Below are 57,496 nucleotides of genomic sequence, written 5' to 3'. Positions count from 1 at the left end.
CGCTCGAGGGGGCCGAGGAGCCCTCGTCCGAGGAGCTGTCCTCGTCGGCGTCGTCGTCCCCGCGGGAGGACGAGCGCGAGACCGAGGTGTCCTCGTCGCGGTCCGAGGCGTCCGAGGCCTCGTCCGAGCCCTCGTCGGAGGAGGACTCCTCCGACGACGAGCTCTCCTCGTCGGCGGAGGCGTCGTCGGCCTCGTCGGAGGAGGCGTCGTCGGCCTCGTCGGCCGGGGCCTCGACGACGACCGGCTCCGGCTCGGGCGGCGGCGGGGGCGCCGTCACGGCGGCGGACTCGCCGCGCGTGAAGGTGACCGGGACGTCGGCGGCGACCGTGAGGGCCTCCGTGACGGCCGGCTCCGGGAGCGGCGCCGGCGTCTCGAGCGCGGGGGCGGCCTGGGCGGCGGCCACCGGGCTGACGGCGGGCTCGGCGACCGAGCTGGTGACGCCGGCCGTCATGACGAGGCCGGTGGCGGCCACGACGACGACGGAGCGGCGGGCGGCGCGGCGGGCACCGGTGCTCTGCGCCGCGACGGCGGCGGCGAGCGACGGGCGCGCCGGGGCGGCGGCGAGGTGACGGGCGTTGCGGTGCGCACGAGGGCGCGCGAAGGCGTGCTGGAGCACTCGGTGTGGCCTCTCCCAGCGCCTACGAGGTGAGCTGTCGGGTTCGGGTGGGAGCCACCCGGCCGGCTCCGAGGAGACCGGCTTCACCCCGAGGACCCCGTGCGGCCGCCGCCGTCTCCCGCGGACGGGAGGGACGGGCGCCGCGACGGGGACCGGAAGTGGGTCCCCCGCCCCTGCCATGACGAGCTCGACGAGGACCTGCGTCCCGGTGGCAGGGCTCGGCGTGCCGGGGCAGGCGCTGCCCGGGTGCCCGGGTAGCGCGCAGACCGTACAGCAGGGGGCTCCGGTGCGTCACATCTCGGTAACGGGTCGGTGGACGACGCGCACCCCGGGCCGTCGGGCGGACCGCCGTCTTCTCGTCAGCCGGACACCGCCGTCCCGCCCCCCGGACGTCGTTAGGCTCGCACCCCGCGGTGCGACCGCCCGGCCGCCGCCTCACGAGCACACGCGCAGGGAGAGATCCATGAGCACCGCCAGCACCACGCAGGAGCAGGGGCACCGCCCGGGGGCGACCGCCGCCGGGTACCCGCGCCAGGGCCGCGACCGCGAGCTCAAGCGCGCCCTCGAGGCCCACTGGGCCGGGAACCTGGACGCGGTCGGCCTCCTCGACGTCGTCGCCCAGGTCCAGGACCAGCGCTTCGCGGCGCTCGGCGGCGCCGGCCTCGCCGAGGTCCCCGTCGGCGACTTCTCCCTCTACGACCACGTGCTCGACGCCGCGGTCCTGCTGGGCCTGCTGCCGGCCCGCGCGACGCGCGAGGGCCTCGACGCGAGCACGTCCGAGGGCCGCCTCGAGCGCCTCTTCACCGCCGCCCGCGGCGGCGGCGACACGGCCGCCCTCGAGATGACGAAGTGGTTCGACACGAACTACCACCACCTCGTGCCCGAGCTCGGCCCCGGCTCGCGGCCGGTGCTCGACCCCACCGACCTCCTCGAGCAGCTGGCGGCGGCCCGCTCCCGCGGCCTCGTCGCCCGCCCGGTGCTCGTCGGCCCGGTGACGTTCCTCCGCCTGTCGAAGCCGGCCGACGACGCCCCCGAGGGCTTCGCGACGACCGACCTCCTCGACACCGTGCTGCCGGTCTACGCCGAGCTCCTCGGCCGCCTGGCCGACGAGGGCGTCGCGTGGGTGCAGCTCGACGAGACGGCGCTCGTCACCGACCTCGACGACGACCTCGCCGACCTCGCCCGCCGCGCCTACGAGCACCTGTCCGGCGTCACCTCCCGCCCGCGCCTGCTCGTCGGCGGCTCCTACGACCGTCTCGGGGACGCCGCCCAGGTCCTCCTCGACGCGGGCGTCGACGGCCTGGCCGTCGACCTCGCCGGCGCCTCCCGCGCCGACGTCGAGGCCGTCGCCGGGCTGCGCGGCCTCGCCGGGAAGCGCCTGCTCGCCGGCGTCGTCGACGGCCGCGGCGTGTGGCGCCGCGACCTCGGCGCCGCGCTCGACGACCTCGAGGTGCTGGCCGCCTCCGGCGCCCAGGTCGACGTCGCGCCGTCGTGCTCGCTGCTCCACGTGCCGCACGACGTCGAGCGCGAGACCGACCTCGACCCCGAGGTCCGCTCCTGGCTGGCCTTCGCCGACCAGAAGCTCGCCGAGGTCGTCACGCTCGCCCGCGGCCTCGCCGAGGGCCGCGACGCCGTCGCCGACGAGCTCCGCGCGTCCGCGGACCTCGCCGCCTCCCGCGCCGCGTCGCCCCGGACCCGCGACGCGGCCGTCCGCGAGCGCACCGACGCGGTGACGTCGGGCGACCTGGCGCGCGACGTCCCCGCGGCGGAGCGCCGCGCGCTGCAGGCCGAGGAGCTGGGCCTGCCGCTCCTGCCGACGACGACCATCGGCTCCTTCCCGCAGACGTCGGAGATCCGCCGCGCCCGCGCCGCGCACCGCGCCGGCAACCTCGACCTGGCCGCCTACGAGGCGGCCATGGAGGAGGAGGTCCGCGTCGTCGTCGCCGCGCAGGAGAAGGCCGGCGTCGACGTCCTCGTGCACGGCGAGCCCGAGCGCGACGACATGGTCCGCTACTTCGCGGACCGGCTCGAGGGCTTCGTCACCCCCAAGCACGGCTGGGTGCAGTCCTACGGCAGCCGCTGCGTGCGCCCGCCGGTCGTCGTCGGCGACATCTCGCGCCCCGAGCCGATGACGGTCCGCTGGACGTCCTTCGCGCAGTCGCTGACCTCGGCGCCGGTCAAGGGCATGCTCACCGGCCCGGTGACGATCCTCGCCTGGTCCTTCCCCCGCGACGACGAGCCGCGCGGCGTCTCCGCCATGCAGATCGGCCTGGCGCTGCGCGACGAGGTCGCCGACCTCGAGGCCGCGGGCACGCGCGTCGTCCAGGTCGACGAGCCGGGCCTGCGCGAGCTGCTGCCGCTGCGCGCGGCGGGCCGCGAGGAGTACCTGCGCTGGGCGGTCGACTCCTTCCGCCTGTCCACGGCGGGGGCGGCGTCGACCACGCAGGTCCACACGCACATGTGCTACGCCGAGTTCGGCGCCGTCATGAGCGCCATCGACGCCCTCGACGCCGACGTCATCAGCCTCGAGGCGGCGCGCTCGCGCATGGAGGTCCTCGACGAGCTGGCGGCCGAGGGCTACGACAAGGGCGTGGGCCCGGGCGTGTGGGACATCCACTCCCCCCGCGTGCCCGGCGAGGACGAGGTCGTCGACCACCTCCACGAGGCGCTGCGCCGCCTCCCGGCCGACCGCCTCTGGGTGAACCCGGACTGCGGCCTCAAGACGCGCTCGGTCGACGAGGTGACGCAGGGCCTCGCCGTGCTCGTCGGCGCCGCGCGCCGCGTGCGCGACGAGGCTCCCGCCGCCGGGGCCTGACCTCCCGACGACGACGCCCCCGGTCCCTCCTCGCGGAGGGGCCGGGGGCGTCGTCGTGCGGGCGGCGCTGCTGGGCCGCAGCGGGTCAGCCGGCGGGCGGCGCCGTGGGGACGGCGCCCGCGGTGACGGCCTCGGGGGCGTCGACGGCGCCGTCGGCGGGCGCCACGAAGATGTGCGAGGCGACGCCGTCGACGAGCTCGAGCCCGACGTCGGCCCCGTCGGCGCGGACGACGACCGTCCCCTCGGTGCCGCGGCGGGTCGACGCGTGCCGCTCGAGGGCCACGGTCGAGCCGGGGCGGATGCGGGCGGCGGCCAGCTGCGCCATGACGACGTGGTCGTACTGGACGGGCTCGCCGAGGCGGCGGACGACGAACGGCCCGCTGCTGCCGTCGCTCGCCTCGACCATCGAGGTGACGCCGGCGAGGAAGGACGACGACGCGGCGCGGGCCGCGTCGGGCTCGCCGCCCTCGAGCTCGTCGAGCCCGGGGATCGGGTTGCCGTAGGGCGACTCGGTGGGGTGGTCGAGCAGCTCGACGAGGCGCTTCTCGACCCGCTCGCTCATGACGTGCTCCCAGCGGCACGCCTCCTCGTGGACGTACTCCCAGTCCAGCCCGATGACGTCGGTGAGCAGCCGCTCGGCGATCCGGTGCTTGCGCATGACGCGGGTGGCGAGGGTGCGGCCCTCGTCCGTGAGCTCGAGGTGGCGGTCGCCGCTGACGACGACGAGGCCGTCGCGCTCCATCCGCGCCACCGTCTGCGACACCGTGGGCCCGCTCTGGGAGAGCCGCTCCGCGATCCGGGCCCGCAGCGGGACGATGCCCTCCTCCTCGAGCTCGAAGATCGTGCGGAGGTACATCTCCGTGGTGTCGATGAGGTCGCTCACGACCGGTTCTCCCTCTGCTCTCGGGGGGCAGCGGGGCGGTGCCGCCCCGCGCGCCGGCAGCCGGGCGTCGTCGCGGGCGACGTCGCCGGCGGCACCGGGCTCGCTCCTGATCCTAGGACGCCCGTCCAGCCCGGACCGGTCGCGAGAAACCCCTGGCGCACCCGCGGGAGGCGGACGTACGGTCGTCGGACACGAGAGAGGAGGTGGTCCGAGAAGTGAGTGGTCTCAGGACGCGTGAGGTGGCTGCCCGCTAGCCGCCCGATCCCATCGGACGACGCTGCCCCGCAGCATCGTCCGGTCCGCCCGCCGAGGACGTCCTCGGCAGCAGGGCGAGCCGGCGATGACCAGGCAGCCACCGCAGCCCCCGGGTGCCGTGCCCGTCCAGCACGGCGCGAGGTCCTCGACCTCGGCCCCGGGGGCTGTTCCCTGCCCGGGCGCCGCCTCGGCGCCTCCCCCGACGTCGCCCCCTGGTCCCTCCGTTCCGACTTCGCTGCCGAAGTCGCACCCCAGGGCCCCGCCCCCTCGACTTCGCTGCCGAAGTCGCACCCCAGGGCACCGCCCCACCCACTTCGCTGCCGACGTCGGCCCCCAGCGCCCCGCCCCACCCACTTCGCTGCCGAAGTCGGCCCCAGCGCCCCGCCCCACCCACTTCGCTGCCGAAGTCGGCCCCCAGCGCCCCGCCTCATCGACTTCGCTGCCGAAGTCGGGGTCCAGCGCCCCGCCTCCCCGACGTCGCTGCCGACGTCGCCCCCAGGGCCCTGACGTCGCTGCGGCCCCGTCAGGGCTGCAGGCGCTCCAGCCGCCACGCCCCGGCGTCGTCGAGCCGCGCGGGCCCACCGCTCCGCGAGGTCCAGCGGGCCCGGTCGTGCAGGCGCGACGGACGCCCGGCCCACAGCTCGACCTCCGTGACGAGCACGCGGAGCCCGCCCCAGCCCGGCGGGAGCGGGACGTCGCCCCCGGCGAAGCGCTCCTCCAGCGCCGTCACCCGCGCCTCGAGCTCGGCGCGGTCGGCGACGGGCCGCGACTGCTCCGACGCCCACGCCGCCACCTGCGAGCCGCGGGGCCGGGAGGCGAAGTACGCGGCGGACTCCTCCCGCGTCGTCGGCTCGACCCGACCGCGCAGCCGCACCTGCCGCGACACCTCCTGCCACGGCAGGACGAGCGCCGCCCGCGGGTGGGCGGCCAGCTGCCGCGCCTTGGCGGAGCCGAGGTTCGTGTAGACGACGGCGCCGCGGGCGTCGAGGCCCTTGAGGAGGACGGTGCGCGCGTCGGGGTCGCCGGCGTCGTCGACGGTGGCCAGCACGACGGCGCCCGGCTCGGTCACGCGGCCGTCGGCGGCCACCTCGGCGTACCACCGCTCCAGCAGCCCCAGCGGCGCCGGCGGCGACCCGCGCCAGAGCGGCGCGTCGTCGTCCAGCCCTGCGCCCGTGTAGGTCACGCGGGCGGTGGGGTCGACGACGCCGTCCCCCGCCGCCCCGTTCCCGGCCCCGTCGGACCGCCCGCCGTCAGCTCCGTCGGCCATACCCGGCAGAGTAGGACCGGCGCGACGGCGCGCCACGGCGACGGACCGCCCGCGGGGCGGCCGGGCGGAGGGGGTGCTCGTGCACGACGAGGAGCAGGTGGCGCCGCGCGCCGCGGACGGCCCGGTGCCCCCGGACGTCCCCGCCACCGAGACCGAGCGTCGACCCGTCGCCCGTGAGGCCACCGCGACCGCCCGCGCCGTCGCGGGCACCGCCGTCAGCGAGACGGGTGCGGGCGTCCTGCGCTACCGCGGGCGCGACGCCGCCTCCCTCGCCGGCGAGCTGCCCTTCGAGCAGGTGTGGGCGCTGCTCGTCGACGGCCGGCCCTCCTCGGCGCTCCCGGCCGCGGAGCCCTTCCCCCTCCCCGTGCGGACGGGGGACGTGCGCGTCGACGTCCAGAGCGCGCTCGCCCAGGTCGCGCCCGTGTGGGGGCTGCGCCCGCTGCTCGACATCGACGCGGCCCAGGCCCGCGACGACCTCGCCCGCGCGAGCACGCTCGCGCTGTCCTTCATCGCCCAGTCGGCCCGCGGCAGCGACGTGCCCGCCGTCCCCCAGCGGCACGTCGCCCGCGGCCGCACGACGGCGGAACGCTTCCTCCTGCGCTGGCGCGGCGAGGCGGACCCGCGCCACGTGCACGCCCTCGACGCGACGTGGACCCTCCTCGCCGAGGACGGCCTCACCCCCGCCACGGTGACGGCCCGCGTCGTCGCCGGCAGCGGGGCGGACGCGGTCGCGTGCCTGTCCGCCGCCGTCGGCACGATGAGCGGTCCGCTGTGCGCCGGGGCGCTGCCGCGCGTCCTCCACGTGCTCGACGCCGTCGACCGCCGCGGCGACGCCGACGCCGTCGTCGCCAGCGTGCTCGACGGCGGCCACCGCCTCATGGGCTTCGGCCTCCACGGCCGCGGCGGCCCGGACCCGCGGGTGCCCTACCTCCGCGACGCGGCGACGGCGCTCGCCCCGCCGCGGCTGGAGAGCGCGCTGGCCCTCGAGGCCGCCGGCGAGCGCGCCCTCGCCGACCGCGCCCGCCCGGACGCCCACGGCCTCCCCCGCACGGTCAACGCGGCGCTCTGGGCGGCGGTGCTCCTCGACGGCGCGGGCGTCCCCGCCCAGATGCTCACGCCGCTGCTCGTGTGCGCCCGCACCGCCGGGTGGTCGGCGCACGTCCTCGAGCAGCACGCCGCCGACACCGCCTGACCTGGCTCGCCCGCGAGCAAGCGCCTGTTCTTCGTCGCGAAGCCCTCTCGACCGCGAACAGGCGCCCATTCGTCGCCGCACGCCCCCACGTCCCGCGAACAGGCGCCCGTTCGTCGCCGTGACGCCCTCTCGACCGCGATCAGGCGCCTGTTCTCGACGACGGCGCCGCACCCGGCGGTCAGGACACGTGGACGCCCGCCGCCGCCAGGCCCGCGGCGCCGTCGGGACCGGCCATGACGAGCGCCGGGGTGAGGCAGCCGGTGCGCGGCGGGTCGTCCGCCGTCGCGGCCAGGCGGAGGCCGACCTCGGCGAGCATCCGGGCCGTCGCCGCGTAGCCGGGGTGGTCGACGCCCTCGACGACGGCGGTGCCGCGGGCGCCGTCCGCCGCGAGCGCCTCGGCCCGCACCTGCCAGCGCCAGCCCGTCATGGCGTCGGCCGAGGGCCCCTCGCCCGAGCCCGGCAGCACCCGCGCGAGGAGACCGGCGAGCCCCCGCCGCAGCGGGCCCGGAAGGTGCGTCGCCGCGAGGACGCCGCGCTGCAGCAGCGCGCCCGCGCCGGCGGCCGCGAGCACCACGGCCCCCACCGTCCCGCCGGCCGGACCCATGTCGGCCCCCTCTGCCAGCGCCGCCGGCCGGTGCTCCTCGCCACGCTCCTCGGCGAGCAGCGCCGCCGTCCGGTGGAGCACGGGCGGGTCGATGAAGGCGGCCGGCACGACGGGCCCGACGACCCGGCCGCCGACGACGCGCGGACGCAGCGCCAGCGGCGAGGTGCGCCGGACGGCGGCCGCGGCGCGGTGGTCGACGACGAGCGCGGCCGGGTCGCCGGCGCGGCGGGCGTCGTCGTCCGCGAGCACCTCGACGAGGCTCTGGAGCGTGCCGCCGCTCACGGCGTCGGTGAGGCCGAGGCGCCGGGAGGGCGGCGTCGTCCGGAACGTGACGGCGACGGCGGTGACGTCGCCGCCCGCGCCCGGGCCGTCGTCGACCGCCGCCCCGCCGCGCGAGGCCTGCTCGGCCCGCTGCGCGGCGAGCAGGACGGCGAGGTCGGCGGGCAGCGCCTCGTAGCCGCTCACGGGGACGACGCGCACCCCCGCCCGCCGGGCCGGCTCGTGCCGGCGTCGGACCAGCCGGGCCACGGCGGGCACCTCGCCGGAGAGGTCGGCGTACGAGCTGCCCCCGGCCACGCACGCCGCGACGACGGCGGACGCCGTCCGCGAGTACGGGCCGGCGAGGTTGAGCACCACGTGCGTGCGGGACGCCATGAGCCGCAGCGCCTCCTCGTCGCCCAGGTCGACGACGAGGGACGGCGTCGTCGGCGCCCCCACCTCCGTCAGCACGTCGGCCAGCCGCTGCGGGCTGCGCCCGGCGACGGCCCAGCGGACCGCCGTCTCCGGCGCCCTGCCGGCGAGGTGGGCGGCGACGAGCCGACCGGTGAGCCCGGTGGCGCCGAGCACGACGACGTCGAGGTCCTTCATCCCGCGACGCTAACCGCGGGGCCGGCGGACGGCCCGGCGCAGGGGTCGCGCCCGAGCACACGACGAGTGCCGACGTGGCCACACGTCGCGAGGAGAGCGGGCCGCCCGGCCCCGACATGGCCACACGTCGCGGGGAGGGTGGCCGCGCTGGGCCCGAGGGGGTCGCACGACGGGGCAGGTACCCGCGGCGGCGCCCGACGAGGTCGCACGTCGGGAGGAGGGGCGGGCCGGCGGGCGGGGGCACCCCCTCCTCCGGGAGGGGGTGCGGGCCGGGAGGTCGGTCCCGCAGGCGCTGGGGCGGGCCGCGCGCCGTCCCTAGCGTCGACGACGAGGGCGGCAGCACCCCGCCGCCCACCCGAGAGACCACCCGCAGAGCCGCCCGGCAGGACCACCGCGGCCCCCGCCCGGCAGACCCGAGGAGCACCCCGTGATCGAGGTCGACCACCTGACCAAGCGCTACGGCGCGACGACCGCCGTCGACGACCTGTCCTTCCGCGTCGAGGCCGGGTCCGTCACCGGCTTCCTCGGCCCCAACGGCGCCGGCAAGTCGACGACGATGCGCACCGTCCTCGGCCTGGACCGGCCCACGAGCGGCTCGGCCACCGTGGGCGGCCGCGCGTACGCCGACCACCGTGCGCCCCTGCACGTCGTCGGGGCGCTCCTCGAGGCCCGCGCCGTCCACCGCGGCCGCAGCGCCCGCGACCACCTCCTCGCGCTCGCCCGCACCCACGCGATCCCCGCCCGACGGGTCGACGAGGTCCTCGCGCTCGTCGGGCTGGAGGGCGTCGCGCGCCGCCGGGTCGGCGGCTTCTCCCTCGGCATGGGGCAGCGCCTCGGCATCGCCGGCGCCCTGCTCGGCGACCCGGCCGCCGTCGTCCTCGACGAGCCGGTCAACGGGCTCGATCCCGACGGCGTCCTCTGGGTCCGCACGCTGCTGCGCTCCCTCGCCGACGAGGGCCGCGCCGTCCTCGTCTCCAGCCACCTCATGAGCGAGATGGCCATGACGGCGGACCACCTCGTCGTCGTCGGCCGCGGCCGGCTGCTCGCCGACACGAGCGTCGCCGAGCTCGTCGCCCGGGCGCAGGACCGCCCCGTCGCCGTCCGCACGCCCGACGCCGCCCGGCTCGTCCCCGTCCTCACCGCGGAGGGCGCGTCCGTGACGAGCACCGGCGGTGACCTTCTCGACGTCGCCGGGCTGCCCGCCCCCCGCGTCGGCGAGCTGGCCGCGGCCCACGGCGTCGTGCTCCACGAGCTCCGCGCCCGGCAGGCGACGCTCGAGGAGGCCTACATGGAGCTCACCGGCAGCAGCCGCGAGCACCGCGCCGGCGGGCCCGGCGCAGCGGCCGACCCCGCCGACGGCGTCCCCGCCCCCCGCACCACCTCCACCGACCGCCCCCTCGCCGCCGGAGCCCCCCGATGAGCACCACCACCACCGCCCCCACGACCACGGCTCGCGCGCACCGCCCGCCGACCGGCCGGGTCACCTTCCTCGGCGTCGTCCGCGGCGAGTGGACGAAGCTCCGCTCCCTCCGCTCGACGTGGGCCGTCCTCCTCCTCGCCGTGGCGCTCGGCGTCGGGCTGTCGGCGCTGACCGGCTGGGCCCTCGCCGACGGCTCCGGCGGCGGACCCGGCGGCGGTCCCGGCGGACCTCCCGGCGCCCCCGCCGACACCGTGGGCCGCGTCCTGTCCTCGACGTCGTTGGCCTCGCTGCTCCTCGGCGTGCTCGGGGCGCTCGTCATGACGGGCGAGCACGCCTCCGGCACCGTGACGACGTCGCTCGCGGCCGTCCCGCGCCGCTGGCCGCTCCTCGCGGCGAAGGCCGTCGTCGTCGTGGCCGTCGTCGCCCCGGTGGCCGTGCTGACCTCGTGCCTCGCGCTCGTCACCGCGAGCGCCCTCCTGCCGGCGGAGCAGGCGGTCGCGCTGACGGACGCCGGGGTGCCGACGGCCGTCCTCGGCAGCAGCGCCGCCATGGTCGCGACGGCGCTGCTGGGCCTGGGTCTCGGGACGCTGCTGCGCAGCACCGCGGGCGCCATCACCCTGCTCGTCGCGCTCGTCTTCGTGGCTCCGCCGCTGCTGCCGCTGATCCCGGTCGACTGGCTGCAGACCGCCGTCGGGCACAACTCCGTCGCGGCGGGGCAGTCCCTGTCCGTCGTCGACGGCGAGCACACGCTGAGCACCACGGCCGCCTGGTGGACGCTCGCCGGCTGGGCCCTCGTGCCGCTCGCCGCCGGGGCGCTGCTCCTGCGCCGCCGCGACGTCTGAGCCCGTGCCGCTCTCGCTGCCGCGGACCCGCCCGCCCCGGACGGGTCCGCGGCACGGCCCCGTCGTCGTCGGCCGCCCTCCCGCGGGAGGGCGCTCCTACGCTGCCGGGGTGACGGCCGCCCCCGCCCCGGACGCGGGGCCGACGTCGCCCGGGCCCGCCGCGCCCGCCGGCCCGGCCGTCCGCCGGTGGCGCGGCCCGCGGCGCGAGCTGGCGCCCGTCGTCCTCGCCGCCGTCGCGCTCGTCGTCCCCGTCGTCCTGCGGGACGCCGACGCGGCGGGCGCCGTCGTCGTGGCCCTCGCCGTCCTCGCGCTCGCCGGCCGGCACGTGGCGCCCGTCGTCGCGCCGGTGTCCGCCCTCGTCCTCGCGACGACGGCCACGGGTCTGCTCCCCGGGCGCCAGCCCGCCGTCGTCGTCCTCGTCCTCCTCGCGGTCGGCGCCGCGGCGCTGCACCGCGCCGACGGACGTCGGGGCCTCGCGGGCCTCGGCCTCGTCGCCGTGCTCGGCGCCGCCGTGCTCGCCGCCGTCGCCGTCGTGGGCGCGGGCGTCCCCGGCGACGGCCCCGGCCGCGGCGAGGGGCCGGTGCCCGTGTGGGCGGTCCTCCTCATGCTCGGGCCCATGGAGGCGGCGGCCCTGCTGGCGGGCAGCGTCCTGCGCGGACGGCGCGACCACCTCGCCGGCCTCGAGGAGCGCGCCCGCCGGCTCGAGGTCGAGCGCGACACCGACGTCCGCCTGGCCGTCGCCGCCGAGCGCGCCCGCGTGGTCCGCGAGGTGCACGACGTCGTCGCCCACTCCGTGACGCTCATGGTCCGGCTCACCGAGGGGCTCGCGGCCCGGGCCGCCGCGGACCCGGCGCGGCCCGCCGACCCGGCCGCGCTGCGGGCCGTCGCCGACACCGGCCGCGAGGCCCTCGGCGAGATGCGGGGGCTGCTCGGCGTCCTCGCCCGCGACGACGACGCGCCCGACGGCACGGCCGACGGCGCGCTCGTGCCCCAGCCCGGCCTCGCCGACGTCGACGCCCTCGTCGAGCAGGTCCGCGGCGCCGGCCTCGCGGTCGCGGTGACCCGCGAGGGCGAGCTCGGGGCGGTCGGCGCGGGCACCGGGCTCGCCGTCCACCGGGTCGTCCGCGAGGCCCTCACCAACACCCTGCGCCACGCCGGCCCCGGCGCCCGCGCGTCGGTGCTCCTGCGCGGGACCGGCCCGGGGGCGTCCGGGCCCGGTCGCCTCGTCGTCGAGGTCGTCGACGACGGCGGCCTGCGGGCCCCCGGTCGCGCCCCGGCCGCCGACGGGCGCGGCCGGGGGCTCGTCGGCATGGCCGAGCGGGCGGCGTCGCGCGGCGGGGTCCTGGAGGCCGGGCCGCGGGCGGACGGCGGCTGGGCGGTCCACCTCGACCTGCCGCTCGACGTCCCGGCGGGAGGGGACCCCCGATGACCGACGACGCGACGGGAGCTGCTGCGCCGCTGCGGGTCCTGCTCGTCGACGACCAGGCCCTCGTCCGGCTCGGCCTGCGGATGGTGCTCGAGGCGGAGCCCGACGTCGAGGTCGTCGGCGAGGCCGGCGACGGCGCCCGCGGCGTCGCGATGACCCGGGCGCTGGACCCCGACGTCGTCCTCATGGACGTCCGGATGCCCGTGCGCGACGGCGTCGCCGCCACCCGCGAGGTCGTCGACGCCGGGCTGCGGGCCAGGGTGCTCGTCCTCACGACCTTCGACCTCGACGAGCACGCCTTCGCCGCGCTGCGCGCCGGGGCGAGCGGCTTCCTCCTCAAGGACGTCCGCGGCGAGGAGCTCGTCGCGGCCGTCCGCGCCGTGGCGGCGGGCGACGCCGTCGTCTCCCCGCGCGTGACCCGCCGCCTGCTCGAGCTCGTGGACCTGCCCGCCCCCGGCGAGGTCGGGACGGGCGCCGAGCGCGCCCTGGCGCCCTTCACCGAGCGGGAGCGCGAGGTGCTCGTCGAGGTGGCCCGCGGGGCGGGCAACGGCGAGATCGCCCGGACGCTCGTGCTGTCGGAGGCGACGGTCAAGGGCCACGTCGGGCGGCTGCTCGCCAAGCTCGGCGTGCGCGACCGGGTGCAGGTGGCGGTGTGGGCGTTCCGGCACGGCGTCGTCCGCCCCGAGGACCTGCCGGGGTGACCCGGGCTGACCCGGGGCGTGCCGCGGCGCCCCGGGCGGTCCGACCGGTCGACGCCCCGCCGTGCTGCCGCGCTCGGCGCCGTCGGTGCGCGAGGATGCCCCCCGTGACGAGCCCTCCCGGCGCCGCGGCGCCCGCCCCCGCGGCGGTCCCCGGCGACCCCGCGCCGGACCTGCGCGTCCCGGCGTCCCTGCTGCCGGCGGACGGCCGCTTCGGGTCCGGCCCCAGCCGTGTCCGCGCCGCGCAGGTCGAGGCGCTGACGGGCATCGCGACGACGGTCGTCGGCACCTCGCACCGCCAGGCGCCGGTCATGGACCTCGTCCGCCGGGCGCGCACCGGGCTCGCCGCGCTGCTCGGCGCCCCGGACGGGTACGAGGTCGTCCTCGGCAACGGCGGCAGCACCCTCTTCTGGGACGTGGCCGCGCTCGGGCTCGTCCGCGAGCAGGCGCAGGCCTGCGTCGTCGGCGAGTTCTCGGCCAAGCTCGCGGCCGTCCTCACGGCGGCCCCGTTCCTCGCCGACCCCGAGGTGCTGTCGGCGCCGTACGGGTCCCGCGTGCTGCCGGCCTCCCGCTCCGGCGTCGACACGTACGCCTTCGCGCACAACGAGACCTCGACCGGCGTGCTGACGCCCGTCCACCGCCCCGCGGGGGCCGACGACGACGCGCTCGTCCTCGTCGACGCCACCTCGGCCGCCGGTGGGGTCGACGTCGACCTCGCCGAGGCGGACGTCTACTACTTCGCCCCGCAGAAGGCGCTGGCCTCCGACGGCGGGCTCTGGTTCGCCGTCTGCTCGCCGCGCGCGCTCGCACGGGTCGAGGAGGTCGCCGCGCTGGGCCGCTGGACGCCGGCGTCCCTCTCCCTGCCGCTCGCCCTCGCGTCGAGCCGCAAGGAGCAGACGCTCAACACCCCGGCCGTCGTCACGCTCGCGCTGCTCGTCGACCAGGTCGAGTGGCTGCTGGCGCAGGGCGGCCTGGCCTGGGCCGCCGCGCGGACGGCCGAGAGCAGCGGCCACCTCTACGCCTGGGCCGAGCAGCGGGTGTGGGCGCGTCCCTTCGTCGCCGACCCGGCGCACCGCTCCCCCGTCGTCGGGACGGTCGACCTGCTCGCCCCCGTGGACGCCACCGCGGTGCGGCGGGTGCTGCGCGCCAACGGCGTCGTCGACGTCGACCCGTACCGCGCCCTCGGGCCGGACCAGCTGCGGGTGGGCATGTTCCCCGCCGTCGACCCGGCCGACGTCCAGGCGCTCACCGCCTGCGTCGACTGGGTCGTGGAGCGGCTCGCATGAGGCCCCCGGAGCGACGCCGCCGCGGTCGTCGACGCAGCGCGACGACGCGCCTGGCCCGGGCGCGCGCGTCCCGGCGCGCGCAGGGAGACGAGCGGGAGGTCCGTACAGTTCCCGGCATGTCCCGCACCGCGACGGCGACGGTCGACGGCGCCCGCCTCGTCCTCCAGCGCCTGGTCCTCCGGCCGCTGATCCGGTCCGTCGTCTCGGTCGAGGTCGAGGGCGCGGACCGCATCCGGGGGCTCGAGGCGCCTTACGTCGTCGTCGCCAACCACTCCAGCCACCTCGACGCGCCGCTCGTGCTCGGCGCGCTGCCGGCGCGGGTGAGCCACCGCCTCGCCGTCGCCGCGGCGGCCGACTACTTCTTCGACGCCAAGTGGCGCGCCACGCTGACCGGTCTGGTGTTCAACGCCTTCCCCGTCGACCGCGACGGCACCCGCGGCAACCGAGGCCTGGCCGCGCAGCTGCTCGACGAGGGCACGCCGCTCCTCCTCTTCCCCGAGGGCACCCGCTCGCGCAGCGGCACGATGGGTCCCTTCAAGGTCGGGGCGGCCGCGCTCGCCGTGACCCGCGGCGTCCCGGTCGTGCCCGTCGGCCTCGTCGGCGCCTACGACGCGATGCCGCGCGGCCGGAGCTGGCCGCTGCCCGGCCGTCCGCCGGTCAAGGTCGTCGTCGGGGAGCCGCTGCGCGCCCGCGACGGCGAGAGCCCGCGCGACCTCACCCAGCGCGTCGCGCTGGCGGTGCAGCGCCTCGTCCTCGGCCAGGACGAGGCGGACGGCGACGGCGAGGGCGGCCCGGGCGTGCTGGCCGTGGTCGAGACCGACCCTCCCGCAGCACCTCCGACGGGCACGTCGACGGAGGACGCGACGCCGGCGCAGGACGAGCAGCAGGACGACGAGGGCCGCCGCCGTGGTGGCGAGGGAGCAGCCGCATCATGAGCCCCATGGACAGCGCAGCCGACGGCACCGCGACGCCCGACGACGCCCGGCAGCGGACGCCCTTCGACACCCCCGGCGAGCGCGGCAGCAGCTCGGTGGTCGACCAGGCCGCGCAGGACGCCCGCGAGGGCGACGCCGGGCCCGCCGACCACGGCGTGCAGCACATGAAGTGGTACGGCTGGGGCCGCGAGGGCGTCGGCTTCGACCACCGCGACAAGCCGCGCCTGCGCCCCTTCGTCATCGAGAACGTCGACGTCGACCTCGACACCCCGGGTGCGCCGGCGCTGGACTTCGACCAGCTGCCCGTGCCGGAGAGCCGTGCGCCGCAGGAGCTCCTGGACGCGCTGGGCCGGGCCGTCGGGCGCGGCCACGTCCACACCGGGGCGATGGAGCGGGTCGTCCACACGTACGGCAAGAGCCTCACCGACCTCGTGCGCCTGCGGGCGGGCGACCTGCCCCGCACGCCGGACGTCGTCGTCTACCCCGCCGACGAGGACGCCGTCCGCGCCGTCGTCGACGCGACGACCGCCGCCGACGCCGTGCTCGTGCCCTTCGGCGGCGGCAGCAGCATCTCCGGCAGCCTCCACCCGCCGCGGGACGAGGAGCGGCCCGTCGTCTCCCTCGACCTCGGCCGCATGAACAAGGTGCTCGAGGTCGACGAGCACTCCCGCCTGGCCCGGGTGCAGGCCGGCGTCCTCGGGCCCGACCTCGAGGACCAGCTCGGCGCCCGCGGCTGGACGATGGGCCACGTCCCCGACTCCTTCACGCACTCGACGCTGGGCGGCTGGGTCGCCACCCGCTCGTCCGGCGCGCAGTCCGACAAGTACGGCGACATCTCCGACATGACCCGGGCCCTGCGGGTCGTGCAGCCGGGCCGCGTCGTCGCCACACGCCCCGTGCCGAGCCAGGCCACCGGCCCGAGCGTGCGCGAGATGCTCATCGGCTCGGAGGGGCGCCTCGGCGTCATCACCGAGGTGTGGGTGCAGGTGCACCGGCTCCCCGAGAAGCGCGAGATCCTCGCCTACTTCTACCCGTCCTTCGAGGCGGGCGTCGCGGCCATGCGCGACATCGCCGCGAGCGACGCGGCGACGACGCTGACCCGCGTCTCGGACGCCCGCGAGACCGCCTTCTCCTTCGCCACCCGCAAGAAGAGCAAGGGCGTGTCGAAGTACGTCAGCCGTGGCCTCATGGCGGTGCTCAAGAGGCGCGGCTGGGACCTCGACGCGGTCTGCCTGTCCTTCGTCGGCTTCGAGGGCGGCCCGGACAAGGTCAAGGCCGACCAGGCGGTCGTCCGCGACGTCGTCAAGCGCCACGGCGGCATCGTCGTCGGCAAGGGCCCCGGCCAGCTCTACGACCAGAAGAAGTTCGACACGCCCTACATCCGCGACTACCTGCTGGACCGCGGGGCGCTGGCGGACGTGTCCGACACCGCGGCCCCCTGGTCGCAGCTCCTGCCCCTCTACACGCACGTCCGCCGTGAGGCGGACAAGGCCTTCGCCCGCGTGGGCGTCAAGGGCTGGATCATGTGCCACCTGTCGCACAGCTACCACGGCGGCGCCTGCCTGTACTTCACCTTCGCCTTCCGCCAGACGAGCGACACCCCGCTCGTGGAGTACGACGTCGTCAAGGGCGCTGTGCAGCAGGCCTTCGTGGACGCGGGCGGCACGCTGAGCCACCACCACTCCGTCGGCGTCGAGCACGCCCGGTGGCTCGCGGAGGACATCTCCCCCGCCGGCCGGGAGATGCTCGGCGAGCTCTTCGCCGCGGTGGACCCCGACGGCCGGCTCAACCCGGGCGCCGTCGTCCAGGAGCGGTCTTCGTAGCCTTCCGTCGCCGTAGAGGCCTGTCTCCCAAGTCTTCGTAGCCTTCCGTCGCCGTGGAGGCCTGTCTTCCGGATCTTCGTAGCCCTTCGTCGCCGTAGGGGCCTGTCTTCCGGGTCTTCGTGGCCCTTCACCGCCGCCTGGGCCGGCCAGGCCCGTCTTCGTGGCCTTCCGCCTGAGCTCAGGCGTGCGCCGCTGTGGGTGCGGCCGCGCCGAGCCGGTGGACGACGTCGACCCGGTCCAGCCCCTCGGGGCGGTGGGTGAGCAGCAGCACGCCCCGGCCGGAGGCCGCGTCGAGCAGGTCGGCCACGAGCGCCTCGGCCGTCGGCTCGTCGAGTCCCTCGGTCGGCTCGTCGAGGACGAGCACCGCCGGGTCGACGAGCAGGGCCCGCGCCGCGGCGAGACGACGCCGCTCGCCCCCCGAGACGGTGCCCTCGCCGAGCCAGGTGCCGAGCCCCGCGGGGAGCCGGGAGAGCCACTCCCCCAGACGGACCCGCTCGAGGACGGCCACGAGCTCGGCGTCGCTCGCGCCCGGGCGGGCGAGCCGCAGGTTCTCGCGGACCGTCGAGGCGAAGAGGTGGTCGCCGTGGTCGCCGACGACGGCCACGCGGCGGCGGACGTCGTCGCCGGCCAGCGCGCGGACGTCGACGCCGCCGAGGCGGACCTCGCCCGCCCGCGGGTCGAGCAGGCGGGTGAGGACGGCGACGAGCGTCGACTTGCCGGAGCCGGACGGCCCGAGCAGGGCGACGCGGCCGCCGTCGGGGACGTCGAGGTCGAGCCCGTCGAGGGCCGCCGGGCGCGCCGGGTCCCAGCCCGCGACGAGGCCGCGGACGGTGAGCGCCGACGAGACCGGCAGCGGCAGAGGCGCCGCCGGCTCGGCGACGACGACGGGCGCCGTCGCGAGGGCGGCGAGCCGGGCCCGCGCCTGCCGGTCGCGGCGGACGGCGAGCGCCGCGTCGACGAGCTGCTGCGCGGGCTCGGCGAGCGCGAGGACGACGAGGACGAGGACCGCGGCGGCCTCGACGCCGAGGGCGCCCTCGCGGAGGGCAGCGGCGACGGCCGCGGCGACCCCGACGACCGCGGCACCGACGCCGAGGTGCCCGAGCGCCGTCGCGAGCCCGGCCTCCCGGGCGCTGCGGGCCTCGGCCTCGGCGAGCGCGGCGCTGCGCCGGGACGGCAGCGCGAGCGCCGCCTCCTCGCCCCGGACGGCGAGTTCCTCGACGCCGTCGAGCGTCTCGGTGACGGCGTCGACGACCTGGGCCCGGGCACCGGCGACCGCGACCTCCCGGCGTCCGGCCACCCGGTCGGCGACGAGCGGCGCGACGACGGCGGCGAGCAGCAGCCCGGCGAGGACGGCGGCGCCGGCCGCGGGGGTGAGGAGGGTCGCCACCGCGGCCACGACGACGAGCGGGACCGCCGCGGCCAGCGCGGGCAGCCGCCCGCGGAGGAGGCCGTCGACCCGGGCGTCGACGTCGTCGACGACCCGCGACAGCAGCGCCCCGCGCCGCAGCGGGCCCGGGCCGGGCACGCGCGGGACGAGCGCCGCGTACACCTGCGAGCGCCACGCGCCGAGGCGGACGAAGGCGACCTCGTGGCTGACGAGACGCTCGAGGTAGCGCAGCAGCGGCCGCGCGACGGCCGACCCGCGGACGAGGACGACCGCCGTCGACAGCGTCAGCACGGGCGGCAGGTCCGACGCGCGGACGAGCAGCCACGTCGCCGCGCCCGTGAGGACGAGCCCGGACACCCACGACGACGCTCCCAGCGCCACCGCGGTCCCCGGCCGGCGCGACGCCCACCGCCACGCCCGCCCCGCGCGCCCGCCGGCACCTGGCAGATCGGCGTCCTCCTGCCCTCGGGGTGCTCCCGGCGCCGGCACTTCGGCGCCCTCCTGCCCTCGAGAACCCCCGCCCACCGGCACATGGGCGCCCTTCTGCCCTCGAGCACCCCCATCTACCGGCACATGGGCGCCCTTCTGCCCCAGGGCGGCGGCCTCGTGCGGCAGAAGGGCGCCGAAGTGCCGGGAGGGGTCGGGGGCGGCGACGGCGACGGCGCGGTCGACGGCGGCGAGCAGGGCCCGGCGGTGCGAGACGACGACGACCGCGCAGCCGCGCTCGGCGGCCTCGCGCAGGCGCGCGACGACGAGGCGCTCGGCGTCGGCGTCGAGGTGGGCGGTCGGCTCGTCGAGGAGGAGGACCACCGGGCGGCGCGCGGCCAGGGCCAGCGCGCGGGCCAGGGCGAGGCGCTGCCGCTGGCCCGAGGACAGCCCGGCGCCGCCCTCGCCGAGCGGCGTCGCCAGACCGTGCGGCAGGGAGGCGATCTCGGCGGCGAGGCCGACGTCGGCCAGCGCGGCCCAGCGTTCGTCGTCCGTGGCGAGCGGCTCGAGGGCGTCGGCGACGGTACGCGCGTGCGGCAGCGTCGGGCGCTGCGGCACGTGGACGACGTCCGACGAGCCGGAGACGGCCACCGTCCCGGCGCTGACCGGCTGCACGCCCGCGAGCACGCGCAGCGCCGTCGTCTTGCCGGCGCCGGACGGCCCGCGGAGCGCGACGAGCTCGCCCCCGCGCACGGCGAGGTGCGGCAGGTCGAGCGCGTCGACGAGGGCGCCCGGGTGACGCACCCGCACGCCCGCGGCGGCGACCGACGGCGCGCCGCCCGCCGTGGTCCGCGGCGGGGCGGCGTCCGCGCCGGTCAGCACCTCGTCCACCTCGTCGACGACGGCCGTCGCGTCCGCCGCGGCGTGGAAGCGGGCACCCACCTCGCGCAGCGGCCGGTACGCCTCGGGCGCCAGGAGGATGACGAGGAGGGCGGGCAGGAGGTCCATCGAGCCGGCCGCGACCCGCAGCCCCGCCTCGACGGCGACGAGGCCGACCGACAGCGTCCCGACGAGGTCGAGCGCCGTCGACGAGAGGAAGGCGAGGCGCAGGACCCGTGTCGTCTCGGCGGCCTGGCGGCGCGTCATGGCCTCGACGACCCCGACCTGGCGCTGCGCCCGTCCGAAGAGCCGCAGCGTCGGCAGCCCCTGGACGACGTCGAGGAAGTGCCCGGCGAGGCGCTGCGTCGCCTCCCACCGCTGCTGCGCACGCTCCTGCGTCGCCCACCCGACGAGCGCGGCGAAGACGGGGACGAGCGGCAGCGTCACGAGCACGACGAGCGCGGACGCCGGGTCGACGAGCAGCATCGCGAGGACGACGAGCGGCGGCACGACCGCGGCCACGACGAGCGAGGGCAGGTAGCCGTCGAACCACGGGCGCAACGCGTCGACGCCGCCGGTCAGGAGCGCGCCGAGCCGCGACGGCCCGTGCTGCGCGACCCACGCCGGGCCGCGCCGGAGCACGGCCGCGAGGACGGCCCGACGGACCTCGTCGACGGCCACGGCGCCCGTCCGCGTCGTCAGCACGCGCTCGGCCCACGCCAGCAGCGCCCGGAGCACGAGCCCGGCGGCGAGCAGGCCGAGCCAGCCGTCGACGCCGAGGCCCGGCCGCTCCCCCGCCCGTCCGGCGTCCACCAGCGCGACGAGCGCGGTCACCAGGCCGGCGAGGACGCCGGCGAGCACCACGGTGACGACCGCCTGCAGCGCGGACGCGACGACGACGGCCGCCACCCACGGCCGGACGCCCGGCGCCTGCCGGAGCAGCCGCGGGTCGACCGGCCCGCGCGGGCGACGCCGGACCGCCGGGCCGGACGCCCCGCCGGTCCCGTCGGTCACGTCGCCACCCGCTCGCTGGCGACCCGCTGCCGCAGCACCCAGTACGAGAAGGCCTGGTAGACGACGACGCCCGGCAGCACGACCACCCCGGCCCAGCTGATGAGCCGCAGCGCCGAGTCGGTGGCGGACGCCGACGCGAGCGTCAGCGAGTACGCCGGGTCGAGCGTGCTGGCGAGGACGACGCCGTCGGCGATGCCCGCGGTCAGCGCGGCGACGACGGCCGCGGCCACGACGACGGCCGTGCCGGCGAAGGCGGCGGCCTCGCGGCGCCGGGCGGCGAGCAGCGCGACGACGGCGAGCAGCGCGGCCCCGGCCGTCTCGAGGACGGCCGGCCCCGTGCCGACGAGCGCCGTGACGAGCGCGGCGACGGCGAGGGCCCCGGCGCCCACCGCCGCGACGACGACGGCCACCCGCTGCGCCCGCACCCGCAGCGGGCCGGTGGTCCGCAGGCCGATGAAGGTCGCGCCGAGCAGCAGCGCCGCGCCGACGGCGACGACGGCCCCGGCGAGCGCGTCCCACGACGCCAGCGGTGCGAGGGTCCGGGCGAGGCCCGCGCCGAGGCCGCCCGACGACGTCACCTCGCCGTCGGCGCCCAGCGCGAGGCCGCGGGCGAAGACGGTGAGCAGCGCCCCGAAGAGGGCGACGACCCCGAGCGACGTCGCGGCGAGCCAGGCGTCGCACCGCCGGCGCCACGCGGCGCCGGAGTGCTTGCCGCGGAACTCGAGCGCGACGCCGCGGCCCGCGAGGAGCAGCAGCACGAGCACGAACGGCAGGAACAGCCCCGACATGAGGGCCGCGTACCAGTCGGGGAAGGCGGCGAAGGTGACGCCGACCGCGGCGACGAGCCACACCTCGTTGCCGTCCCAGAACGGGCCGATGGTGCGGACGGCGGCCGACCGCTCGTGGTCGTCGCGGCCCAGCAGCGGGGCGAGCGCGCCGACGCCGAAGTCGAAGCCCTCGAGGACGAAGAACAGCACCCAGCACAGCACGACGAGGGCGAACCAGACGGTGACGAGGTCCACGGCGGTCTCCGGAGCTCGGGGTCGGACGAGGGGGTCGGACGAGGGGGTCGGACGGGTGGTGCGAGGGGTCAGTAGCTGGGCGCGAGGTCGTCGTCGCGGGTGCGGCGGCCGCCGGGCGTGCCCTCGCCGTCGGCGGCGGGCCCGTCCCCCGCGTCGCCGTCGTCGTCGTCCCGCTCCGCCCCCGAGATCGCGGCCGTGTCGAGGTCCTGCCGGACGACGTGCAGCACCAGCCGCGTCCACACGACGGCGATGACGCCGTAGGCGAGCGTGAAGGCGGCGAGCGCGGCCAACGCCTCGCCGGCCGTGAGCCCCGGCGAGATGCCGTCCTCGGTGCGCGTGAGCCCGAAGGCGAGCCACGGCTGCCGGGCCGTCTCGGTGAAGACCCAGCCGAAGGTGCCGGCCGCGGCGGGCAGCAGCGGCAGCACGGGCAGGAGGCGCAGCGCGCGGGCCACCCAGCGATTCCCCACCGGCAGCGCGCGCCCGCGGCGGGTCGCCCACAGGTAGGCGGCGGCGATCGCGGCGGCGGCCATCCCGATGCCGATCATCGCGCGGAAGGACCAGTACGCCATCCACACGACGGGCACGTAGCTGCCCGGTCCGAACTGCGCCGCGTACTGCGCCTGGAGGTCGTCGATGCCCTGGACGGTCGCCGTCGGGTCGCCGACGGCGAGGACCGACAGCAGGTAGGGGACGTCGAGGCTGAAGAACGGCTCGCCGCCGCCCGGCCGGCCGATCGCGAGGATCGAGAACGGCGCCCCGGCGGTCGTCGTGTAGAGCGCCTCGGCCGCGGCCATCTTCATGGGCTGGACCTCGGTCATGACCTTGCCGAGCACGTCGCCCGTCAGCGCGGTCATCACGCCGCCGGCGAGGGTGAGCCAGGCGCCGACGCGGGCGAGGGTGCCGAAGGCGAGCCGCTGCTCGTGGTCGTCGTCGCCCTCCGGCTCGCCCGGCTCGCCGAGGCCCGACGCCGTCGGCACGTGCACCCAGCGGCGCCACGCGCCGATCGCGAGGAGCAGCGCGCCGCCGAGCATCGCGGCCCCCGCGATGGTGTGCGGGAAGGCCGCGAGGTTGACGGGGTTGGTCATGAGCCCGAGGAACGACTCGAGGCGGGCCCGGCCGCGCTCGGCGTCCCACGAGTACGCGACGGGGTTCTGCATGAACGCGTTGGCCGCGAGGATGACGAACGCCGAGATGAGCGTCCCGACCGCGACGACCCAGATCGTCGCGAGGTGCAGCCGGCGCGGCAGGCGGTCCCAGCCGAAGTACCAGAGGCCGAGGAACGTCGCCTCGAGGAAGAAGGCGAGCATCCCCTCGATGGCGAGGGTCGGGCCGAAGACGTCGCCGTAGGCGCGGGCGAAGTCGCTCCAGCCCAGGCCGAACTGGAACTCCTGCACGAGCCCGGTGACGACGCCGACCGCGAAGGTGACGAGCAGCAGCTTGCCGACGAGCAGGGTCAGCCGGCGGTAGCGCTCCCTGCCGGTGCGGTGCCAGGCCGTGTGGAGCCCCGCCGTCACCGCCGCCAGCGTGATCGACAGCGGCACGAAGAGGTAGTGGTAGATCGTCACGACCGCGAACTGCAGCCGCGTGATGTCGAGGACGTCGAGGTCCACGGTGCCCAGCCTTCCGACGTGCGTCATGTCGCCGTGCCGTCGGGCGCCGGTCCCGCGCCCTCACGACGAATACTACGCCGCGTCGTACGTCCGTCGTCGTACGGGGCGGTGCGTACGTGATCGGTCGTAGGGACGCCGTCGCGGCGGTACCCTCACCGGCATGGCGAGCACCGGTCTGGGCGACCTCGAGCGCGAGGTGATGGCGCACCTGTGGGACGCCGACGGACCGCTGACGGTCCGGCAGGTGCACGAGACGCTGCTCTCCGGCTCCGCCGGCCGGTCCCTCGCCTACACGACCGTCATGACGGTGCTCGACCGCCTCGCGAAGAAGGGCGTCGTCCGCCAGGAGCGCGCCGACCGCGCCTACCGCTACGCGCCCGTCCAGACGCGCGAGGAGATGACGGCGGCGCTCATGCTCGACGCGCTGGGCGCCACCCCGGAGGGGCCGGCGCGCGACGCCGCGCTCGTCCACTTCGTCGGTCGCGTCGGGCCCGAGGGCGCGGCCGCCCTGCGCGCCGCGCTCGACCGCGCCACCTCGGCCTGACGCCTCCCGCCCCGCCCCGGCGCCCCGCGATGACGACGCTGGTGCTCGGCACGCTCGGGCTGGCGCTGTCGCTCGTCGTCCCCGAGGTCCTCGCGCGGGCCCGCTGGACCGCCCGCGCGCCGGGGGCCGCCGTCGTCCTGTGGCAGGCCGTGACGCTGGCGTCCGTGCTCTCGGCCGTCGGCGTCGTCCTCGTGGGGCCGGAGGAGCTCGTCCGCGCCGCGGGCACCGGCCCGGACGTCGAGGCCTGGGTCCTCGTGGGCGCCCTGCTCGTCGCCGCCGTCATCGTCGTCCGGCTGCTGTGGTCGGCGGCGGGCGTCGCCGTCCGCTCGCGCCGGCGCCGCGCGCGCCACGCCGACCTCGTCGACCTGCTGGGCCGGGCGGAGGCGCGCGCCGACCTGCAGCTGCCGGGCGCCGCACCCCTGCGGGTGCTCGACGGCCCGCTCCCCCTCGCCTACTGCCTGCCCGGGCGGGCGCCCCGCGTCGTCGTCAGCGGTGCGGCGCTGGCCGAGCTGCCGACCGACCAGATCCGCGCCGTCCTCGCGCACGAGCAGGCGCACCTGCGCGCCCGGCACGACCTCGTCCTCGAGTCGTTCACGGCGGTCTACCGCGCCGTCCCGGCGCCCCTGCGCAGCCGCACCCCGCTCGACGCGGTGTCGGTGCTGCTGGAGATGGCGGCCGACGACGCCGCCCGGGCCCGCTGCGGCGCCGGGCCGCTGCGCGGGGCGCTGACGGCGATGAGCACGGACGGCGACCTCGGCACGGACCTGCCGGCGGCACCGACGCGGCGGGGCGGCCGCGCGGCCCGCGACCCCCGCGACGACCGACGACGACGCCTCGAGCGACTCCACCGTCCCGCGCCGACGGGCGGGCTGCTGCGGGCCGGGGTCCTCGCGCTCGCCGTCGCCGTGCTCGTCCTGCCGACGGTCTTCGTCGTCGCGCCGTGGCTGACCCGGGCGCTGCCGACCGTGCCGCTGCTGCCGGGCCTGGGCTGAGCGCCCGCCCTCATCCGCCGGTCGCGGGCCCGCCGACGCGGGTCGTGCCCGCCGCCCGCGCCCCGGGCCAGCCGACGGGCGCGTCCCCCGTGGCCGGCCGGTCCCCGGCGGCGGCGGCGGGGGCCGGGGCGTCGGGGCCGTCGTCGCCCCGCAGGTGCTCGTCGAAGAAGCCGAGGATCCGACGGCGCGCGTCCGCAGAGGCCTCGGCGTCGTGCGAGACGCCCATGACCCGGCGCATGAGCGGGCCGAGCGGCGAGGTGTCCGTCGTCCGCGTGACGAAGCCGTGCTGCGCGCCCGGGTACTCGCGGACGTCGTGCGGCACCCCGGCGCGGTCGAGAGCGGCCGCGACCCGCACCGCTCCCCCGGCGAGCATCCGGTCGGCACCGCCGAAGCTCGCGACGACCGGGCACGCGCCCGCCACCGCCGCGCCGAGGGCCGCGTCGTCGTCGGGGAGGATCCCGTAGTTGACCGAGGCGGCCGACCAGCCGGGGCGCCCGGCGAGCAGGAGCGCGAAGCCGCCGCCCATGCAGAAGCCGATGACGCCGACGGCGCCCGTACAGTCCGCGCGGTCGGCGAGCGCCGTGCGGGCGGCCTCGAGCCGCGCGAAGGCCGGCCCCTCGCCGCGGCCGACCTGCTGCATCGTGCGGGCGACGCACGGCACCCGCCCCCAGCCCTGCGTCCGCCCGTCCCGCGAGTAGAGGTCGGGCAGGAGGGCGACGTAGCCGGCGGCCGCGAGCCAGTCGGCCTGGTCGCGCATGTCGTCGGACATGCCGAAGGCGTCGTGGACGACGACGACCCCGGGCCACGGGCCGGGGTCACGCCGCGTCGGGGCGGGCGTCGAGACGTAGGCGGGCATCGTCGCGCCGTCGGGCCCCGGGACCACGGTCGTCGTCATGCCCGCCACCCTCGCCCCCGCCCCGGGGTGCCCGCGACCGCGGACGTCCCGGGGCGGCGGGTCAGGCGGCGGTGCGGCCCGCCCGCGCCGACTCCGCGTCGAGCGAGGCGTGCGCCGCCGACCGCTCGGCGGCGTTGAGCACCTGCAGGTGCGGCGTCTGGTGCAGCCGGTAGCGGATCCGCAGGTCGTCGCGGCGCAGGACGTAGAGGACCGCCCCGACGGTGACGACGAGCGCCGAGATCCCGCCGAGGTAGATGGTCCAGCGGGCGCCGAAGACGTCGCCGACGAGCCCGATGAGCGGGGACCCGATGGGCGTCCCGCCCATGAAGATCATCATGTAGAGCGCCATGACGCGGCCGCGCATGGCGGGCTCCGTCGTCGTCTGGACCATCGCGTTCGCGGCCGTCATGAGGGTGAGCGCCGTCAGCCCGACGGGGATGAGGGCGATCGCGAAGGACCAGTAGGTCGGCATGCTCGCGGCGACGATCGCCGACACGCCGAACGCGCCGGCCGCGCCGAGGACGAGCCGGAGGCGCGGCCGCTCGCGGCGGGCGGCGAGCAGGGCCCCCGACAGGGACCCGATGGCGAGGATCGAGCCGAGCAGCCCGTACTCCTGCGCCCCCTTGTCGAAGACGCCGGTGGCGACGAGCGCCGTCGTCAGCTGGAAGTTCATGCCGAGGGTGCCCACGGTCCCCATGACGACGAGGACGAGGACGATCTCGGGCCGGCCCTTGACGTAGCGCAGCCCCTCGCGGACCTGCCCCTTGCCGCGCGCGGCGAGCGGCATGGGGCGCAGCTCGTCGGTCCGCATGAGCACGAGCGCGACGACCGTGGCCATGAAGGTGACGGCGTTGATGAGGAAGACGGGCCCGGTGCCGAAGGCGGCGATGAGGAGGCCGGCGATGCCGGGGCCGACCAGCCGGGCACCGTTGAAGGCGGCGCTGTTGAGCCCCACGGCGTTCGGCAGGTTCTCCGGCGGCACGAGCGCCGCGACGAAGGTCTGGCGGGCCGGGGCGTCGAAGGCGGTCGTGATGCCGAGGAGGGCGGCGAGGACGTAGACGTGCCAGAGCTGCGCGCTGCCGGTGACGACGAGGACGCCCAGCACGAGGCCCCACAGGCCGGACAGGCCCTGCGTGAGCATGAGCAGCCGGCGCTTGTCGACGCGGTCGGCGACGAGACCGGCGTACGGGCCGAGCAGGAGCATCGGGAGGAACTGCAGGCCCGTCGTGATGCCGACGGCCACGCCGGAGCCGGCGGTGAGGACGGACAGCACGAGCCAGTCCTGCGCCACGCGCTGCATCCACGTGCCGACGTTGCTGACGAGCGCCCCGCCGAACCAGATGCGGTAGTTGGGGATCGACAGGGAGCGGAAGGTCGCGCTCACGGCGCCACCACCCGGCGGAGGATCGTGGCCGCCTCGGCGAGGACCGCGCGCTCGTGCGCGTCGAGCCCCGCGAGACGGCGGGTGAGCCACTCGTCGCGACGACGTCGCGTCGCCTGCAGGAGCGCCTTGCCGTCGTCGGTCGTGCGGACGAGCACCTGGCGGCCGTCCTGCGGGTGCGGCTCCTTGGCGACGACGCCGCTCTCGACGAGCGCGGCGATGGTGCGCGTCATCGTCGGCGGCTGCACGTGCTCCGCGTCGGCGAGCGCGCCGGGCGTCGACGGGCCGAGGCGGTCGAGGAGGGCCAGGACGGAGTACTGGTGGTCCGGCAGCGCGTCGTCGGGGCGCTCGGCGCGGATCCGGCGCACGGAGAGCATGAGGGCGCCGCGGAGGTCGGCGGCGAGGGTGGGGGCGCCGGTGCCGCGGGCGCGGGGGGCCCGGGCGGTCGTGGCGGCAGGGGTGTCGGAGGAGGGCGTGGCGTCCTGCGGGGAGGGCGCCGGCCGGGTCGAGGCGGGGGCGGGCGGCACATCGTGAGCGTAGGTCATTACCTCGCCTAACGACATCCGGGACCGACCTCTTCCCGGGCCACCCGGGGGCGTCGGCGCACGGGGTCCTCCCCGGGCAGTCGGCGTCGACTTCACCTCCCCGAGCCTCCCGAGCGCGAAGTAGGCGTCGACTTCACCTTCCCGAGCCTCCTGGACGTGAAGTAGGCGTCGACTTCACCTCACGGAGCCCTCTGAGCGCGAAGTAGGCGTCGACGACACCTCGCGGCGCCCCTTCGGACCCCGCCGTCGTCCCGGCACGACGTCGCCCCCCGCGGCTACGGTGGCCCGCGTGAGGTTCGCCCGGCTGCCCCTGGAGAGCAGGCCCACGCCGCCCGCCGCCCGCACCGACGACCGGCTCGCCGCGCTCGCCGGCCTGGCCGCGTGGGCCGTCGCCCTCGTCGTCGTGCTGGCGCAACGTGGCTCGCTCGTGGCCGACGACCGCGGCTGGTGGGTGTGGGCGTGCGTCGCCGGCCTCGTCCTCGGCGTCGTCGGCCTCGTGCACCTGCAGCGGCGGGAGATCAAGCACCGCACGGCCGCCCGGCGGCAGCGCCGGGCCGCGGCGGTCCCCGTCCCGGCCCGCGCGGTGACGCCGATCCTCACCTCGGCCCAGGCGGCCGAGGCCGCGGCCCGCCCGTCCACGCCCCCGACGACGCAGATGCCCGTCGTGGCCCCGCCGCACGGCGCCGGCGCCCCCGAGCAGGACGGACCCCGATGAGCGACCCGGTCGGCCTCGGCGCCGTCTTCCTCCCCCAGCTCCCGCCCGAGCGGCTGCGCGAGGTGGCCGTCGCCGCCGACCGCTCCGGCCTCGACGAGCTGTGGCTCTGGGAGGACTGCTTCTTCGAGGGCGGCGTCGCCACCGCGGCCGCGGCCCTCGCGTGGACCGAGCGCGTGCGCGTCGGCGTCGGCCTCCTGCCCGTGCCCCTGCGCAACGTCGCTGCGGCCGCCATGGACATGGCCGTCCTGCACCGCACCTTCCCCGGCCGCGCCGAGGTGACGGTCGGCCACGGCGTCCAGGCGTGGATGGGGCAGGTCGGCGCGCGCCACGCGTCGCCGCTGACGCTCCTCGAGGAGCACCTCGGCGCGCTCCGACGGCTCCTCGCCGGCGAGGAGGTGACGACGGAGGGCCGCTACGTCCGCCTCGACGGCGTGCGCCTCGAGTGGCCGCCGCCCGCCCCCGTGCGCGTGCTCGCCGGCGCCGAGGGGCCCAAGACGCTCGAGCTGTCCGGCCGGGCCGCCGACGGCACGCTCCTCGTCGCCGGGACGACGCCGGACCGGCTCCGGCAGGCGCGCGAGCGCATCGACGCCGGCCGCGAGGCCGCCGGGCGCACCGACCACCACCGGGTCGTCGTCTACCTCCTGACCGCCACGGGCCCGGACGCCGCGGACCGCCTCGCCCGCAGCCGGACGTCGTGGGACCTGCCCGACGCCGAGGACGTCGCCGTGGCGGGCGGCGCCGAGCAGGTGGCCGACGCCGTCCGCCGCCTGGCCGACGCGGGCGCCGACGTCGTCGTGCTCCAGCCCACCGCGGACGACCCCGACCCGGCGGGCTTCGCCGCCTTCGCGGGCGAGCAGGTGCGGCCGCTCCTCGCCTGAGGCGTCGGCGTCCCGAGCAGCCCCGTGCGTCGGGGACCATGGGGGGACCGCCCCACGACAGGACTGTGATGAGCACCCACGCCCCCGCCGTCGAGACCGACCTCTCCGCCGTCCCCGCCGACGCCGACGACGCGCCCAGCCGCCACGCGGCCGTGCGGCGCACCTTCGCCGTCATCAGCCACCCCGACGCCGGCAAGTCGACGCTCACGGAGGCGCTCGCGCTGCTCACCGGCGCCGTGCACCGCGCCGGCCACGTCAAGGGCAAGGCCGGGCGCGCGGGCGTCGTCTCCGACTGGCAGGAGATGGAGCAGCAGCGCGGCATCTCGATCTCCTCGGCGGTCCTGCAGCTCGACCACCGCGCCCACGTGCTCAACCTCGTCGACACCCCGGGCCACGCGGACTTCTCCGAGGACACCTACCGCGTCCTCGCGGCCGTGGACTGCGCCGTCATGCTCGTCGACGCCGCGCGCGGCATGGAGCGGCAGACGCGCAAGCTCTTCGACGTCTGCAAGCACCGCGGGCTGCCCGTCATCACGGTCGTCAACAAGTGGGACCGCCCGGGCCGCGAGGCGCTCGACCTCATGGACGAGGTCGCGCAGGTGACGGGCATGACCCCCACGCCGCTCACGTGGCCGGTCGGCGTCGCCGGGGACTTCCGCGGCGTGCTGCGGGTCGGCGCCGAGGGCGACGGCGCGTACACCGCCTACACGCGCACGCCCGGCGGGGCGACGGCCGCCATCCAGGAGCACCTGTCCGCCGACGAGGCGCTCGAGCGCGAGGGCGAGACGTGGACCGCGGCCGTCGAGGAGGCCGGGCTGCTGACCCTGGAGAACGGCGAGCACGACGAGGAGGCCTTCCTCGCCGGCCGCACGACGCCGGTGCTCTTCTCCGCGGCGGTGCTCAACTTCGGCGTGGACCACCTGCTCGACACGCTGCTCGACGTCGCGCCCTCCCCCGGCCCGCGGCCGGACGCCGAGGGGACGCCGCGCCCGCTCGACACCGGCTTCTCGGGCCAGGTCTTCAAGATCCAGGCCGGCCTCGACAAGGCCCACCGGGACCGGGTCGCGCTGGTGCGGGTCTGCTCGGGCCGCTTCGAGCGGGGCACGCCGCTGACGATCGCCCGGTCCGGGCGGACGCTGACGACCAAGCACGCCCAGCACCTGCAGGGCGGCGCGCGCACGAGCATCGACGAGTCGTGGCCCGGCGACGTCGTCGGCCTCGTCGGCGCGAACGGCGTCGAGGTCGGCGACACCCTCCACGGCCGCGGGGCCGTCGAGTACCCGGCCATCCCGTCCTTCGCGCCGGAGCACTTCGTCGTGGCGCGGCCCGTCGACCTGTCCCGCAGCAAGCAGTTCCACAAGGGCATCGCCGAGCTCGACGCCGAGGGCGTCGTGCAGGTGCTCCGCTCGGACCTGCGCGGCGAGCAGGCCCCTGTGCTCGCCGCGGTCGGCCCGCTGCAGCTCGAGGTGGCCTCGCACCGGATGGCGAGCGACTTCTCGTGCCCCATCCGCACGGAGACGCTGTCCTACTCCGTCGCACGGCGGACGACGCCGGAGTGGGTCGCCCCCCTCAACAGCCAGCGCGGCACCGAGGTGCTGCAGCGCCGCGACGGCGACCTTCTGGCCGTCTTCGCCGACCAGTGGCGGATGAACGGCGTCGCGCGGGAGCTGGCCGGCGTCGTGCTCGAGCCGCTCGTGGCGGACGCCACGGCCTGAGGCCGGTCAGGCGCGGGGGCCCGCGCCCTCGGCGGGACGTCGGTCGAGCACGGCCAGCGCCGCGCTGCCGACCGCGCCCACGAGCGCGATGACGACCCGCGAGTGCCGGACGCCGCGGCGCCGCAGGACCGACTCCTCGGCCCGGTCGACGAGGACGCCCAGCGCCGAGCCGGTGGCGACGACGACGCCGGCGACGACGGGGACCACCGGCGCCGGGAGGTCCCGCCAGGCGCCGTCGCCCCACGGGCCCAGGCCGGAGCCGGGCCGCTCACGCTCGCGCCGCTGCTGCACGGCCACGAAGGCCGCCAGGGCCGCGGCCGGCGCGAGGACGAGCGTCGCGGCGGTGGCACCGCGCGCGCGACCGAGCGGCAGGAGGCTCGTCAGCCCGCCGGCGAGGAAGGCCGCGAGCGGCCCGGGGCTGCGGCCGAGCCGGCCGTCGGTGATGTCGACCACGCCCCGACCGTAGCGAGAGGTGCTGGACGGCAGGGTCGTCCGTCGGTGCCGCTCGGCGCGGCAGGGCCGGGCGCACGACGGCGCCCCCTGCAGGAGCAGGGGGCGCCGTCGCCGTCAGGTCAGTACTCGAGGCAGCTGAGGAACTCGAAGCTGTCGCGGGCGAACTCGGCGGTCGCGGGGGCCCCGTCGCGCTCGATGACGTAGTACTTGATCTTGCCGTGGGCGGCGCGGAGGATCGGCACCCAGTCGATGTCGCCCTCGCCGACGTCGGTCAGCTGGGTGAAGTCGCCCAGCGTGTCGGCGGGGAGGAACCCGTCCTTGATGTGGAGCAGCTCGATGCGGTCGCCGTGCTGCTCGAGCAGCTCGACGACGTCGACGCCGGCGTCCGAGGCCCAGAAGACGTCGAGCTGGAAGGCCACGAGCCGCGGGTTCGTGTTCTCCAGCAGGACCTCGTAGGCGGTCTTCTCCTCGCCCGTCGCGGGGTCGGTGACGACCGTCGTGAACTCCCACCAGTGGTTGTGGCCGAAGTGCTTGCCCGTGCCGTTGTTGACGGACTTCCGGCCGAGCTGGTTCATCGCCTTCGCGGTGGCGAGGACGTCCTCGTAGCTGCTGGAGCCGTCGCGGGCGATGCCGGGCGCCGCCCAGCCGCCGGAGCCGGTGTACTTCTGCCCCAGCGCCTTCGAGAAGGCGAGGGTGTCGCGGAAGGTGTCGGCGTTCGTGCTGCCGTGCGCCGTGGGCGCACGGAGGCCGTACTCCTGCAGCAGCTTCCCGAAGCGCCAGCCGCTGCGGCCCTCGTAGCTGCCGCCGAAGGGCTCGACGTTCTTGTACCCGATGTCGGACAGCTCGGAGAGGATCGACTCGACCCCGACGGTGCGCTGCCAGCCGGCGTAGCTGTACAGCTGGAACGAGATCTTGCTGGCGGGCACGGTGCGGCCGGAGCAGTCGGCGGCGGCCGCCGCGCTCGGGGCCGGCGCCGCGGAGGCGGGGACGGCGAGGAGGCCGGACGCGGTGAGCGTCAGGGCCGCGGCGGCGACGACGGCGGCGCGGGCACGACGGGCGAGGGTCATGGGAGTCCTTTTCGAGAGGGACGGACCCGGCGCGGCGGGGTCCGGGCAGGCGTCAGCGGCGGTGGTGCGGGCGGTGCACCGGGACCTCGGGGAGCCGGGGTCGCTGCGAGTCCGGTCGTGGGTCCGCGCGTCGGCGCGGGGACCCGCCGGGCTCGTGGCCCGACGACGGCCACTATGCACGACTCTTCCGTCGTTGACCAGCAAAAGTAGGTCAGTGACGGGCGGAAGCGGAGAGTCACCGCGGGTGGCCACCGGTCGCCCCGGCGTCAGGCGTCGAGGTCTGTCACGTCCGGCGGGGGGACCTCCGTGCGCCGCGCCGTCGACGCGTCCTCGAGCCCGCGCACCGAGGCGAAGGTGCCGACGGCCGTGACGAGCGGGCCGAGGTACGTGCCGGCGATCGCGACGGCGACGCCTACCTCCCCGAGCCCCGCCCCGGGGAAGTAGCCGTCCCCCAGGGTGAACGACAGCTCGAACGCCAGCTGCGACGCGGCCATGAGGACCAGGCCGGCGACCACGGCGGCGAGGGCGGACCGGTGGCGGCGGGAGCGGTACGGGTGCGCCGTCATCTCCTCGCCGCTGACCTGGTGCGCCAGCAGGCGACGCGCGAGCGCGAGGGCGCCCACGGAGGCCACGACCGCCCCGCCGTACGTCAGCACCGCGCTGCCCACCACCAGCCCGGCCCGGGCGGCGTCCGCCCCCGGGCCGGAGACCGTCGCCAGGACTCCGACCAGGCGCCCGCCCCCGAGGAAGAGCCCCAGGCCGACGGCGACCGGCAGCGCGAGCCGCCGCTCCTGCCGTGCTGCTCCTCGGTCGGTCGTCGTCGCGGTCACGGCCCCATCCTCACGACCGGGGCCACCGACGAGGGGCGTCGGTCGTCGACGACCGGAGCGGTTGCCACGCACCGTGTTGCGCGTCGCTCCCGTCACGGTCCGCCGACGGCCCGGTGGCGGGGAGGATGGGTCCATGAGCGACGGGTCGGTGGAGCGCGCCCTGGGCGCCCTGGTGGTCGGCGACGTCGACGGGGCCCGCCGGGAGGTGAGCCGTGGCGGCACGCCGCTGGCCCGGGCCCTGGCCGAGCACCTGCGCGACGACGGCCACGGGTCGGTCTACGACCAGCCGGCCGCCTTCGAGGCCTTCATCCGCGGCGGCGGCAACGTGGGGCTCTACGCCGCGGTGAGCGCCGCCCTGGCCGACCTCTACGACCGGCACCGGCCGACCTCGGTGCTCGACGTCGGCTGCGGGGACGGCACGGCGCTCCTGCCGGCGCTCGCGGCGGCCTCGCACCACCCGGGGCGGCTCGACCTCCTCGAGCCGTCCGCCCCGCTGCTCGACGCCGCCCTGCGAGAGGTGGGGCGCTGGCAGGACGCCGCCGGCTCGGGGACGCAGGTGACCAGCCGACCGACCACCGCGCAGGTGCTCGCGGCCGACCTGGCCGCCGGCACCGGCGAGGACGCCACGTGGGACGTGCTGCAGTCGACCTTCGCCCTCCACACCGTGGAGCACGGGCCGCGCACCGAGGTGCTGCGTCGCCTGCGCCCCCGCGTGGACCGCCTGGCGGTCGTGGAGTTCGACGTCCCCGACGTCGCGGTGGGCAGCCCCGAGCACGTGCGCTTCCTCGCCCGGACCTACGAGCAGGGGCTGGCCGAGTACACCGACGACCGGGACCTCGTCGCCCAGGGCTTCCTCCTGCCCGTGCTCACCGGGCAGCTGAGGCCGGGAGCGGTCCGGGCCACCTTCGAGCAGCCCGCGGGCGCCTGGACGCGACAGCTGGAGGACGCCGGCTGGGCCGACGTGGCCGTCCGCCCCCTGCACGACTACTGGTCCTCCCCCGCGTTCCTGCTCACCGCCCGGGGCGGGGCCGGCGCCGTCTGACCACCGCTCGGCCCCGACCCGCCGTCAGGGGGCGGGCAGGTCGCGGACCGCGAGCTCCTCGGCCAGCTCGAGGCACCGCAGACGGGCCGGGGACAGGTCGTACGGCAGCAGGCGCGAGGCGTCGAGCAGGGTCATGGAGCCCTCCCCCTGGGTGCAGGCGGACCCCTCCGTCGCGGGCACGGGGTGCTGCGCGTCCCAGGCGGCGAAGAGGGCCTCCTCGTCCGCCGCGAGGCCGGAGCGCTCGACGACCGCGTCCAGCTCCCGCTCGACGGCGTGCCGCGCGGCGGCCACCTCGGCCACCCGGGGGTCGTCGACGGCGACCGTGTCGTCGAGCTCCGCCTCGGCGGCCTCGACGCGGTCGGCCTCCTCCCGCAGGTCCGGGTGGGTGGCCAGGGCGATGAAGCGGCTCGCGCGGAAGGCCGCCCCGAGGGGCCCGAGCATCCGCTCGGTGACCAGCAGGTCGTCCAGGTCGGACTCCCGCAGGGCGCCCGCGGGCAGCGGCGCGAGGCGGTCGGCGACCAGGTCCGACAGGAGGCCCGTCCGGCTGCCCCGGGCCCGCATGCTCCGCACGGCGGCCCGCTGGCGCTGCAGCTCGGCCTCCTTCGCGGCGAGGGAGGCCTCCAACCGCTCGAGCACGTCCTCGACGTCGCGGTCGGCGTCGGCCCGGGCGACGTCCCCGGCGGGGGCCGCGCCGTCGAAGGCGTCGCGGATGTCGTCGAGCGCGAGACCGGCGTCGGCCATCGTCCGGATCCACAGCAGCCGGACCATGTCGTCGTACCCGTAGCGACGGCGGTCGTCGGCGCCCCGCGGCGGCTCCGGGAGCAGCCCGATGTCGTGGTAGTGGCGGATGGCCCGCGGCGTCGTGCCGACGAAGGCGGCGGCGTCGCCGATGAGCACGTGGCGCGGCGGGACGAAGGGCGAGGGCATGGGCGGGCCTTCCTCGGCGGGAGCAGGACGTGAGGACCACCGGACCACATGACGTCGCGTCAGGTGCAAGCCCCGCGGCTACGCCGGGGGCGTCGCCCGCAGGCGACCTCTGTCGGCCGGGGCGTAGCGCCCCAGCGCGTACGCCGCGACGAAGCCGACGAGCACCACCCCCGCGACCACCGCCGCGGCGTCCGCCGCACGGGCGACGCCGAGGGCGCCCACCAGCAGGCCGGCCGCCCCGAGGAGGGCGACGACGACCCCGAGGTGGAGGAACATCCGCTCGCGGAAGACCGCGGCGAAGGGCACGAAGTGGAGGCCCACCACGGCGGCGATGAGCGCGGGCCGCAGGTCGCCCCGGCCGGCCGCCTCCAGGGCGCGCGAGCCGACGGCGATGAGGGCGAGCTCGCCGGCCACGCACGCGAGGTAGGCCAGCAGCGCCGGCGGGCCGGGGCGCGTCAGCGGGCCCAGGGCCACCGGGCGGACGTAGTGCCCGACGAGCGCCGTGGCGACGCCGGCCAGCGCGAGCACCCAGGCGACCGGCTGCACGACCGGCCCCAGCGCCGACGAGTAGCTCGCGACGAAGACCACGCCGCCGGCGAGCCCGACGAGGCTGCCCCACCGCCGCGGGTCGACGAGGGGCGGGGGCTCGCCCACCGCGGGGCCGTACCGCCGGGGCCCTCTCCCGACGTGCCCCCGCGCGCGGCTCACCGTCGCCCTCGCGGAGCCGGTGGCGTCGTCACGCCCCGATCCTGACGCGGGCCGGTCCTCGGCGGTCGCCCCGGTCGTGGTGGATCCGCGGCTCCCGCGTCGGGGGCGGCCGCTCGGGCCGGGCCCACGTCGTCAGCAGCCGTCACAATCGGCGGGTGTCCGCCCTCCCGCCGCCCTCCCTGGAGCGGCTGCGGGCCGGCGTCGACGCCGTCCTCGTCCCGCGCGGATTCGCGCCCGGGCAGGTCGGCAGCGACGACCGCAGCGGCCAGATGATCTGGTGCGCGGCCGCCGACGAGCTCGCGGCCCGCTTCCCGGCCCTGCCGACCAGCCGGGAGCCGGAGGAGGGCTGGAGCACCAGGTGCACCGACGTCGTCCTCGACGTCGCCGTCGTCGACGGGCACTGGCTCCTCACCGGGGTCGACCTCGAGGAGCACCGCCTCGACCGGGCCCTCGCCCACGTAGGCCTCTCGGGACCCGCGCGGGAGGCCGCCGCCCTCGTCGGCTCGCCGGTGGGTGACAGCGCGAGCTCGCTGCCGGCGTTGCTCACCAGGTTGCTGGACGCCTCCACGCCGGGACGCTGAGGGGCACCACCGGCGACCACCTCAGGAGGTGTCGACCAGCCGTCGCAGGGTGCGTCGTGCCATCCGGAAGAAGCCCGGGTTCGTGCGCTCGTAGTGGTGGAGCCCTCCGACGGCCATCTCGAGGGCCCAGCCCCGGCCCCGCTGCCAGGCGGCGTCGTCCAGCGCCATGGCGTCGCGGAAGGCTGACCGCTCCGGCTCGTCGAAGACCACCCACGCTGGTTGCAGGTCCGAGGCGGGGTCGCCGACCACCGGCTCGGTGATGTCGACGACGCCGCTGAGGCGGCCGTCGGCGACGAGGAGGTTCCCCGGCAGGGCGTCGGCGTGAATGCTCGTCGGGGGCCCGAGGTACGCGGGCGCGGCCAGGGCGACCTCCCACACCCTCGTCGCCGCGACCGGGTCGACCAGGTGCGCACCGGCGCGGATGGAGGAGCGCACCCACTCCGTGTCCGCCAGCGGGCGGCCGCCGCGGCCCGTGCCGCTCCACCCGCCTGCCGCCGGCACCGCCCGCTGCGCCCTGAGGAGCCGGGCCAGGTCCTGCGCCAGGGCACCGAGGTCGCAGCCGCCTCCGTCGTCGTCCAGCACCTGGTCGAGGGAGCATCCGTCGAGCCAGGTCCACAGCGACCACACCCCGTCGTACCCGGCGAAGGGCTCCCCGACGCCGACGAGGCGTGGTACCGCGACGGGCAGCCGCTCGCCGAGGACGCGGGCGTGACGCCCCTCGGCCTCCACCCGCGCTCTCGCCGCACGACCGACGACGGGCACGAGCGGCACCCGGGCGAGGAGCGAGGTCCCGACGCGGTATGGCGCGATCTCCGTGCCCGCCGAGGCCACCTCGACGACCTCGGTCGCGCGGAGCTGCGGGAACTGCCTGGTCACCGCCTCGGCCAGCGCCGTCGTGGTCACCGTCACCTGCCCCGGGTGCATGGCACCGTGCGCCACCTGGCCTCCTCGTCGCGCCGACGTCCACCTGCGCCCACCCTGGTCGTGCCGAGGCCGTACGGCGAAGGCCTTTCGGCGGCGGCGACCCGTCCAGCCGGCTCGGCGTCGCCGCGGGCTCGATGATGATCGGCGTCGGCGCTCGAGACGAGCAGCTCTAAGAGGTGGTCGCCGGGTGACGCTCACGGACGAGAGACGGCGCGCGTGGAAGGTCGCCGGCGTCGTGGTCCTCGCCTGCGCGGCCCTCGTCGCGGGTCTGGGCGTGGTCGCCGGGCGCGGCGACGACGTCGTCGAGGTGCCGGAGCGGGAGGACGGCCTGGCGGTGTCGACGTACGAGCCCGAGGGGCTCGGGCTCACGTCGGACAACTCCACGCTGACCGGCACCGTCGACGGGCTCGACGGCTGCCTCGTCGTCCGGGGCACCGGGGCGAACGCCGGCGAGGTCTACGTGCCCGTCTTCGACATCGAGGCGGCGCACCTGAGCACGGCCCTCGTCGCCGTCGGGACGCCGGTGGAGCTGAGGGGCGCCTGGGTCCCGCGGGCGCCGGAGCTCGCGGTGCCCGCGGCCTGCTCGTCGCAGGACCGGTTCTGGCGCGTCGCGCGGACGTGAGCCGCCGCACATCGGAAGGCGGGAGGCGTCCGGCACCGACGGGCGAGGCCGCCTCAGGCCGTGGAGATGACGTCGACGTCGGGGCCGAGGGCCCGACGGAGGCGTCGGAGGTGACGCGGTGAGGCGTCGACCACGTGCGGGACGCGCGCGGCCCGCAGCAGCGGCAGGTCGGTGGGGCTGTCGGAGTAGGCGTGGTCGACGGGCAGCGTCACGCCGGCCGAGGCCAGCGCGCGCAGCTTGCCCTCCCCGCGCGCGGGCACCGCCCGCGGGAGTCCCCACCGGGTGCGGGTGAGCGTCGAGGCGACGACCTCGACGTCGTCCAGGCCGAGCGCGACGCACACGTGCTCGGCGAGCGGCGACGCGCACCCGGTCGCGACCACCACACGGTCCCCCCGGCCCTGGTGCTCCCGCAGACGGGCGATGACCGCCGGGGTGGCGCGGCCGGAGAGCGGACCGGCGTGGTCGGCGGCGACGCGGGCCGCCCTCGCCGTGAAGGTCTCGTCGTCCATCCCGACGGCTGCCCACCACACCAGGTACCTCTCGGCCGCCAGCCTCGTCGGGGTGAGCAGGAAGGCGGGCAGCCACACCGGCGCCGTGACGACGGCGACGGCAGCGCGGGCGGGCGGGCGTCGCAGCAGGTGGACGAGGAAGAGGGCGAAGGCGTCCCCGCTGAGCAACGTGCCGTCGAGGTCGAAGACGACGACGGCCCTCCCGGGCGTCGGCCCCGAGGCTCCCTCGCTCATCGGTCAACCCTCCCACCGGTCGGGTGCACCGCCGCGGGTCGTCGCCTCCCCGCCTCCCGGCGCCCTCAGGGCCGCCGGGGCGACGAGCGGCCGCGCGTCTCCTCCACGGCTGCGACGACGAGCAGCACCGCTGCAGCGCAGAGCACGAGGGCAGGCAGCAGCAGGTACAGGCCGAGCCCGGCCACCGTGACGACGGCCCACGCCAGCGACCCTGCGGCCGCGACGGACACGACGAGAGCAGCCGGGGCGGCCCGCGCCACCAGCGCACCGACGAGGGCGGTGACCGACACCAGCAACGGTGCGCCGAGCAGGTACCCCGTGACCACCCACCCCTCGTCGACGAGGTCGGCGGCGAAGAGCACACCCGTCGCGACGACGAGAGCGGTGGACGACGCGCACAGCACCACGGCCGACCTCCGCCGGCCGGCCGGGGACCTGCCTCCGCTCGAGCGCCGCTCCCCCGGGGTCGACGACGGCACGAGCCACGGTCCCACCACCCGTCGCCGTCCGGCACCCCCGGCCGGGCGCCGCCGTCCCGGGGCCGAGCCGCTGGGCCGAGCCGCTGGGCGATCGGCCGGCCGGCTGCCTCCGACGGCGGCGTCCCCGTCGTGGTCGGAGGCGGTCTACCGGACCGGCGCCTCCCGACGGCCCTTCTTGGCCTCGTACATGTCGGCGTCGGCCAGGGCGAGCAGCTGGTCGGCCCCGGTGCCGTGGTCGGGGTGGACCGAGACCCCCACGCTGCCGCCGAGGGTGATCGCCCGGGCTCCCACCACGAAGGGGCGTCGCAGAGCAGCGGTGATGTCCGCGGCGGCACGCTCGGCGACCCGGACGGCGTCGAGGGGGTCGAGGTCGGCGAGCACGGCGACGAACTCGTCACCGCCGTTGCGGCAGATCAGGTCCTGGCTCCGCAGGCCGGCGCGCAACCGCTGGGCGACCTGGACCAGGACGCTGTCGCCGGCGGCGTGGCCGTGGGTGTCGTTGACGGCCTTGAACGCGTCCAGGTCGACGAAGAGGACCGCCACCGCCCGGTCCGTGCGCACCGCGTCGTCGAGCGCGGCCTGCAGCCCGGCGAAGAGGTGGTTGCGGTTGGCCAGCCCCGTCAGGCTGTCGCACGTCGCCTGGCGGGCCAGCGCCTCCTCGGTCTCGATCCGGGTGGTGACGTCGTGCTGGTAGCCCAGGTAGTGCGTCAACGCACCCGCCCGGTCACGCACCGGCGAGAGGTGCAGCTCGTTCCACCAGGGCGTGCCGTCCTTGCGGTAGTTGCGGATCACGCAGCGGTGCTCCTCGCCGCGGCCGATCGCGAGCGAGAGCTCGCGCACCGTCGCGGGGTCGGTGCCCTCGCCCTGCAGCATCCGGCAGTTCCGGCCGACCACCTCGGCAGCGCTGTAGCCGGTCATCTGCTCGAAGGCGGGGTTGACGTAGAGCATGGGGTGGTCCGGCGCCTGGAGGTCGGCGACGACGACGGCGTTCACGCCGGTGTCGACAGCCCGCACCAGCAGCTCCGACATCCCCGTCGGCCCCGGGCTCACCTCGTCGAGGCCGGGCGGCACGGCCACCGCGACGGCCGGGTCCGGTCGGCTGGGGTCGGGGGCCGGGACGGCGCCGTCGTCCACGGCCCGCGGGGCGGGGACACGGGCCCGAGCAGCCTTCGTCCGAGCCGGTCGGACACCTCCGGCTGCCTCGGACGGCCGTCGGGGGCGCCCGAACAGCCAGCCCTGGCCGAGGTCGACCCCCAGGTCGGTGGCCACCTCGGCCTGCTCCTCCGTCTCGACGCACTCGGCGAGGACGCGGCCGCCGTAGGAGTGGGTGATGTCGACGATCGCGGTGACCACCGCGCGCGAGGTCGGGTGCGGCAGGGCCTGGACCAGGTCCTTGTCGAGCTTGACGATGTCCGGGAGCAGGCGCACCAGCATGTTGAGCGAGGAGTAGCCCGACCCGAGGTCGTCGAGGGCGACCTTGCAGCCGTGCGAGCGGTAGTACCCGAACACCTGCTCCAGGTGGTCGACGTCACGGACGTGGTGGCCCTCGGTGACCTCGAAGACCACCTGCCCGAGGTCGATCCCCGCCTCCTGGGCGGCGGTCTCGGTGGTGCGCAGGCACACCTCCGGCCGGTAGATCGAGGTGGGGATGAAGTTGATGAAGAGCATCTGGTCGGCCGGCAGCCAGCCGCCGGCGTCGCGCAGCGCAGTCGTGCGCCCCACCCGGTCGACCAGGTGGGTCCAGCCGGCGGCGTGGGCGGCGGGGAAGAGCTCGTCGGGCGTCACCGCGCGCCCGTCCGGGGCGGTCGCGCGCAGCAGCGCCTCGACCCCGACCTGGTCGCGCCCGGGCAGGCTGACGATCGGCTGGTAGACGGCGTGGAAGCACGCGCCCTCGTCGGCGAAGAGGGGCAGCAGGTCGCCGTGGACCACGCGGGCGCCCGCCGTCGCCAACGTGGGCGCGCGCAGGGCCTGGCTGAGCAGCGCGACGTCGGGGAGGTCCCGGCTCGGCAGGACCGCGCACCGCACCTCCGCGGCCTCCACCGAGGAGAGTGCCTCGCCGGCGAGGACGAAGAAGTCCTGCGCCCGGTCGGTGTCCATCGCGAGCAGGCCCGGAGCCAACGGCCGCAGGCTCAGGCCGTTCCGGCGCGCCACCGTGCGCAGCGCAGCCGCGGTGTGGTCGACCTGCGTCGCGAGGACCACCCGCTCACCCGGAGCGGTCAGAGCCGGGGACTCGCAGGAGCAGCCCAGGCAGGAAGAGGTCACGACAGACCTCCGCAGGTGAGGACGAGGACGAGGGTCACGCCGGTGCATCGACGTCTCGCGGCAAGGCCTTGAGTGCGCCCGGCGCGCCCCTCGACGGCTCTCCGGTCGACGTCCCGCCGACCGTCCTCGTGCGGAGCAGCCTCGGAGGTCCCCGCCATGCTGGGCGGGTGGGCGTCCCGACCTGGCCCTCCACGCCGGGGCTGAGGACGTCCCGGCTCGACCTCGAGCCGTTGCGCGTCGAGCACGCCGACGAGGCAGCCACCGCCCTTGCTGACCCCGTTCTGCACCGCCACACCCGTGGGCACCCCGCCGGCCCTGACGAGCTGCGGGACCGCTACGCCCGCCAGGTCGGCGGCCACTCCCCCGACGGCCGGCACGGCTGGCTGAACTGGGTGCTGCGGGAGCGCAGCTCCGGTCGGCTCGTCGGCACCGTCCAGGCGACCACCAGCCAGGCCGCTGACGGCACCCGCTGCGCCGAGCTGGCCTGGGTCGTCGCCACCGGTCATCAGGGGCAGCGTCTGGCCGTCGAGGCGGCGTCGGTCGTCGCAGCGTGGTTGATCGACAGAGGCACGACGGACCTGGTCGCGCACGTCCACCCCGACAACCTCGCCTCAGCGGTCACGGCGCACCGCCTCGGCATGAACCCGACCCCTGCCGTCGTCGACGGCGAGGTCGAGTGGCGCGGCCGGCCCGGTAGGCCGATCCGCTGACGACCACCGCGTGGCACCCCCGCGGGCGAGGGGGGCACAGGCGACCCCAGGTGGTCACCTGCTACCGATGCGCCGTGGACGACTGCTTCCCCACGGCCCCGCCGGCCCCTCAGGACGTCATCGGGTCGCTGATCACCTATGCCGAGCGGTGCGCTGCCTACCTCGAGGCCGAGCACGAGCAGGCGCGACTCCATGGCCACGTCGTCCAGGGGCAGACTCTCGGCAACCTCGAGGGCTACCGCTTCACCGCGCGCTTCCTCCGCGAGAGCTACGCCCTGCCCGACCCGTCACCTCGCTGAGCAGGCGTGCGACGCCGCTGGCCTGACGCCATCTGGTCAGCGTCCCGAGGACGATCGACGTCCGACGCACTCGGGGGCGCTCGAACGGTCCATCGCCTTGGCGATCGAGGAGGCGACCGGGCGATGAGTACGTGCAGTGCCGTCGGTCTCCACAGCACCCACCACGAGGAGCGTCATGCCGCAGCTGCTGAAGGTCCAGAACTTCACCGTCTCCGCCGACGGCTACGGCGCAGGTGACGACCAGAGCCTGGACCGGCCCTTCGGCCACGCTGACCCGGGCTCGTTGCTGTCCTGGGTCTTCCCCACCGCCAGCTTTCCCGGTCGCACCACCCCCGGCGGCACGCGAGGGCTCGACGACCACCTCGCCCGCGACTTCCACCACGGCATCGGCGCCGAGATCATGGGGGCCCACAAGTTCAGCCCGCACCGGGGACCGTGGACCGACCACGAGTGGCACGGCTGGTGGGGCGACGAGCCGCCGTTCCACACGCCGGTCTTCGTCCTCACACACCACCACCGCCCCTCCTTCACCCTCGCCGACACGACCTTCCACTTCGTCGACGGCCCCCTCGAGGACGTCCTCGACCACGCACGAGAGGCCGCCCAGGGCCGCGACGTCCGCCTCGGCGGAGGTGCGCAGACCATCCGCGCCTTCCTCGAGGCCGACCTCGTCGACACCCTCCACGTCGCCGTCGCCCCGCTCGAGCTCGGCTCAGGTACCAGGCTCTGGACATCCCCCGACGAGCTCGACGACCGCTACCACCACGACGTCGTCCCCAGTCCCAGCGGAGTGGTTCACCACCTGCTCTGGCGGCGCTGAGCGATCACCGAGAAGCCGAGGACCTCAGCCCGTCCAGCCGTCACAGCAGCCGACCCCTGTACGGGACGCTGCTGCCGTCCGGCGAGGCGGCGCTGGGGGCTTCGACGCCCTGTCCCGAGAGACCCGTCCGGTGACGTTCCTGATGAGAGGACCTCGTACGGCGAGGCCCTGTGCCCCTCGGCTCGTGCTGGTCAGGCGTCGAAGGCCGCGTCGACGAGCGCCCGCCATCCCGGCGCCGGCCTCGACCCTGCCGGCAGTCCGGCCTCGACCAGGAGCTCGACCACGGCCGAGCGGGCTCCCCAGGCGCCGGCCGCCCACGCCAGCGCTCGCCCGGCGGAGCGGGCGTCGGTGCCGTGCGCGACCGGTGCCGCGGGCTCGGGGCCGTCGCCGTCGACCACCCACGCGTCGACGACTTCCCCCGCGACGACGAGACGGTCGTGCAGGCGGAGCCGCACCGTGCCGGCGTCCGCTCCCCCGGCCAGGCGCAGGACCGCGCGGACGGCGGCGGGGACGTCGACCTCGCGACCGCCGTCGACCACGACGTGCGGGTCGACGGCGTCCGGGTCCAGCCGGTCGGCGACCGTCTCCAGCCCCAGCAGCCCGGCCACCGTCGCGGCCGACCCGCGCGGGACGACCACCGACGTCGCGCAGGCGGGGTGGGCGACGGCGAAGGGGTCGTCGACGAGCACGGCGCCGCCCGGGCCGTCCCGCGTCGACACGCCGTCGCCGAGGCCGACGAGGTCGCCCGTCCACCGCGCGTCCGCGACGTCCGGGGCCGTCGCCGCCCAGGCGGCCAGGTGGCGCCACGCCACCAGCCACGCCTCCGCCGAGCCACCGGCGCCCGGGACGGCGAGCGCCGCCGACCCCTGGAGCAGCGACGGCCACGTCCGCGCGTCGAGCTCGGACCAGGCGCGGACGACGCCGGCGGCAGCAGCCCACGCCGGCGGCAGCGCGCCCCGGCTGGTCGGCCCGCCCGCCGGGGGGAGCAGCGCCCGGAGGTGCACGTCGGCGTCGTCGGCCGCGACGGGTCCCGCGTCGACGTCCAGGACCGCCCGCCGCAGCAGCGACGCCGTCGGCGACGGGACGACGAGGGTCTCCCCCGCCGGGCCGCGCAGCCGCACCTCCGCGGTGAGGACGTCCCGGGCCGCCGGGGCGTCGAGCGCCGCGGCGACCTGCCCCACGACGCGGTCGGCCCGACCGCCTCCCCCGCGCACGAGGTCGAGGTCGCGGACGAGCGCCACCTCCTCGACCTCCCACCCGCCGGCCTCGCCCGTGCGGTCGGCGACGTCGTCGAGCCAGGAGCCCGCGGCGTCCGCCAGCTCCTCGGGCGGGTCGTCGAGGTCCACGGCGGGCCAGTGCAGGACCGACGCGGACGCCGTGACGCCCGCCGCCACGAGCACCGCCGCCGACCACCGCGCGACGAGCTCGTCCGCGACCGGGACGACCTCGTCCGGGTCGAGCACCTCCTCGGCCCGCGACCCCGGCAGCACGAGCGAGCCGGCGGGGGCGAGCTCGTCGTCGACGTCGCGCAGCGGCAGGTCGAGCAGCCACGAGCGGCGCCCGGGGACGACGCCGACGGGCGCCGCGTCCCGGTCGCGGTCGTCGCCGTCCGCCGCGAGCCAGCCGAGCACCACGTCGGCCAGGGCGTCGACGACGTCGTCGGCGTCCGCGCCCGCGGCGAGCCCGGCGACGAGGTCGTCGAGCTCGTCGTCGACGAGCGCGTCCGCGACGGCGCGGACGGCGACGCCCGTCGCCGGGTCGTCGAGCAGGGCCGCCGCGCCCGCGGGCACGGCGCCGAGCCGTTCGAGGAGCGCCGCTGCCGCGGGGTCGTCGGCCGCGGCCGGGTCGACGAGCCGCAGCCCGTGCTCGGCGAGCAGCGTCGCCACGGCGTCCCGGGCCCCGTCGCCGTCGTCGGGCGCCGCGACGAGCGCGTCGGCCGCCGGACCGCCGAGCAGCGCGCCGCGGCACCCCCGCACCCACCGCCCGCCCACGAGCGGCACCGGCAGCCCGGCGAGCGCCTCGCGGGCGCGCTGGTCGAGCGCGAGCGGGGCCAGCGCCGCCGCGAGGGCCCGCCACCCGGCGAGACCGCCTGCGCCACCGGACGGCTCGTCACCGAGCGGGTCCGCGAGGTCGTCGCCGGGCCGCGGGAGGGGCCAGCCGTCGACGAGGTCGGCCAGCGGCAGCCGCCCGACCCCGAGCGTCTCCAGCGCGGCCCGGTGCCGCCGGGGCGCCGCCACGAGCGCCGGCTCGGCGACGGCGAGGGCCCCGAGCGCCGCCGCGTCCGGCTCCGTGCCCCCCTCCTCGAGCGCCAGCGCCCGCCGTCCCGCCAGGAGGAGCGGGCTCCCCCCGGCCGGTCGCAGGAGCGGCACGTCGGGCAGGACGTCGTCGAGGGCGCGGCGCAAGGCGGCGTCGAGCCACCCGCCCACGGGACCGACCGGCACGAGGTCGAGGACGTCGGGGCCGGCGGGGCCGGCGGCGTCGTCGGCCGCCCTCTCCCCCAGCAGGTCGGCGTACGCCGCCGCCGCCGCGTGCAGGACGGCGTCCGTCGCGGGCCCCGGCTCGACGTGCCGCCGCGTCGGCTCGAGCGGCAGCGTCGCGACGAGCACCGCGGCCCACGGGAGCGGCTCGTCGGTCGGCGTCGGCGCGAAGACGACGCCGGGCCCAGCCACGGCACCGCCGGCGACGGCCCCCAGCGCCGCCGCCCAGGCGTCCACCGGCTCCGGCGCCCGCCGCGGCAGCGCCCACGCGAGCGCCCACCGCCGCGACGCCTGCTCCTCGGCCGGACGTCCCGCCAGCGCCGCCGCCTCGTGCGACCCGCTGCGGCGCAGCACGTGCCAGCGCTCGGCGACGTCGCGGACCACCCGCGGCGGCACGTCCGGCCGCTCCACGCGGACCTCGGACAGCGCCGGCAGCGACAGGAGCAGGAGGTCGTCGACGTCGTCGAGCTGCCGGCGCGCCGCCGCGACGGCGTCGGGCCGCAGCGGCAGGACGACGACCGTCGACCACCCGTCGGCCAGCAGCGCCCGGACGTCGGCGGACGCCGGGACCGAGCCGGCGTCCACGGGGGCCGGGGTGCGCAGCACCGGCAGCGAGCCCGCGCGCCGACGCACCTCGTCGGCCAGCGCGCCGGTCGGGTCGCCCGCCGCCGCGTCGGCGAGCAGCGGAGCCACCCGGGCGCGGTCGAAGCCCACGCCCCCCGTGGCCGTGACGAGCGCCGGCGCGTCGGTGACGGCGAGCACCGCGGTGAAGCCGACGCCGAAGCGCCCGACGACGCCCTCGGGCACCGGGTCGACGCCCTCCCCCGGCTCGACGCGCTTCGTCGAGGCGCGGAGCCCCGCGAGCGCTCGGGTCCCGGCGGCGTCGAGCGGGGCGCCGTCGCCCGCGGCGAGGAGCACCGCCCCGTCGGAGGTGCCGACGAGGCGGAGCAGCAGCCGGCCGCGGCCGTCGAGGCCCCCGCGGACGGCGGCGTCGGCGGCGTTCTGCGCCAGCTCGACGAGCACCCGGTCGCGGTAGCCGCCGCGCGCCAGCTCCTCCTCGGCGTTGGCGTCCTCGCGGAGCCGGTCCGGCGCGGCGGCCCACGCCGCGAGCGCCCGGGCCGTCAGCCCGGCGCAGCCGAAGGGGTCACCGGCCGCCGCGGCGCCGGGCGGCGCGGTGCCGCTCAGGCGACGGGGACGACGTCGAGGACCTGGTCGTCCACGACCGGCGCCGGCACGAGCTCGCGCCGCACCTCGACGTCCGTCTCGCTGTGGGCGCCGCAGCCGTGGTCGACGCTGACGACCGTGCCGTCGGAGGGCGACCACGCGTTGGCGCAGACGCCGAAGACCTGGCGCATGGCGCCGGGCAGCGGGAGGTAGAAGCCGCAGCTGCCGCACCCGGCGGCGCTGGCGCGGGCGCTCTCCGCCTGCGGGCCGTGCTCGCCGGTGTACCAGCGCTCGGCCGCGTCGAGGCGGCCGTCGCGCGAGAGGACGCGGACCCGTCCGACGCCGGGGACGAGCTCGGCGACCTGGTCCTCGTCCTCCTCGCCGGTGGCGACGAGGCCGGGCACGAGGCGCTCGTCGTCCTCGACCCGCGGCAGGACGTCGGCCGGGCCGACGTCGCCCGGCCGGATCCGCTCGGCCCACGGCAGCCACTCGGGCGCGAGGACGGCCTCGTCGCCCGCGATGAGCTCGGCCTCGCAGACGGTGACGGCCTTGGCGCGGGGGGCCCGCGCGACCGTCACGGTCCACGTCCACCCGTGGTAGCCGGGTGCGGTGCAGGCGAAGTCGTGGCTCATGAGCCGCTCGCCCTCGACCCGGGCGCCGAGGTGCTCGCCCACGAGCTCCTCGCCGCGCGGCCCGCGGCCGGCGACCTCGAGCGCGGCGGCCCGGGCGACCTCCACGGCACCGGCCAGGACGGCGTCGCTGGCGGGGGCGCGGCGGCGGCGCACCGGGGTCGCGGCGGGCACGGTCAGCCCTCCAGGTCGTCGGCGACGGCCCGCAGCACGGTGGCGACCTTGCGGGTCGCCGAGCGCTCCGGGTAGCGGCCCCGGCGGAGCTGGGTGGACACCCCGTCGAGGAGCCGGATGAGGTCCTCGACGACGACGCCCATGTCCTCCGCGGGCTTGCGGGCGGCGGCCGCCATCGACGGCGGGGCCTGCAGCACCCGCACGGACAGGGCCTGCTTGCCGCGGCGGCCGTCGGCGACGCCGAACTCCACGCGCGCCCCCGGGGACACCGTGGTGCCCGCGGGCAGCGCGGAGGCGTGGAGGAAGACCTCGTCGCCCTCGTCGGAGGCCACGAAGCCGAACCCGCGTCCGGCGTCGTACCACTTCACCTTGCCTGTCGGCACCGTCGTCCCGTCCTCGCGTCGTGATGTCTCGTCGGGCGGCCGGCGTCGTCGCCGCGCCCGGGACCGCCCCTGTGCGGGACGCCGGCGCGACCCGCCGACGCGGCAGCCACCCGCCAGGCTAACCGTCGGCGAGCGGCTAGCGTTCCCGACCGGGCCCAGGCCCCGTGCCGAGCCACCGCCGACCCGCAGGAGAGCCCCCGCATGCGCCGCCCCCCGACGCCCACCTCGTCGACGCCGCCCGTGCAGCCGGTGGTGCTCGGGGGCGACATCGGCGCGTACAGCCTCGCGCGCGCCGCCCACGAGGCCTACGGCGTCCGGACGGTCGTCGTCTCGACGGCGGCCACGGGGCCGGTGCGGCACTCGCGGATCATCGACCACGTCGTCGAGCCGGCGGCCGCGGACCCCGCCGTCACCGTCGAGGTGCTGCGCCGCGTGGCCGACGCCCACGACGGCGCCCCGCTGCTGCTCCTCGGCAGCGCCGACCGCGCGGTCCGCCTCCTCGTCGAGCAGCGCGCGCACCTCGAGGACCGCTTCGTCCTCCCCTACGTCCAGCGCGACCTGCTGGACCGCATGACCGACAAGGAGCGCTTCGGCGCCGTCTGCGCCGAGCTGGGCGTGGCGTCGCCGCGCACCGCCGTCGTCGACGTCCCGCGCGACGCCCGCGCGAACGGCGGCGGGGGCGGCGCCGCCCGCGCCGCGGAGCAGGGCCTGCGCTACCCCGTCATCGCCAAGGCGGCGAGCACGACGGCGTACGCCGAGGTCTCCTTCCCCGGCAAGCAGAAGGTCTTCACCGTCCGCGACGCCGCGGCCCTCGACGACCTCGTCGACACCCTCGCGCGCGCCGGCTACCCCGGCACCTTCCTCGTGCAGGACCTGGTCCCGGGCGACGACTCGGGCATGCGGATCCTCACCTGCTACAGCGACCGCGAGGCGAGGGTCCGCTTCTCGGCCTTCGGGCGCGTGCTGCTCGAGGAGCACACGCCCGGCGCCCTGGGGAACCCGGCGGGGATCATCACCGGGCGGAACACCGAGGTCTCGGAGCAGGCCCGCCGGCTGCTCGAGCACGTGGGCTGGACCGGCTACGCCAACTTCGACATCAAGGTCGACCCGCGCGACGGCCGCCACGTCTTCTTCGAGCTCAACCCCCGCCTGGGCCGCAGCAACTACTACGTGACGACGGGCGGCCAGAACCCGCTCGAGCTGTACGTCCGCGAGCACCTCCAGGGGCTCGACCCGCTGCCGCCGGGCGCCGACCCCGAGCCCGACGCCGAGCGCCTCTACACGGTGCTGCCGCCCGCGCTGCTGCTCCGCTACGTCGCCGACCCCGCCGTCCGCCGCGAGGTCAAGGGCCTCGTCCGCGCGGGCCGCGCGAGCGACCCGCTGCGCTACGGCCCCGAGCGCGACCCCCGGCGCCTGGGCTACGTGGCCGCGGCCCACCTCAACCAGGTGCGCAAGTTCCGCCGCCACTACCCCCTGGAGACGGCGCGCGCCGCCCGCGCCGAGGCCGACCGCCTCGTGGCGAGGAGCCGGCGGTGACGGCCGCCGAGGGCGGAGGGGCCGCCGAGGGGGCGCACCCGCTCGTCGGCGTCGTCGGCGGCGTCGGCCCCCTGGCCACGGTCGCCTTCCTCGACGCCGTGGTCCGGCTCACCGAGGCCGAGCGGGACCAGGACCACGTGGACCTCGTCGTCCTCCAGCACGCGACGATCCCCGACCGGACGGCGCACATCCTCGGCACGTCCGACGAGGACCCGGGCCCCGTCATGGCCGCGGACGCCGCCCGGCTGGAGCGCTTCGGCGCCGGCTTCGTCGTCGTCCCCTGCAACACCGCGCACCACTACACGGCGCAGATCGAGGCGGCCGTGGGCGTCCCGGTCGTCAGCATCGTCGGGGAGACCACGGCGGCCGCGGTCGCCCGGCGGCCCGGCCTGCGGGCGGCGGGCGTGCTCGCCACCGAGGGGACCGTGGCCTCGGGCGTCTACCAGCGCTCCCTCGAGGCGGCCGGCGTCCGCGCGCTCGTGCCGGACGCGGCGGGCCAGGCGGTCGTCACGGGCGTCATCTACGACGGCGTGAAGGCCGGCGCGCCGGTCGACCTGCCGGGGCTGCTCGCGGTGGCGGAGGGCCTGCTCGCCGACGGCGCCGAGGTCGTCCTCCTCGGCTGCACCGAGCTGTCGGTCGTCGCCGAGGCCGGCGGCCTCCTCGACGACCCGCGCTTCGTCGACTCCCTCGACGCGCTGGCCCGCAGCACGGTCAGCCGCGCGGGGCACCGCCTGCGGGCGCGGCGGGCGCCGTCGTCGGCGCTCCCGGCCGCCCCCCGCTGAGCCCCCCGAGCCAGCCGGGGAGGGCGCCGAGGTCGTCGAGGACGACGTCGGCGCCCGCCAGCTCGGCGGTCCCGTGCGCGCCCGTCGTGACGGCGACGGCCAGCGCCCCGGCGGCGCGGGCCGCCTCGACGTCGGCCGGGTGGTCGCCGACGTAGACGCCGGCGCCCTCGGCGCGCAGCGCCTCCGCCTTGGCGACGCCGAAGAGGTCACCCGTGACGGAGGCGACGAGGTCGTCCAGGCCCGCCCACACGAGGACCCGGCCGACCGCCTCCGTCCGCTTGGCCGACACGACGACGGCGCGGCCACCCGTGGCGAGGACCGCCTCGAGCGCCGCGCGCGCGTGCGGCATCGGCCCGACGAGCGGGTGCCCGCCCTCCCCGTCGGGGCGGCGGTCCTGCGCCCGGTAGCGCGCGGCGACGTCGGCGACGAGCGCCGGGTCGGCGCCCGCGGGCAGCAGCGCCGCCACCGTCGAGGTGAGCGGCAGGCCGCGGGACGCCTCGGCGACGGCGTCGTCGAGGGGCACGCCCACCTCGGCCAGGGCCGCCCGCAGGCAGCTCGTGATGCGGGGGCCCGAGTCGACGAGCGTCTGGTCGAGGTCGAAGCCCACGACGGGGACGGCGGAGGTCGGCACGTCGCCACCGTACGGGCGCCGCCGGAGCCGTCCCGACGACCGTCCCTCGGCCGCCCGACGGCTGCCCGGTGACGTCCCACCATCACCTCGGGTAACGGTTCGTGACCGAGATGTGACGACAAACATGCCGGAATGCGGGCGGAAGCCTTGACCCTCCTCGCGCCCCCGGGGTCCGATGGGCCGACAGGGTGATGCCGACCGGCGTCACCCTCTGCGACGTCCGGGCGCGCCCGGGCAGCGCGACGACCGGTCGGACCGGCCGGATCGCCACCCACCAGGAGGCATCTCCCGTGACCCCACGCCCTGCTCCGCAGGCCCGACGCCGCCGCGCCCTCGCCGCCGTCGCCGGCTTCGGCCTGCTCGCCGCCTCGGTCGGCACCGCCGCCGGCACCGCGACGGCCAGCCCGGCGCCCGCCGACGCGCCGCTCGTCGCCGACCTCACGACGACGAAGGCCCAGTCGACCGACCCGGCCGACTACGCCGACGGCCGCTACGTCGTCACGATGGTCGAGAAGCCCGCGGCCGTGTACGAGGGCGGCACCGCCGGCCTCGCCGCGACCGCTCCCGAGGAGGGGCAGTCCCTGGCCACGGCCTCGGCCCCCGTCCGCGCCTACACCGCGCACCTCGAGGAGCAGCAGGAGCAGGCCGCCGACGCCGTCGACGCCGAGGTGGAGGAGTCCTTCTCCGCCGCGCTCAACGGCTTCGTCGCGGACCTCACCGCCGAGCAGGCCGCGGAGCTCGCCGCGGCCAAGGACGTCCTCGCGGTGACGCCCGACGAGGACCGCGCCGTCGACACGATCCACAGCCCCGAGTTCCTCGGCCTGTCCGGCGAGGACGGGCTCTGGGAGGAGCTCGGCGGCACCGCCGAGTCCGGCAAGGGCGTCGTCGTCGGCGTCATCGACACGGGCATGACGCCCGACCACCCGTCCTTCGCGGGCGCCCCTGTCACGTCGACGGAGCCCTCCGACGAGGTCGGCGCCACGTGGCTCGACGCCGACGGCAACATCGCCGTCCGCAAGGCCGACGGCGACGTCTACACCGCGCTGTGCGACACCGGCCCCCGCTTCTCCGCGGACCAGTGCAACAGCAAGCTCGTCTCGGCCCAGCACTTCTCCGACGGCTTCGCCGCCAACGTCGCGCAGAAGGACTGGACGAGCGAGGAGGAGCTCTCCCCCTACGACGCGGACGGCCACGGCTCGCACACCGCCGGCACGGCGGCGGGCAACCTCGACGTCCCCGCGGTCGTCGACGGCTCCGAGTACGGCCTCGCCTCCGGCATGGCGCCGGCGGCCAAGGTCGCCGTCTACAAGGTCTGCCACTCGAGCTCCCTGCCCAACGTGGGCGGGTGCTTCACGACCGACTCGGTCGCGGCCATCGACCAGGCCGTCCTCGACGGCGTCGACGTCCTCAACTTCTCCATCTCCGGCTCGACGACGACGTCGCTCGACCCGGTGGAGCTGGCCTTCATGTCCGCGGCGGCGTCCGGCGTCTTCGTCGCCGCCTCCGCGGGCAACTCCGGCCCCGGCGTCTCGACGGTCGCGCACAACAGCCCGTGGCTGACGACGGTCGCCGCCAGCACGCACTTCAACTACTACGGCACCGTCGAGCTGGGCAACGGCGAGCTCTACCGCGGCTCCTCGGTCAGCGAGACCGGCCTGCCGCAGCAGACCCCGCTCCGCCTGGCGACCGCGGTCGCCGTGGCGACGCCCCCCACGGGACTGTCCGCGGTGCTCTGCCAGCCCGGCACGCTGGACCCGGCGGAGGTCGCCGGGTCGGTCGTCGTCTGCGACCGCGGCGTCAACGCCCGCACCGAGAAGTCCGAGGTCGTCCGCGACGCGGGCGGTGTCGGCATGGTGCTCGCCAACACGAGCCCCAGCAGCCTCGACTCCGACGTCCACGTCATCCCGACGGTCCACGTCGACGAGGTCGCCGGCGCGGCGATCAAGGCCTACGCCGCCACCGAGGGCGCCACGACGGCGCTCCTGCCGGGCGACCAGACCGACCTCGCGCCGCTCGCGACGCCGGTCGTCGCCGGCTTCTCCAGCCGCGGCCCGGCGCTCGCCCACGCGGGCGACCTGCTGAAGCCGGACATCTCCGCGCCCGGCGTCGGGGTCCTCGCCGCCAGCGCGCCCGGCAGCAACAGCGGCCGCAGCTTCAACTTCCTGTCCGGCACCTCGATGTCGAGCCCGCACGTGGCCGGCCTCGCGGCGCTGATCATGGGCGAGAAGCCCGAGTGGTCCCCCATGGCGGTCAAGTCCGCGATGATGACGACGGCCTACGACCTCAAGAACGACGACGGGTCCACCGACCGCTCGCGCTTCACCCAGGGCGCGGGCCACGTCGACCCGACCCGCTTCCTCGAGCCGGGCCTTGTCTACGAGTCGGACCTCGACGACTGGCTGTCCTTCCTCGAGGGCAGCAGCGGCCAGGACCTCGTCGACGGCGTCGAGCCGATCGACCCGACGCAGCTCAACGGCCCGTCCATCGCGGTCGGCGAGCTCCTCGGCGGGGAGACCGTCACCCGCACGGTCACGGCCACGACGCCGGGCATCTACCGCGCGTCGGTCGACATGCCCGGCTTCACCACCCGCGTGACGCCGCCGGTGCTCAACTTCACGCAGGCCGGCCAGAGCAAGACCTTCCAGGTCCGGGTCGTCCGCACCACCGCCCCGGCCGATGCCTACTCGGCGGGCTCCCTCACCTGGACCGGCCGGGGCGGCGTCAGCGCCCGCATCCCGGTGGCGGCCCGTCCGGTCAGCGCCTCGGTGCCGGCCGACGTCACCGGCTCCGTCGAGGCCGGCAGCACGACGTTCTCCGTGTCGCCGGGCCAGACGGCCCCGGTCGCCATGACGGTCCAGCACGGCTTCACGCCGGGCCAGCGCGACAGCGGGACCCTCGCCCGCGGCGGCGAGGACTTCGTCAAGCAGGTCGTCGTGCCGGCGGGCGGGGCGCAGCACATGCGCGCCGACCTCGTGGCGGGCGAGGGCTCGGTCGACCTCGACCTGTTCCTCGAGACGGCCGACGGCTCGCGCGTCCTCGCGCAGTCGGCCACCGGCTCCGCCGACGAGCGCATCGACGTCCGGAACGTCCCCGCCGGGACCTACCGGCTCGTCGTCGACGGCTACGACGTCGCCGCCACGGGCGGCGACTTCCGCCTCGACACGTTCCTGCTCAACGGCCCGACGGGCAACGCGACCCTGTCGCCGAACCCGGTCCAGGGTCCTGTGGGCCGGGCCGTCCCGGTGACGATCTCCTACACCGGGCTCGCCGCCGACGTGCCGCACCTGGCCGTCGTCGGGTACGCCGGCACGCAGCGCCGCACCTTCGTGACGGTCGACTGACACGCACCACCGCACCACCGACGGCCCGTCCCGGCTCCTGCCGGGGCGGGCCGTCGCGCGTCCGACGCCGGGGCCGGCCGAGCCCGCCGCCACCGGCGGGCCGTCCGACCCCGGCTCGCCTAGCGTGGAGCGGATGCCGCCGCCCGAGACCTCCCCCGCGCCCGCGGCCCGCGCCCGGCCGGGCGCGCGGCCCCGGAGCCTCGCCGACGACCTGCGCGGCCGCGACGACGACGAGCTCGTCGCGCTCCTGCGCGCACGGCCGGACCTCGCCGTGCCGGCCCCGCCGGGCTCGGGCGCGCTCGCCGCCCGGGCCAGCACCCGCCACAGCGTCCAGCGGGCCGTCGACGCCCGCAGCCGCGCCGAGCTCGACGTCCTCGCCGCGGCGCTCGTCGTCGCCGCCCGCGACGGCGCGGCCACCGCGACCGCCGTCGCCACCGCCACCGGGCTCACCCGCCCGCGCACCTCCGCCCTGCTCGCGGACCTGCGACGCCTCGCGCTGCTGTGGGGGACGCCGCGCGAGCACGTGCCCGTGGGCGTGCTCGGCGACGCCCTGGGCGCGCACCCGGCGGGCCTCGGCCCGGCGCTCGCCGACCTCCTCGACCAGGTGCCGCTCGTCCGCCCGCGCGCGGAGGCGCTCGCCGACCTCCTCGGCGTCCCGCCCACCGACGGGCCCGCGGCCGTCTCCGCCCGGCTGTCCGACCCGGCGGCGCTCGCCGACCTCCTCGCCGGCGCCCCCGAGGGCACCGGCGAGCTGCTCTCCCGGCTCGACGACGGCGGCCCCGTCGGCCAGGTGAGCCGCGCCCGCCGCGACCTCCCTCCCGCCGCCGACCAGGACCCGGCCACCACCGCGCCGCTGGACTGGCTGCTCGCCCGTGCCCTCCTCGTGCCGGTCGGCGACACGCGCGTCGTCCTCCCCCGCGAGCTCGGGCTCGCGCTCCGCGACGGCCGGGCGCTGCGCGAGCCGCCCGCGCTCGAGCCGCCCGTGCCGCCGACCCGTCCGGTGCCCGCGGCCCGCCGGGACGCCCTCGCCGCGGGGGCCGCCGCCGAGGCCGTCCGCCTCGTCGACGCCCTCGGCCGCTCGTGGGGCGCGCGGCCCGTGCCGCTGCTGCGCGCCGGCGGGCTCGGCGTCCGCGAGCTCGCCCGCGCCGCCGCGGAGCTGGAGGTGGACGCGGGCACGGCCGCCCTCGTCGTCGAGGTCGCCGCCGCGGCCGGGCTCGTCGCCGAGGACGGCGAGGCGGACGCCGCCTGGGCGCCCACCCCCCGCTACGACACGTGGGCCGCCGGGACGCCCGGCGAGCGCTGGGCCGCCCTCGCCGCGGCGTGGACGGCCATGCCGCGCCTCCCCTCGCTCGTGGGCGCCCGCGACGACCGGGGCAGCGCGCGCGCGGCGCTCTCCGACGCCGTCGCCCGGCCGCAGGCGCCCGTCGTCCGCGCCCTCCTCCTCGAGACGCTCGCCGGGCTGCCGCAGGACGACGACACCGGCGCCGCGGCGGACGCCGAGGCCCTCGCGGCCCGACTGGCCTGGCTGCGCCCTCGGTGGGCGCCGGCCCGCGACCGCGCCCTCGTCGGGGCCGTGCTCGCCGAGGCCGCCTGGCTCGGCGTCCTCGGGGGCGGGGCCCTCGGGGAGGCCGCACGGGTGCTGCTCGTCGGGCCGTCCGGCACCGTCGTCGCGCCCGCCGGGGCCGAGCCGGACGCGGAGGCCGTCGCCCGGCGCACCGCCGCCGCGGCCGTCCTCGACGCGGCGCTCCCCGAGCCGGTGACCCAGGTCCTGCTGCAGGCCGACCTCACCGCCGTGGCCCCCGGACCGCTCGAGCGCGACCTCGAGGTGGAGCTGTCGCTGGCCGCCGACGTCGACTCCCGCGGCGGGGCGACGGTCTACCGCTTCGACGGCGGCACCGTCCGGCGCGCCCTCGACGCCGGGCGCACCGCCGACGACCTCCTCGCCTTCCTCGCCGGCGTCTCCGCGACGCCCGTCCCCCAGCCGCTCGAGTACCTCGTCCGCGACGTCGCCCGCCGCCACGGACGAGTGCGCGTCGGCTCCGCCGGCGCCTACCTGCGCAGCGACGACGAGGCCGTGCTCGCCGAGCTCCTCGCCGAGCGGCGGGCGGCCCCGCTGGGCCTGCGGCGCCTGGCGCCGACGGTCCTCGTGGCCCGCGCGGACGCCGCCGAGGTGCTCCGCGTCCTGCGCTTCCTCGGCCTCGCGCCCGCCGCCGAGTCCGGCGACGGCAGCCTCGTGCTCGACCGGCCGACCGTGCACCGGACGCCGCCCCGGCGCCTGCCCCGTGCGGCCCCGGCGCACGCCGCCCCCGACGAGACGACGGCGCGCAGCGTCGTCGCGGCGCTGCGGGCCGGCGACGAGGTGGCCGCCGCCGCGCCCCCGCCGCCGCCGGGCGCCCCCCTCGTGCCGCCCGCGGACCCCGCCGTCTCCCTCGCCGAGCTCCGCAGCGCCGCCGCGGAGCAGCGCCCCGTGTGGGTCGGCGTCGTCGACGTGACCGGGGGCCCGACCCGGGTGCACGCCCAGCCGCTCTCGGTCGAGGGCGGCCGCATCACCGTGCGCGACCTCACGACGGGCGCCGTCCGCGTCCTGTCGGTGCACCGCGTGACGGGGACGACGCCGGGCTGAGGAGACCGGGCGTCTCCTCTGAAACCGGGACGGAGGGGCGCGAGCACTCCTACCGTCGGCAGCGACGGGACGCACCGCCCCGCCGTTCCTCGCCGTGGAGGTCCTGATGCGCCGTCCTGCCGTCCTCGCCCTCGCCCTCGTCGCTGCCTCCCTGCCGGCCGCCCCGGCCGCCGCCGCGCCGCCGGAGCCTTCCGACTACACCGTCACCTTCCCGGCAGGCCGGTACTGCGACTTCCCCTTGCTGGTCGAGTCGACCAGCAAGGTCAAGGTCGTGGAGCGGGGGGCGACGACCGTCACCACCTCGTCCGACGAGAAGGTCACCCTCACCAACGTGGACGACGGCGCCAGGACGACGCT

General features: G+C 77.6%; 48 protein-coding genes and 1 riboswitch (2 of these 49 running past the window's edge). Of the genes, 25 read left to right on the top strand and 23 right to left on the bottom strand.

Annotated features, from left to right (window positions below; genetic code table 11):
- Window positions 1-616 carry the 5' portion of a C40 family peptidase gene (locus tag EDC03_RS17880; protein ID WP_199720169.1) on the bottom strand. Its footprint begins 335 nt before the window's first position, so only the first 616 of its 951 coding nucleotides appear in the window; its start codon is at window positions 614-616; the stop codon falls past the left edge of the window.
- 24 nt (window positions 617-640) lie between these two features.
- Window positions 641-717, bottom strand: a riboswitch (cyclic di-AMP (ydaO/yuaA leader).
- A gap of 362 nt (window positions 718-1,079) precedes the next feature.
- On the opposite strand from EDC03_RS17880, the gene metE reads away from it, so the two are divergent.
- Window positions 1,080-3,431, top strand: coding sequence for a 5-methyltetrahydropteroyltriglutamate--homocysteine S-methyltransferase (metE, locus tag EDC03_RS11075; RefSeq protein WP_123380301.1), 2,352 nt, complete (start codon window positions 1,080-1,082; stop codon window positions 3,429-3,431).
- Between the two features lie 85 nt (window positions 3,432-3,516).
- Here the strand turns inward: metE and EDC03_RS11070 are convergent, their stop codons facing one another.
- Complete coding sequence (locus EDC03_RS11070) at window positions 3,517-4,314, bottom strand: iron-dependent transcriptional repressor DtxR (RefSeq protein ID WP_123380300.1); 798 nt, start codon at window positions 4,312-4,314, stop codon at window positions 3,517-3,519.
- A 778-nt stretch (window positions 4,315-5,092) separates the two neighbouring features.
- A complete protein-coding gene (gene pdxH, locus EDC03_RS11065; RefSeq protein WP_123380299.1) occupies window positions 5,093-5,836 on the bottom strand; it encodes a pyridoxamine 5'-phosphate oxidase in 744 nt (247 codons plus the stop codon).
- A gap of 79 nt (window positions 5,837-5,915) precedes the next feature.
- On the opposite strand from pdxH, the gene EDC03_RS11060 reads away from it, so the two are divergent.
- The gene (locus tag EDC03_RS11060) at window positions 5,916-7,028 is read left to right on the top strand and encodes a citrate synthase (protein WP_199720168.1); all 1,113 of its coding nucleotides are present in this window, start codon (window positions 5,916-5,918) and stop codon (window positions 7,026-7,028) included.
- Between the two features lie 178 nt (window positions 7,029-7,206).
- On the opposite strand, the gene EDC03_RS11055 is transcribed toward EDC03_RS11060, so the two are convergent.
- Window positions 7,207-8,499, bottom strand: coding sequence for a saccharopine dehydrogenase NADP-binding domain-containing protein (locus EDC03_RS11055; protein ID WP_123380298.1), 1,293 nt, complete (start codon window positions 8,497-8,499; stop codon window positions 7,207-7,209).
- Between the two features lie 427 nt (window positions 8,500-8,926).
- Here EDC03_RS11055 and EDC03_RS18420 point away from each other — a divergent pair, with 427 nt between their 5' ends.
- From EDC03_RS18420 to EDC03_RS11020, 7 genes are all read left to right on the top strand, one after another.
- On the top strand, window positions 8,927-9,919 hold the full coding sequence (locus EDC03_RS18420; protein WP_123380297.1) for an ATP-binding cassette domain-containing protein: 993 nt from the start codon (window positions 8,927-8,929) through the stop codon (window positions 9,917-9,919).
- Window positions 9,916-10,761 carry an ABC transporter permease subunit gene (locus EDC03_RS11045; RefSeq protein WP_123380296.1) on the top strand — a complete coding sequence of 282 codons (846 nt, stop codon included), beginning with the start codon at window positions 9,916-9,918 and terminating at the stop codon, window positions 10,759-10,761. The genes EDC03_RS18420 and EDC03_RS11045 overlap by 4 nt, the downstream gene beginning before the upstream one ends.
- 109 nt (window positions 10,762-10,870) lie before the next feature.
- Window positions 10,871-12,190: a sensor histidine kinase gene (locus EDC03_RS11040; protein ID WP_148058062.1), complete on the top strand. Its 1,320-nt coding sequence runs from the start codon at window positions 10,871-10,873 to the stop codon at window positions 12,188-12,190.
- Window positions 12,187-12,888 (top strand): response regulator, encoded by a 702-nt coding sequence (locus tag EDC03_RS11035; protein ID WP_123380294.1) that lies wholly within the window; start codon window positions 12,187-12,189, stop codon window positions 12,886-12,888. The genes EDC03_RS11040 and EDC03_RS11035 overlap by 4 nt, the downstream gene beginning before the upstream one ends.
- Window positions 12,889-12,983: 95 nt before the next feature.
- A complete protein-coding gene (gene serC, locus EDC03_RS11030; protein ID WP_123380293.1) occupies window positions 12,984-14,171 on the top strand; it encodes a phosphoserine transaminase in 1,188 nt (395 codons plus the stop codon).
- 116 nt (window positions 14,172-14,287) lie between these two features.
- Window positions 14,288-15,106, top strand: a complete 819-nt coding sequence (locus EDC03_RS11025) for a lysophospholipid acyltransferase family protein (RefSeq protein WP_123380292.1) — start codon at window positions 14,288-14,290, stop codon at window positions 15,104-15,106.
- 5 nt (window positions 15,107-15,111) lie between these two features.
- Window positions 15,112-16,929 (top strand): FAD-binding oxidoreductase, encoded by a 1,818-nt coding sequence (locus EDC03_RS11020; protein ID WP_241967145.1) that lies wholly within the window; start codon window positions 15,112-15,114, stop codon window positions 16,927-16,929.
- A gap of 178 nt (window positions 16,930-17,107) precedes the next feature.
- Here the strand turns inward: EDC03_RS11020 and cydD are convergent, their stop codons facing one another.
- The 3 genes from cydD to EDC03_RS11005 form a co-directional block, all read right to left on the bottom strand.
- The gene (cydD, locus tag EDC03_RS11015; protein WP_123380291.1) at window positions 17,108-20,635 is read right to left on the bottom strand and encodes a thiol reductant ABC exporter subunit CydD; all 3,528 of its coding nucleotides are present in this window, start codon (window positions 20,633-20,635) and stop codon (window positions 17,108-17,110) included.
- Window positions 20,632-21,657 (bottom strand): cytochrome d ubiquinol oxidase subunit II, encoded by a 1,026-nt coding sequence (gene cydB, locus EDC03_RS11010; RefSeq protein WP_123380290.1) that lies wholly within the window; start codon window positions 21,655-21,657, stop codon window positions 20,632-20,634. The genes cydD and cydB overlap by 4 nt, the downstream gene beginning before the upstream one ends.
- Window positions 21,658-21,725: 68 nt before the next feature.
- A complete protein-coding gene (locus EDC03_RS11005; protein WP_241967144.1) occupies window positions 21,726-23,267 on the bottom strand; it encodes a cytochrome ubiquinol oxidase subunit I in 1,542 nt (513 codons plus the stop codon).
- A gap of 160 nt (window positions 23,268-23,427) precedes the next feature.
- On the opposite strand from EDC03_RS11005, the gene EDC03_RS11000 reads away from it, so the two are divergent.
- On the top strand, window positions 23,428-23,811 hold the full coding sequence (locus EDC03_RS11000; protein ID WP_123380288.1) for a BlaI/MecI/CopY family transcriptional regulator: 384 nt from the start codon (window positions 23,428-23,430) through the stop codon (window positions 23,809-23,811).
- A 29-nt stretch (window positions 23,812-23,840) separates the two neighbouring features.
- Window positions 23,841-24,803, top strand: coding sequence for a M48 family metalloprotease (locus tag EDC03_RS10995; RefSeq protein WP_123380287.1), 963 nt, complete (start codon window positions 23,841-23,843; stop codon window positions 24,801-24,803).
- Between the two features lie 10 nt (window positions 24,804-24,813).
- On the opposite strand, the gene EDC03_RS10990 is transcribed toward EDC03_RS10995, so the two are convergent.
- The 3 genes from EDC03_RS10990 to EDC03_RS10980 form a co-directional block, all read right to left on the bottom strand.
- Window positions 24,814-25,698 carry a dienelactone hydrolase family protein gene (locus EDC03_RS10990; protein ID WP_123380398.1) on the bottom strand — a complete coding sequence of 295 codons (885 nt, stop codon included), beginning with the start codon at window positions 25,696-25,698 and terminating at the stop codon, window positions 24,814-24,816.
- A 61-nt stretch (window positions 25,699-25,759) separates the two neighbouring features.
- Window positions 25,760-27,082 (bottom strand): MFS transporter, encoded by a 1,323-nt coding sequence (locus tag EDC03_RS10985; protein WP_123380286.1) that lies wholly within the window; start codon window positions 27,080-27,082, stop codon window positions 25,760-25,762.
- Window positions 27,079-27,606, bottom strand: a complete 528-nt coding sequence (locus tag EDC03_RS10980) for a MarR family winged helix-turn-helix transcriptional regulator (protein ID WP_199720167.1) — start codon at window positions 27,604-27,606, stop codon at window positions 27,079-27,081. The genes EDC03_RS10985 and EDC03_RS10980 overlap by 4 nt, the downstream gene beginning before the upstream one ends.
- Window positions 27,607-27,913: 307 nt before the next feature.
- Here EDC03_RS10980 and EDC03_RS10975 point away from each other — a divergent pair, with 307 nt between their 5' ends.
- The 3 genes from EDC03_RS10975 to EDC03_RS10965 all read left to right on the top strand — a co-directional run bounded on the left by EDC03_RS10975 (window position 27,914) and on the right by EDC03_RS10965 (window position 30,932).
- Window positions 27,914-28,339 carry a DUF2530 domain-containing protein gene (locus EDC03_RS10975; RefSeq protein ID WP_158674274.1) on the top strand — a complete coding sequence of 142 codons (426 nt, stop codon included), beginning with the start codon at window positions 27,914-27,916 and terminating at the stop codon, window positions 28,337-28,339.
- Window positions 28,336-29,217 carry an LLM class flavin-dependent oxidoreductase gene (locus tag EDC03_RS10970; RefSeq protein WP_123380283.1) on the top strand — a complete coding sequence of 294 codons (882 nt, stop codon included), beginning with the start codon at window positions 28,336-28,338 and terminating at the stop codon, window positions 29,215-29,217. The genes EDC03_RS10975 and EDC03_RS10970 overlap by 4 nt, the downstream gene beginning before the upstream one ends.
- A 68-nt stretch (window positions 29,218-29,285) precedes the next feature.
- Window positions 29,286-30,932, top strand: coding sequence for a peptide chain release factor 3 (locus tag EDC03_RS10965; RefSeq protein WP_123380397.1), 1,647 nt, complete (start codon window positions 29,286-29,288; stop codon window positions 30,930-30,932).
- A 6-nt stretch (window positions 30,933-30,938) separates the two neighbouring features.
- On the opposite strand, the gene EDC03_RS10960 is transcribed toward EDC03_RS10965, so the two are convergent.
- From EDC03_RS10960 to EDC03_RS10950, 3 genes are all read right to left on the bottom strand, one after another.
- On the bottom strand, window positions 30,939-31,385 hold the full coding sequence (locus EDC03_RS10960; protein ID WP_123380282.1) for a hypothetical protein: 447 nt from the start codon (window positions 31,383-31,385) through the stop codon (window positions 30,939-30,941).
- A gap of 119 nt (window positions 31,386-31,504) precedes the next feature.
- The gene (locus EDC03_RS10955) at window positions 31,505-32,452 is read right to left on the bottom strand and encodes a sugar phosphate isomerase/epimerase family protein (RefSeq protein WP_123380281.1); all 948 of its coding nucleotides are present in this window, start codon (window positions 32,450-32,452) and stop codon (window positions 31,505-31,507) included.
- Window positions 32,453-32,718: 266 nt separating this feature from the next.
- Window positions 32,719-33,282 (bottom strand): hypothetical protein, encoded by a 564-nt coding sequence (locus EDC03_RS10950; RefSeq protein WP_123380280.1) that lies wholly within the window; start codon window positions 33,280-33,282, stop codon window positions 32,719-32,721.
- Between the two features lie 133 nt (window positions 33,283-33,415).
- Between EDC03_RS10950 and EDC03_RS10945 the strand changes: the two genes are divergently transcribed.
- Window positions 33,416-34,324, top strand: coding sequence for a class I SAM-dependent methyltransferase (locus EDC03_RS10945; RefSeq protein WP_123380279.1), 909 nt, complete (start codon window positions 33,416-33,418; stop codon window positions 34,322-34,324).
- Window positions 34,325-34,348: 24 nt separating this feature from the next.
- Here the strand turns inward: EDC03_RS10945 and EDC03_RS10940 are convergent, their stop codons facing one another.
- Complete coding sequence (locus EDC03_RS10940; protein ID WP_123380278.1) at window positions 34,349-35,251, bottom strand: MerR family transcriptional regulator; 903 nt, start codon at window positions 35,249-35,251, stop codon at window positions 34,349-34,351.
- A 78-nt stretch (window positions 35,252-35,329) separates the two neighbouring features.
- On the bottom strand, window positions 35,330-35,905 hold the full coding sequence (locus EDC03_RS10935) for a hypothetical protein (protein WP_123380277.1): 576 nt from the start codon (window positions 35,903-35,905) through the stop codon (window positions 35,330-35,332).
- A 209-nt stretch (window positions 35,906-36,114) separates the two neighbouring features.
- Between EDC03_RS10935 and EDC03_RS10930 the strand changes: the two genes are divergently transcribed.
- Entirely contained in the window at window positions 36,115-36,540 is a 426-nt protein-coding gene (locus EDC03_RS10930) for a hypothetical protein (RefSeq protein WP_123380276.1), read from the top strand.
- Window positions 36,541-36,561: 21 nt separating this feature from the next.
- Here EDC03_RS10930 and EDC03_RS10925 read toward each other — a convergent pair whose 3' ends face one another.
- Window positions 36,562-37,479 carry a phosphotransferase gene (locus tag EDC03_RS10925; protein ID WP_123380275.1) on the bottom strand — a complete coding sequence of 306 codons (918 nt, stop codon included), beginning with the start codon at window positions 37,477-37,479 and terminating at the stop codon, window positions 36,562-36,564.
- Between the two features lie 172 nt (window positions 37,480-37,651).
- Here EDC03_RS10925 and EDC03_RS10920 point away from each other — a divergent pair, with 172 nt between their 5' ends.
- Window positions 37,652-38,086: a hypothetical protein gene (locus tag EDC03_RS10920; RefSeq protein WP_123380274.1), complete on the top strand. Its 435-nt coding sequence runs from the start codon at window positions 37,652-37,654 to the stop codon at window positions 38,084-38,086.
- A gap of 53 nt (window positions 38,087-38,139) precedes the next feature.
- On the opposite strand, the gene EDC03_RS10915 is transcribed toward EDC03_RS10920, so the two are convergent.
- The 3 genes from EDC03_RS10915 to EDC03_RS10905 form a co-directional block, all read right to left on the bottom strand.
- Entirely contained in the window at window positions 38,140-38,829 is a 690-nt protein-coding gene (locus tag EDC03_RS10915) for a haloacid dehalogenase-like hydrolase (RefSeq protein ID WP_123380273.1), read from the bottom strand.
- A gap of 65 nt (window positions 38,830-38,894) precedes the next feature.
- A complete protein-coding gene (locus EDC03_RS10910) occupies window positions 38,895-39,236 on the bottom strand; it encodes a hypothetical protein (protein WP_123380272.1) in 342 nt (113 codons plus the stop codon).
- A 216-nt stretch (window positions 39,237-39,452) separates the two neighbouring features.
- Window positions 39,453-41,507 (bottom strand): EAL domain-containing protein, encoded by a 2,055-nt coding sequence (locus EDC03_RS10905; protein ID WP_158674273.1) that lies wholly within the window; start codon window positions 41,505-41,507, stop codon window positions 39,453-39,455.
- Window positions 41,508-41,737: 230 nt separating this feature from the next.
- On the opposite strand from EDC03_RS10905, the gene EDC03_RS10900 reads away from it, so the two are divergent.
- The 3 genes from EDC03_RS10900 to EDC03_RS10890 all read left to right on the top strand — a co-directional run bounded on the left by EDC03_RS10900 (window position 41,738) and on the right by EDC03_RS10890 (window position 43,399).
- A complete protein-coding gene (locus EDC03_RS10900; RefSeq protein ID WP_123380270.1) occupies window positions 41,738-42,280 on the top strand; it encodes a GNAT family N-acetyltransferase in 543 nt (180 codons plus the stop codon).
- A 74-nt stretch (window positions 42,281-42,354) separates the two neighbouring features.
- Window positions 42,355-42,579, top strand: coding sequence for a hypothetical protein (locus tag EDC03_RS10895; RefSeq protein WP_123380269.1), 225 nt, complete (start codon window positions 42,355-42,357; stop codon window positions 42,577-42,579).
- Between the two features lie 175 nt (window positions 42,580-42,754).
- A complete protein-coding gene (locus EDC03_RS10890; RefSeq protein ID WP_123380268.1) occupies window positions 42,755-43,399 on the top strand; it encodes a dihydrofolate reductase family protein in 645 nt (214 codons plus the stop codon).
- 191 nt (window positions 43,400-43,590) lie between these two features.
- On the opposite strand, the gene EDC03_RS10885 is transcribed toward EDC03_RS10890, so the two are convergent.
- From EDC03_RS10885 to EDC03_RS10875, 3 genes are all read right to left on the bottom strand, one after another.
- Window positions 43,591-46,899 (bottom strand): sacsin N-terminal ATP-binding-like domain-containing protein, encoded by a 3,309-nt coding sequence (locus EDC03_RS10885; protein WP_123380267.1) that lies wholly within the window; start codon window positions 46,897-46,899, stop codon window positions 43,591-43,593.
- 158 nt (window positions 46,900-47,057) lie between these two features.
- Window positions 47,058-47,843 carry a DUF3027 domain-containing protein gene (locus EDC03_RS10880; RefSeq protein ID WP_199720166.1) on the bottom strand — a complete coding sequence of 262 codons (786 nt, stop codon included), beginning with the start codon at window positions 47,841-47,843 and terminating at the stop codon, window positions 47,058-47,060.
- Window positions 47,844-47,845: 2 nt separating this feature from the next.
- A complete protein-coding gene (locus EDC03_RS10875; protein WP_123380266.1) occupies window positions 47,846-48,226 on the bottom strand; it encodes a cold-shock protein in 381 nt (126 codons plus the stop codon).
- Window positions 48,227-48,427: 201 nt separating this feature from the next.
- Here EDC03_RS10875 and EDC03_RS10870 point away from each other — a divergent pair, with 201 nt between their 5' ends.
- Together EDC03_RS10870 and cuyB are read left to right on the top strand one after the other, a co-directional pair.
- The gene (locus EDC03_RS10870) at window positions 48,428-49,762 is read left to right on the top strand and encodes a carboxylate--amine ligase (RefSeq protein ID WP_123380265.1); all 1,335 of its coding nucleotides are present in this window, start codon (window positions 48,428-48,430) and stop codon (window positions 49,760-49,762) included.
- Entirely contained in the window at window positions 49,759-50,544 is a 786-nt protein-coding gene (gene cuyB, locus EDC03_RS10865) for a cysteate racemase (protein ID WP_123380264.1), read from the top strand. Before EDC03_RS10870 ends, cuyB begins: the two co-directional genes overlap by 4 nt.
- On the opposite strand, the gene EDC03_RS10860 is transcribed toward cuyB, so the two are convergent.
- Window positions 50,474-51,175: an HAD family hydrolase gene (locus tag EDC03_RS10860; RefSeq protein ID WP_199720165.1), complete on the bottom strand. Its 702-nt coding sequence runs from the start codon at window positions 51,173-51,175 to the stop codon at window positions 50,474-50,476. The two genes, cuyB and EDC03_RS10860, sit on opposite strands and share 71 nt — an antisense overlap.
- Window positions 51,176-51,465: 290 nt before the next feature.
- Between EDC03_RS10860 and EDC03_RS10855 the strand changes: the two genes are divergently transcribed.
- From EDC03_RS10855 to EDC03_RS10845, 3 genes are all read left to right on the top strand, one after another.
- The gene (locus EDC03_RS10855; RefSeq protein WP_158674272.1) at window positions 51,466-54,516 is read left to right on the top strand and encodes a S8 family serine peptidase; all 3,051 of its coding nucleotides are present in this window, start codon (window positions 51,466-51,468) and stop codon (window positions 54,514-54,516) included.
- 133 nt (window positions 54,517-54,649) lie between these two features.
- Entirely contained in the window at window positions 54,650-57,139 is a 2,490-nt protein-coding gene (locus EDC03_RS10850) for a helicase-associated domain-containing protein (protein WP_123380261.1), read from the top strand.
- A 106-nt stretch (window positions 57,140-57,245) separates the two neighbouring features.
- On the top strand, window positions 57,246-57,496 hold the 5' portion of the coding sequence (locus tag EDC03_RS10845) for a hypothetical protein (protein WP_148058060.1). Its footprint extends 208 nt past the window's final position; 251 of the gene's 459 nt are visible here — the first part of the coding sequence; the start codon lies at window positions 57,246-57,248; its stop codon lies off the right edge, out of view.

Origin of the sequence: Pseudokineococcus lusitanus (assembly GCF_003751265.1) — a bacterium.
GTDB lineage: Bacteria > Actinomycetota > Actinomycetes > Actinomycetales > Quadrisphaeraceae > Pseudokineococcus > Pseudokineococcus lusitanus.
This window is presented reverse-complemented; position numbering and strand designations above follow the sequence as displayed.

What these genes read in the sequence shown, in the direction of transcription:
- metE (WP_123380301.1), top strand. Translation starts at nt 1,080, where the DNA reads ATGAGCACCGCCAGCACCACGCAGGAGCAGGGGCACCGCCCGGGGGCG.
- pdxH (WP_123380299.1), bottom strand. Translation starts at nt 5,836, where the DNA reads ATGGCCGACGGAGCTGACGGCGGGCGGTCCGACGGGGCCGGGAACGGG.
- EDC03_RS11055 (WP_123380298.1), bottom strand. Translation starts at nt 8,499, where the DNA reads ATGAAGGACCTCGACGTCGTCGTGCTCGGCGCCACCGGGCTCACCGGT.
- EDC03_RS11045 (WP_123380296.1), top strand. Translation starts at nt 9,916, where the DNA reads ATGAGCACCACCACCACCGCCCCCACGACCACGGCTCGCGCGCACCGC.
- EDC03_RS11035 (WP_123380294.1), top strand. Translation starts at nt 12,187, where the DNA reads ATGACCGACGACGCGACGGGAGCTGCTGCGCCGCTGCGGGTCCTGCTC.
- serC (WP_123380293.1), top strand. Translation starts at nt 12,984, where the DNA reads ATGCCCCCCGTGACGAGCCCTCCCGGCGCCGCGGCGCCCGCCCCCGCG.
- EDC03_RS11025 (WP_123380292.1), top strand. Translation starts at nt 14,288, where the DNA reads ATGTCCCGCACCGCGACGGCGACGGTCGACGGCGCCCGCCTCGTCCTC.
- EDC03_RS11020 (WP_241967145.1), top strand. Translation starts at nt 15,112, where the DNA reads ATGGACAGCGCAGCCGACGGCACCGCGACGCCCGACGACGCCCGGCAG.
- EDC03_RS11000 (WP_123380288.1), top strand. Translation starts at nt 23,428, where the DNA reads ATGGCGAGCACCGGTCTGGGCGACCTCGAGCGCGAGGTGATGGCGCAC.
- EDC03_RS10995 (WP_123380287.1), top strand. Translation starts at nt 23,841, where the DNA reads ATGACGACGCTGGTGCTCGGCACGCTCGGGCTGGCGCTGTCGCTCGTC.
- EDC03_RS10990 (WP_123380398.1), bottom strand. Translation starts at nt 25,698, where the DNA reads ATGACGACGACCGTGGTCCCGGGGCCCGACGGCGCGACGATGCCCGCC.
- EDC03_RS10970 (WP_123380283.1), top strand. Translation starts at nt 28,336, where the DNA reads ATGAGCGACCCGGTCGGCCTCGGCGCCGTCTTCCTCCCCCAGCTCCCG.
- EDC03_RS10965 (WP_123380397.1), top strand. Translation starts at nt 29,286, where the DNA reads ATGAGCACCCACGCCCCCGCCGTCGAGACCGACCTCTCCGCCGTCCCC.
- EDC03_RS10955 (WP_123380281.1), bottom strand. Translation starts at nt 32,452, where the DNA reads ATGACCCTCGCCCGTCGTGCCCGCGCCGCCGTCGTCGCCGCCGCGGCC.
- EDC03_RS10945 (WP_123380279.1), top strand. Translation starts at nt 33,416, where the DNA reads ATGAGCGACGGGTCGGTGGAGCGCGCCCTGGGCGCCCTGGTGGTCGGC.
- EDC03_RS10940 (WP_123380278.1), bottom strand. Translation starts at nt 35,251, where the DNA reads ATGCCCTCGCCCTTCGTCCCGCCGCGCCACGTGCTCATCGGCGACGCC.
- EDC03_RS10915 (WP_123380273.1), bottom strand. Translation starts at nt 38,829, where the DNA reads ATGAGCGAGGGAGCCTCGGGGCCGACGCCCGGGAGGGCCGTCGTCGTC.
- EDC03_RS10890 (WP_123380268.1), top strand. Translation starts at nt 42,755, where the DNA reads ATGCCGCAGCTGCTGAAGGTCCAGAACTTCACCGTCTCCGCCGACGGC.
- EDC03_RS10870 (WP_123380265.1), top strand. Translation starts at nt 48,428, where the DNA reads ATGCGCCGCCCCCCGACGCCCACCTCGTCGACGCCGCCCGTGCAGCCG.
- EDC03_RS10850 (WP_123380261.1), top strand. Translation starts at nt 54,650, where the DNA reads ATGCCGCCGCCCGAGACCTCCCCCGCGCCCGCGGCCCGCGCCCGGCCG.